This window comes from Pseudomonas sp. LBUM1661, assembly GCF_059695925.1.
This window is the reverse complement of the sequence record NZ_CP166794.1, coordinates 3,597,427-3,655,097: the sequence shown is the minus strand read 5'-3', so window position 1 is coordinate 3,655,097 and position 57,671 is coordinate 3,597,427. Positions and strand designations below refer to the sequence as shown.

Genomic DNA, 57,671 nt, shown 5'->3' with positions numbered 1-57,671 from the left:
GATCCGCAAGGACCCGCGCTGGCGCAAGCTGCCGATCATTGCGGTGACGGCCAAGGCTATGAAGGACGATCAGGAACGCTGCCTGCAAGCCGGTTCCAACGATTACCTGGCCAAGCCCATCGACCTGGATCGCCTGTTCTCGCTGATTCGCGTGTGGTTACCGAAGATGGAACGCATTTAGTGGAACGTATTTAGTGGAAAAGAACACCGAAATCGAATTGCGGTTGTTGATCGAGGCGATCTACCTCAAATACAGCTATGACTTTCGCGATTACTCCGGGGCTTCGATCAAGCGTCGGGTCCAGCATGCGTTGAGCCAGTTCGAGTGCGCGACCATTTCGGCGTTGCAGGAGAAAGTGCTGCACGATCCGACGGCGTTCATGCAGTTGCTGCAATTGCTGACGATCCCGGTCAGCGAGATGTTTCGCGACCCTTCGCACTTTCTGGCGATCCGCAAGGAAGTGGTGCCGCTGCTCAAGACCTATCCGTCGATCAAAATCTGGATTGCCGGTTGCAGCACCGGTGAAGAGGTCTATTCGATGGCGATCTTGCTGCGCGAGGAAGGCCTGCTCGATCGCACCATCATCTACGCCACTGACATCAATCCGCGCTCGCTGGAAAAAGCCAAGCAAGGGATTTTCTCAATGGAGAACGTCCGCGCCTACACTCATAACTACCAGCAGGCAGGTGGCCAGCGTTCGTTCGCCGACTACTACACAGCGGCGTACGGGTACGCGATTTTCGACAAGACGCTGTGTGAGAACGTGACCTTCGCCGATCACAGCCTGGCGACCGACAGCGTATTTTCAGAAACTCAGTTAATTTCGTGTCGTAACGTTTTGATTTATTTCAACAAAAAACTTCAGGATCGCGCGTTTGGCTTGTTTCACGAGTCCCTTTGCCACCGTGGATTTTTAGTGCTGGGCAGCAAGGAAACGCTGGATTTTTCGGCCTTCGGCAACCAGTTCGAGCCGTTGGTCAAACAAGAACGGATTTACCGTAAATCATGAACAATGCAGCGGGTCTGCCTACCATAGAAGCGATTGTTATTGGCGCCTCGGCCGGCGGCGTAGAGGCGTTGCTGAACATTCTCAGCCCTCTGCGCGAAGGTTTCGTGCTGCCGATCATTGTGGTGTTGCACCTGCCTGACGGGCGTCGCAGCCAACTGGCTGAGGTCTTCGCACGGCGCGTGTCCATGCCGGTTCTGGAAGCCCATGACAAGACACGGGTTGAAGCCGGAACGCTGTATTTCGCCGCGCCCGGTTATCACTTGTCGGTGGAGCAAGACCGCAGTTTTTCCTTGAGTCTGGAAGCCCGCGTGCACTATTCGAGACCCGCCATCGATTTTCTGTTCGAGTCGGCTGCCGATGCCTATGGCCCGGCCTTGGCCGCCATGTTGTTGACCGGTGCCAACCAGGATGGCGCCCGCGGCCTGGCCCAGGTCAAGCGTCGTGGCGGCCTGACCATCGTGCAGGACCCGGACGAAGCCCAAGTCGCGACCATGCCCCTGGCGGCCCTGGATATGCACCAGCCAGACCATATTCTCCCTATACGCGGCATTGGCCGTCTGATTGTCGAGCTGGAACGAAGAGCATGCTAAGTGACATCCAAGCCAAACTGCTGATCGTCGACGATCTGCCGGAGAACCTGTTGGCACTTGAGGCGCTGATCAAGCGCGAAGACCGTACGGTCTATAAGGCACTTTCGGCTGACGAAGCGTTGTCGCTGTTGTTGCAGCACGAATTCGCCATGGCCATTCTTGATGTGCAGATGCCGGGCATGAACGGCTTTGAACTGGCCGAGTTGATGCGCGGCACGGAAAAGACCAAAAACATTCCGATTGTCTTCGTCAGTGCCGCCGGACGTGAGCTGAACTACGCGTTCAAGGGCTACGAAAGCGGCGCGGTGGACTTCCTGCACAAGCCGCTGGATATCCATGCGGTGAAGAGCAAGGTCAATGTGTTCGTCGAACTCTATCGTCAGAGCAAGGCGATGAAGCAGCAGGTTGAAGCCCTGGAGCAGAGCCGCCGCGAGCAGGAGGCGCTGCTCAAACAATTGCAGAGCACGCAGTTCGAACTGGAGCAGGCGGTGCGCATGCGCGATGACTTCATGTCCATCGTCGCGCATGAAGTGCGCACGCCGCTCAATGGCCTGATCCTCGAAACCCAATTGCGCAAAATGCACCTGGCCCGGGACAACGCCTCGGCGTTCACCCTGGACAAGATGCACGCCATGGTCGACCGCGACGAACGCCAGATCAAAAGCCTGATCCGCTTGATCGAAGACATGCTCGATGTGTCGCGCATTCGCACCGGCAAACTGTCGATCCGGCCGAAACGCTTCGATCTGTCGGCACTTGTGAGCGGTTTGCTGCAGAACTTCGCGGCGCAGATCGATGCCGCCGAGTCCTCGGTAACCCTGGACGCCGAGCAGCCGGTGATCGGAAGCTGGGACGAATTTCGTATTGAACAGGTGATTTCCAACCTGCTGACCAACGCTTTGCGTTACGGCGCCAAGAGTCCGATCACCGTGAAGGTGTACAGTGACAACCAGCAGGCGCGAGTGGAAGTGCGCGATCACGGGATCGGCATCAGTGAAGAAAACCAGAAGCGCATTTTCCAGCAGTTCGAGCGCGTCACGGCCAAACACGCCGTCTCGGGGCTGGGTCTGGGCTTGTTTATTTCCGAACAGATTGTGGCCGCTCATGGCGGCTCCATTACCGTCGAAAGCCGGATTGGCGAGGGCGCCTTATTTCGCGTTTGTCTGCCGCTGTAGGAAAACAGCTGGATAAACGCAACCTCTGATCGACCTCACGGTCGTATCAGCAGCTATTGACCGAACAAAGGCTTCCCATGAGTGAAGATGCACAAGACGTCGTATTGATCGTCGAAGATGACCCCTCGATTTTGATGGTGCTGTCGGCCTATCTGTCGGGTGAGGGCTACCGGGTGCTGCAGGCCGAAAACGGCGAGCAGGCCTTTGAAATCCTCGCGAGCAAACCGCATCTGGACATGATGATCACCGATTTTCGCCTGCCGGGCGGAATCTCTGGCGTCCAGATCGCCGAACCCGCGGTGAAGCTGCGACCGGAGCTCAAAGTGATTTTCATCAGCGGTTATCCGCAGGAAATCCGCGAGACCGACAGCCCGATCACGCGCAAAGCGCCGATCCTGGGCAAACCGTTCGATCTGGATGTGCTGCAAGAGCTGATGCAAGAAATGCTCTCGTAAGACCAGTCGGGGAATTTTGGCACCACACCTTCGGGTGGGAGGTGCCGTGAACTGCGATCTTTTGAAAGGCTTGAAAAATCAGAAGATCGCAGTCGCGGCGGATGCGACTCACCAGTGGGAGAGTGCGCCCATCAAGCGATGCTCATCCTGGATTCAATCGTCGACGTCAATTCAAGCAGCTGCGCGCAGAGATCTGTGTACTCAGTGGAACAGCTTATGACTTCACCCAGAAAGCCTGAGTTGTCTTGAGGGGTGTCCGTGACGCGCTCTCCAGATTGTTTCGTGTATCGATAGTCTCGTACCTCGATTCCGAGCTCGGCCGCGATCTGCCCAATATCCGGAAGCGCAGTCAAAACCCCTGACGCCGGTGCTTTAATCAGCCGAATACCGGAGTAGCACAGCGGGTCTGGCGACCTCTCGTCGACAACGCCAGTGACAGCCCACCGCACCCAGATCTCCCAGGGATTCAGATTGTTGAACGACAACGCCGCCAAGTCCCAGATGTGCAGGCCGGCTGGCCGCAGATTTGTTTCTACCGCGGCAGTGAGTCCGGAGCGCGAGAATATTTCGTTGTGGTAGGCGCCGCCGTCTGGAAGCAGTCGGCGCATGTGATTCCCGGCTGCGTCAATCTGACGACGGACATCCTCTGACAACGGTGCAGGCACAATTTGTTGTATTTCTGCGCGGTACAGCCCTGTTGTCGTATGTTTCTCCGTTATCCACGAGCATCCCGCCACGTAATCCCAACTGTACTCTTGAGCATTCTCGATCAATTCTTCGACGATAATTCCACCGTCGTGATATTGCCTCAAGTCTGACCAGATGACGTTGCAGTGCTCGATGGAGGGTACGACATGGCAACCACGACTGTTTCCTTCGTTCACCGGCTTGACGAAAGCTCGGCCGCCGAGCTCAGCTACAGTGCTCTGGAACTGCGCTTTTGATCGTACATGAACGCAACGAACAGGTTTGTACCCTGGAACGTGAGCTTCGCTTTGCGCGTCCCGGTTGCGAAAGGCGTGCTTGTCGAGGCCTGCAAGTGCATCGTGCGGCGCTATTCCAGCAAGCCCGAAATGCGTGGCCAGTGTCGCGCCAAGCAGCACGCCACGGTCTGAAAATGGCAGGACGCCGATGGGTTTGAGTTCAAGCCGATCAAGCTCTGCGCACACCCATCGAGTCGACGTTTCGATGGCGTCATTCCCAAGGGCGCACGCGACGACTTCATCGGCGGCGTGGCGATCGGCTTCTTCGATCTTTTCTGTCACAAGTAGTAACTTCGCGTCGAAGAGTTGATGGCAAGCTCGTTGAATTTTGGGGATGTCGTAAATACGGACGTTGTTGTATCCAACGACGATCAAGCATTTTTCCATGTCGGTCTTATCCTTTGATTGGGGCGCAATGAACGTATTCGGCTCCGATAGCCGCACATCAGCTAATACTGAGCACCGGCTCCAAGCACTCGATCCGTTGTATTCCCAGACCTGGCTTGTCACTCAAGAGAAGCGTATTCATCGACATCGTTGCGCCACCGATAACGGGGTTGCGAGCGATCAACGCCATAGCGTCGAGATCAATGAACCTGAAATGCCTGCCTGAGCAAAAACTCGCCATTGCCGCTATCGCGATGGGAGACTCCATGAGGCACGTCGCCGCACACATCCTGGCGTGCAGGCGCGCGAGGTCGTAAGCCGATCTTGCGGCGCGGATACCCCCCAGCTTCATCAGCTTTATGGCGAGCCCGTCTACGATTCCGTGTTTTGCCAGATCGGCTGCGTCAAGTAGCGATGAGCAACTCTCATCCGCCAGCACAGGAATACGCGAGGCGTCGGTGACTCGACCAAGGCTGGATCTTTCGGTAAACAGCACAGGCTGTTCTATGAAAGACAGATTCATACCGGTAGCGTCGGCCTGTTCCGCAAATTTCAGCGCATCGTTTTCACTCCATGCCTGATTCGCGTCGACGCCGATTTCAATAGATTCCCCAACCGAGCGACGGATCTCGCGAACCCGTCGAAGGTCGTCCTCAATACCCTGCTCGGAGCCGAGTTTAAGCTTCAAGGCAGTGAAACCGTTGCCGACAGCGGCCGCAGCGTCGCTCACCATCTCATCAAGCGTGTTGTGGGAAATCGAGATGCCCGTGGTTATCTGCTGGCTGTCACCACCCAGGAAACGATAAAGCGGAACCCCGGCGGCTTGAGCCAAAAGGTCGTGTAGCGCTATGTCGATTGAAGCTTTTGCCGCCGTGTTCCCGGCAATGGAATGATCCATCGACGTCAGGAACGCTTCAAACTTCGAAACATCCTTGCCCATCAAGGTGGGTGCCAATACGTTTTTTACTACCGATATTATTGAATCGACGCTTTCGCCGTTCATTCGCAAAGAGGGTGTACCTGCTCTGTAGCCACGCAAGCCGCAATCCGTCTCTATCTCGATGACCACGTCCTCGATGTATTCGACACGGCGAAGGCATGACACAAACGGTTTTCGAAGGGGTATGCGCAGCAAACTGATGGACACTCTTTTAATTCGCATCGTATTTCCTGAGTTTCGGTCGATAAGCCGAGCTTGAATTCAGAATGATCATCACGGCGATCACCATGAAGGCCATCCCGGTCAGTGCCAGTATCGGGCCAGATATTTCCGGAGGGGCGTACCGCGACACCAGGGCGCTGAGTCCTCCGCCAGCCCCGACTGCAAGCTCTTTGATAAAAAGACAATTGTCTTTCGCTCCAAACACGTCCAGGTAACTGGCAAAACATTCAACTAGCGAGAGCATCAGTACCCACACAAGTGCGCCAGTCAATGTCGCTGCCTGGAAAGGCCCGGGGAGTGCTATTACGCAGAGGCCGCAGAACATCGCCAGCCATGTGGTGATCATCGAAACCCTGTCATCGGCGAACTTGCCCATAACGCGGATAACCGGTTTTTGAAGAATGACGATGAACACACTACTGGCCAGGACAACCAATCCATACCACGGGGCGAGCGATCCGGTTGTCGACACGATATATTGGGGCAGCAGGGTAAACGGGCTGTACAGTTTGATGCCCATTGTTAAACCCAGGAGCACCCATGCCAATTGAATGGATCGGGACGCAGTGCTTCCTGCGGGTAATTCGACACGGGTCCGAGACGAAACAATATTTCGAGCCACATACGCGGCCAGTAATAGAATTATGAAGCTTGTCAGCGCTATAACAGTGTTGCTTTGGTCTGGAATTGAAAGCGCGATGCCGGCAAGGATGACACCGGAGTTGATTGCAACCTTGTTTCGCGCTGCTGCACCGATGTTTTCGGAAGCGTACGCTCTGATCAGATAACCCGCCACGCTAACACCGGTCGCCAGACATATCGCTCCCGCAATGAGGAATATCTGTCCTGGGATCACGAGCAATACAGCGCCCAATGCGGCTAATAATGTGGCTACAAGTATTGCGTTAGCCTTGAAGTGTGCAAAAAAGAACGGCGAAAAAACCAGAAAAAAGCGACTGCCGAAAACAAGTATTGCATTCGAAACGGGATCAAACCAGACGGTAGCGCGACCCAGAATCGTGTAGAGCGAAGTCGCAATAATGAGTCGAACGATGAAGGCTCCTTTCATTGGATATCCTTGTATTGACGGTAGGCATACCGCGATGTGTTTCTGGATTTGAGGTGAGACCCGTGCTTCTGGCTGCTTTAGAGATAAGCGTCATACCCGGGTGCCAAAGACAAATGATGTCTCGGACCTTTGCTACGAAACAACAGGCGGGGTGTTTCGTTGAGCTTGGTCTTCCGTGCATGAGTGGTTGCGGTATGGATGTCCAGATTCAAAACGGGACGGGCATGCAGCACCTTATGGTTCGCTAAAATAAGAAAAGTACCCGTGGTAGCGGCTGAACAGGTCGGGGTCCACGACGGTATTTGCTGCCTTATCATTCCAATCAACTGCCTGTCGACAGGGTTGGTTGGGACCATGCGCGCGCCGACATCAGTATCAATACGGAAGTCGAGGTAAACCTGTATTCCGTAGGTTGGATCGTACTGAATCAGTTTTCGCTCATGGCTTTTCGAAGTTTCAACGTTTTTCCCCGATCGAAAGCGTGCGCTCATTTGCGCAAGTTGCCTCAGCTCTGTATCACTGAGACCTTCAATTATATTTTTTGCAAGAAAGTACTGTGTCGGCGTGCAGGTCTTGTCGCGACAGACTGTGAGTGCGAGAAGATCGGTTGATTCAACTTCGTACAGATCATCGGAGTGAGGCGTGATTTCACCATAACCATTGCCCCAGTTTCGATACTGTTCGGCGTTTGGTTTGAGAAATATTGCTTTATGATTTTCATAAGGGTACTTGATGTCCCGAAGATGGAACAAATCGCACAATGCTTCGTGAACGATAAAGGCGAGGCAGTAGTTATCCGTTTGGAATACGCCTGTCAAGCATACCGCTGAGATGCCATTTTTCCCGACACTATCAAAGTAGCGCTTGTCGTCTTCATGCAATGTATCGCTGAGCAGGGAAATGAGCTGTAACTTCAAAGTGTGGTTTGACAGATCGGGCCGGTGATTGGCCCACCAGACTTCAACCGGGTCACAGATATATCCTACGTCTCGTGTGAGAACTCGCTCATGACGAAGCTGGTCGTGGATGAACGTCGGAGTCAATTCCATTTAAAGTCCCTTTTAAAACGAGTTGAGAGGTATCCATACCTCGCGCAGCGCATACAGCTTTGTATCGCGCCGTGGTGTATAAAAAGTTTAAACAGAAAACCAAGTAGTTTAACTTGTGTGTTGATGTTGTTAGAACTCGCCGCCATTAACTTCGCGTCTAAGGTTGGACCCGAAGGCGAAAGCAAGGCAATACAAAATTAATGTATAAATATTACGATGCGAAACGGATTCGTGGCATTCAAAGGAGGCCACTGACCGATCCCGGAAGGGGCAGTTCCGCTGTCAGAGACTGTGCTACCGCTCTAACGCAGCATTCAGCGACCCCTATGGGCGCGAAAAGTGAACCTGACCTGTCGGCGCACTGATGGGGTCGTGAAGCTGCGTTTCAAGTCCGGGGAGTGGCGTCTCACACGCGGATCATCTCCCGCACCTTCGCCGTCAACAGGTCGAAGGTGAACGGCTTGGTGATCATCTGCATGCCAGGGTCAAGGAAACCGCCGCGCACCGCCGCGTGTTCGGCGTAGCCGGTGATGAACAGCACCTTGAGTTCAGGTCGATACTGCCGGCCGATTTCCGCCAGTTGTCGGCCATTCATGCCGGGCAACCCAACGTCGCTGATCAATAGATCGATGCGTTGTCCTGAATCGAGAATCGGCACCGCGCTGTCGGCATCGCCAGCTTCGACGAAGGCATAACCCAATTCGCTCAACACGGTACTGACCAAGACCCGCACCGCTGGATCGTCCTCGACGATCAACACCGTTTCGCCATTTTGCGCGAACGGCGCGTGCGGCACGTCGACGGGCTTGTCCTGCGGCACGTCGCCGCCGAAACGTGGCAGGTACAGGCTCACGGTCGTGCCTTTGCCCACTTCACTGGCAATGGCCACATGCCCGCGCGATTGCTTGGTGAAGCCATAGATCATCGACAGCCCAAGGCCGGTGCCCTGGCCGATCGGCTTGGTGGTGAAGAAAGGATCAAATGCTCGGCTGATCGTGCTTTGTGGCATGCCACACCCGGTGTCGGTGACGCTCAGCACCACGTAATCACCCGGATCAAGGTTGCTGTGGGCGGCGGTGAAGCCCGAATCCAGATATTGATTGCAGGTTTTTACCGCCAGTTTGCCACCGTCGGGCATGGCATCGCGCGCATTGATCACCAGATTGAGCAGGGCGCTTTCCAGTTGGTTGGGGTCGGCCTCGGCCACCCACAAGGGTTCGCTGAGCTGCATGTCCAGTTGAATGCTTTCGTTGATACTGCGTTGCAGCAGTTCGCCCATGGACACCACCAGGATATTCATTTCCACGGGTTTTGAGTCCAGCGATTGGCGCCGGGAGAACGCGAGCAAGCGGTGGGTCAGGCCCGCCGCACGGTTGGCCGACGTCACGCCGAGATCGATCAGGCTGTCGAGGTCTTCGATGCGTCCACGGGCCAGGCGCCGGCGCAGCAACTCCAGGCTGCCGATGATGCCGGTCAGCATGTTGTTGAAGTCGTGGGCAATACCCCCGGTGAGTTGGCCGACCGCTTCCATTTTCTGCGACTGACGCAACGCTTCTTCGTTGTGTCGCAACTGGGCGGTGCGTTCTTCGACCTGTTGTTCGAGGGTTTCGAGGGTGTTTTGCAGGCGCAGTTCGCTCTGGCTCAGGTCAATCAGCCGGTCCCTGGCTTCGTACTGTCGTCGACGGCCACGCAACGCAGTGGTCACCAGGCTGATCAACGTGACCGGGTGAAAAGGGCGCTCCAGAAAGGTGACGTTGCCCAGTTGCGGACCGAATCGCGAGGCCGGGTTCTGTTCCGGGCCACCGTGGTAAGTCATCAGGACAATCGGCAGGTCCGACCAGGCCGGCTGTTGCTCGATCATCCCGAGCAGTGGCTCAAGATCACCGCCCAACAGGGCCTCGGAAGAGATCAGCAGTAAACCGGCGCCTTGCTGCAGCTCGGAGCAAAGCCCGATCAGATCCCGGGCGATCACCCCGTCGAAACCCGCTTCGTTGAGCATCATCAGCGCAATCTGACTGTCGCGACCCAGCGGCGCGAGAATGATCGCGCGCTCGGACATCGCTTCCTGGGCAATCACGGGGTTTGATCCCCGAGCAATGGATTGCTCGCGCCCAGATAGGTGGGTACGCCACGCAGCACGCCCTGGAAGGCTTCCAGTGGTTCGCCGATGGTCATGCCCTGCGAGCCGATGCGGTATTCACGAATGGTTGACTCATGGCTGCCCGTGCGCTTCTTGATGATCGAGATGGCCCGGCGAACCTTGCCCAGCGCTTCGAAGTAACGCAGCAGGATGACCGTGTCGGCCAGATACGTGATGTCCACCGGGGCCTGCATGTCGCCGACCAAACCATGCTGGGCGACGGTCATGAACGTCGCAGCGCCTCGGCGATTGAGGTACAGCAGCAACTCGTGCATGTGCAGCACCAGGGCGTTCTCTTCAGGCATCGCGGCTTGATAGCCGTTGATGCTGTCGATCACCACGGTCTTGATGTCGCGCTCGTCGACGCAACGACGCACCCTGTGGGAAAACTCTCCGGGGGACAATTCCGCCGCATCCACTTGTTCGATCAGCAGGTTGCCAGTGTCTTGCAGGGCCTTCAAATCGATGCCCATGTTTCTCATGCGCTCGAACAGCAACCCCAGTTCTTCATCGAAAATGAACAGCGCGGCTTTTTCGCCCCGGGCCACGGCGGCGGCGGCGAAGATCATCGAGATCAGCGACTTGCCGGTACCGGCCGGGCCGAGGATCAAGGTGCTGGAACCGGTCTCGATTCCGCCGCCGAGCAGGGCGTCCATTTCCTTGATGCCGCTGGTCAGCTGCTGGCGGATGTACACGCCGCGGTGCTCGGCAGCGACCAGCCGGGGGAACACGTGTACGCCGTCGCCCATGATGGTGAAGTCGTGAAAGCCGCCACGGTATTTCTGGCCACGGTACTTCACCACACGGATTCGCCGCCGTTCGGCGCCGTAGTTGGGGGTCAATTCTTCCAGGCGAATCACCCCGTGCGCGACGCTGTGCACGGTCTTGTCGAGGGATTCGGTGGTCAGGTCGTCGAGCAACACCACGGTGGCGTCATAGCGCACGAAGTAGTGTTTGATCGCGAGGATCTGGCGCCGGTAGCGCAGGGAGCTTTGGGCCAGGAGGCGGATCTCGGAAAGGCTGTCGAGCACCACGCGGGTCGGTTTGACCCGTTCGACCACTTCGAAAATCTGCTTGGTCGCTTCACCCAACTCCAAGTCCGAGGAGTACAGCAGGCTTTGCTGATGTTGGGCATTGAGCAGACTTTCCGGCGGTGTCAGTTCGAAGATGTGGATGTTTTCATCCAGCTCCCAGCCGTGGGACAGCGCGCCTTGGCGCAGCTCACGTTCGGTTTCCGACAGGGTGATGTACAACGAGCGTTCGCCGGCTCGGGCGCCGGCCAACAGAAAATGCAAGGCGACGGTGGTTTTGCCGGTTCCGGGTTCACCCTCAAGCAAAAACACATGGCCGCGGGACAATCCACCGGCCAGGATGTCATCCAGACCTTCGATGCCGGTGGCGGCTTTTGCACTGAACAACTCGTTAGATGTAGACAAAAAAAGCCCTCTCATGACTAGGGGAAGCGAGGCAGCAGGCCTGAAGCGCCTGAATGGACTACCTGATCACTTGACCTTTGGCCGAGACGACGGTTCAACCTTTCTTCTACGTAATCTGTAGCGGGTGCCGAAGGCTGCGTTCGGGTGTGTAGCGCCCGCCATCGGTTGGTCGGCGAGCGCTGCGCATTCGAACGCAGCCTTCGGCCGCTGCTACACGGGGAGTTGTTTACAGGCCTTGTTGCAGCGCTGGATCGTCCGGGTTGAGTTGCTCGAGTTGCGCCAGCAGGATCTGCACGTTCTGCAGTTGTCCGCTTTCCTTCCAGTAATTGATCAACAGCACGCGGGCCTTGCGATCGGCCGGGTGGCGCTGAACGATTTCCTGCAACTGTTTCTGCGCCGCTTCCAGCTCTTCTTCACCGTGCAGCGTGGTGGCCAGGTCGTAGCGGTAATCCTTGTTGTCCGGTTCCAGCTCCACGGCTTTGGACAGACCGAGCAGGGCGAATTCGCTTTGGCCGTGGTGCAGCAACCAGAGGCCCAGGGCATGTTGCAGGTAGGCCGAATCCGGTTGAGCCTTCAACTGTTTGGCCAACAGTTGCCGGGCGGCATCGCTCTGACCCTGTTTATCCAGCACTTCGATCTGCATCACCAGGGCCGGCAGGTTGCCGGGGTCGAGGCGCAAGGTCTGTTCAAGGGCCTGTTGGGCTTCTTTCAACTCGGCGTTGTGCAGGTGCAGCCGAGCGCGCTGATAGTAGTTGTCGGCGCTTTCAGGGGCGCTCTTGAGCACCAGCTCCCAGGCGTCGATCGCCTGCTGCAATGGGCCGAAGTACAGGCCAAGATCATCTGGCGAAAGCCCCAGCAGTGCATTGATGGCGGCAAACCGGACCTTCTGTTCGCTGTCATCGAGCAACGGCCCGATCAACAGGCTGCGTTGCCCGTTGGGCACCAGCCCGCTGATGCTTTTGATGGCCGCGATGCGCACGTCTGGCGATTCATGCTGCAAGTCCGCATCCGCCAGTTTCAGGGCCACGGAGCTCGGGTAGTTGGGCAGTTCGGCGTGCAGCCAGATGCGTCGCTTCGGTGAGATATCCGGGCGGGCCAACTGCTGATAAAGGACCCGCGCCGCACCCGGTTGACCCGCGCGAGCCTGGTTCAGGGCTTCGGTGAAGCCGCGCTTGATCGCTTCCGGCACCACCGGGGCAGAGCTGCGCAGGAACAACCAGGCGAGGCCGATGGCAAACAGGACGCAGAGGCTGATGATCAGGTAGCGGCGGGACTGGGGCATGCAGGAATCCGGGAGCTGGCAAGCTTTTGCAAAGCCGTCAGCTTCGGTCAGGCACGGCTGTGAGTCAAACCCTGACTGGCTTCAGTCTGTGTGTCAGCCGATTCAAGGCAGTCTGGCCGATCAGTGATTTTGCCTACAGGCCCCGTCGACATTGAAACCTGTCGAGGTCTGGAAGCAGTGACTACGCTTGCTGGAGATGTCTCGATGAGCATGCCCATGCAACCGCTTCTTCAATACTTCAAGGCAATACTCAACCCAGGCCCAGGGGTGCTGTTGTTTGCCTTGAGAACCATCACGGCCGGGATTTTGACGCTGTATCTGGCCTTTCTGTTCGACCTCGACCAGCCCAAATGGTCGATCATGGCCGTGGTCATTATCAGCCAGCCATTGGGCGGCATGGTGCTGGCGCGCAGTTTCGGCCAGGTGATCGGCACCACCCTGGGCGCGGCGGTAGCGGTGGTGATCATGGCGATCTTTCCCCAGGCGCCGATGCCTTTCATCCTCACCCTGGCCTTGTGGTTGGCGTTGTGTACCGCCGGTGGCACGTTGCTGCGTTACACCAGTTCCCAGGCGTTTGTCCTGAGTGGCTACACAGCGGTGGTCGTGGCGCTGCTGGCGGTGCCGGATCAGGACGGCACGTTCCTGCTGGCCGTCACCCGCGTGACCGAGACGCTGCTGGCGGTGGCCTGCGTGTGCGTGGTCAGCCTTCTCACGGCGCGACCGGAGGCTGTGGCCCGGGATTACTTTGCCAAGGTCGATCAAGTGATCAAGCTGCTTGCCACCCACGCTGCCGCCGTCATCCGCACCGAAGAAAGCGAGGACGATTTCCACCGTCGGCAAATGCAGCTGCTCGGCGCGATCAGCGCCCTGGAGGGTGTCCGTCGGCATTTGTACTACGATGCCCCCCGTTTGCGCAGCGCCAATGGTCTGGTGCAGTTGCTCGGTAATCAGCTGGTGCTGCTGACGTCGCGGCTGACGGCGCTGCGCCATCAGCGAGAACTGCTGACTGAGCGCTGGAAAGGCGCGTTACCAGAAGAGATCCAGCGTTTACGCGCCGAAGAACTGGTTTTTCTCGACGAACTGGCCCAGAAGGGACGTTCATTGTCAGCCGAGGCGCGTCACCATTTCGGGGCGTTGCAACAGCGATTCGATGACCAGGCCTACAAGGCCGAGCAGCTTACCGAGACGATGCCGGCCACGCTGCGTTCACTGGCCTGGGCGCTGCGCTGGGAGCAGGCGCGGATGTTGGAGCAACTGGCGCAGATACTGGAACTGAGCGACGCGATTCAGGACGGGCGCCCAGCCAGTAGCATGTTTCGCGGCCAGGACAACCCCTTGCACCTGGATTTCACCCTGGCGTCGATGAACGCGATCCGGGCCTTTACCGCGTTGATGGTGGCCGGCCTGATCTGGATCGAGACCGGTTGGGACGGGGCTCGTGGCGGGATGATTGTGACGGGGATTCTGTGTTCGCTGATGGCGACTTTTCCGCGACCGTTGCTGGCCAGCCAAAGCTTTGCCAGAGGACTGGGCCTGGCGTTGGTGGTGTCGGCGGTGTATCTGTTCCTGCTGATACCGATGATCAGCAACTTCGAATTACTCGCTTTGTTGTTGGCCCCTTTGCTGTATGCCGTCGCGGTGGGGCTGTCCAGTCCGCCGACCACGGGCACCGGCATTGGTCTTGGACTGACGACGATGCTGTTGCTGGGCCCGCAAAACGTCGGCACCGGTCAGAACACCGCCATTCAATGGTTCGAGTTTGCTGGCGCGTATATCTGCGCAGCGTCCCTGGCGTTAAGTGTCTACGCCTTGATCTTCCCGTTCAGGCCGGTTTTGCGGATGCGCCGGCTGTTCAATGAGAACTGCGAGCAGGTCTACGCTCTATTGAAAACCCCGGCCACCGATGAGCAGCAATTTGCCTTTGAAAGTCGCATGGTCGATCGCTTGACCATGATGCTGGGACTGTTGCCGGCCACCCATGACAAGCAATCCAGCGAGCTATTCGAAGTCAGCCTGGGCTGCATGGCACTGGGCGTGGCGTTGAACCAGCTCAGGCAACAGGGACAAAGCAACACGTTGCTGAGCACGGAACAGCAAAACCGTTTGTTGGGAGCGGTCCGCGAGACAGGGCGGTTGATCGCCGGGCGGCCCGGGATTGATCTTGAACAGTTGCTCGAAACCTTGCATGTCCTGGGCGATGAAATGGACGACTTGCATCTGGACGTTCATGAACACCTGTGGTCAGTCTTCAGGATGCGCGTGGCATTGCTGATCGTGGTGTCATTTCTGCAGCGGCATCGCATCCACTTTCAATCCGTAGACGTGAAAGGAGTACCGGCCCTTGCCCATTGATCTGGAAGTGGGTGGCGTCTACTTGCCGCCAATCGCCCAGGCGTTGCTGCTGGCGTTGCCGATTTACCTGCTGCTGGACTGGATCCTGCGCCGCTTGGGCGTGTTGCGGTTTGTCTGGCATGAAGCGTTGTTCGAAGGTGCGTTGTACGCCTGCGTTTGCGCGACGCTGATTCTGGTGATGGGAGCTTGATGCGGTGAAGAAGATCCTTTCCCGACTCGCGACCGTGGCGGTGGTGTTGCTGGCCTTTGTGCTGGGCTGGTTCGCCTGGGAGCATTACACCCGCGCACCCTGGACGCGAGATGCACGGGTGCGTGCCGATGTGGTGACCTTGTCCGCCGATGTTGCGGGGCGCATCGTCAGCCTTCGCGTGCAGGACAATCAGCATGTCGACAAGGGCCAGCTGTTGCTGGAGATCGACCCTGCGCGTTACAGGCTGGCGGTGGAACATGCCCGGCGTTCGGTGGAAGTGGCGAAAGCCTCCCTCGGGCAGTCCGAAGCGACGATTGTCGCCAGCGGAGCACTGCTCAGGCAGCGTCAGAGCGAAGAACGCCGGCGTCGCACCCTCAAGGAACGCGCCGCAATTTCAGGCGAGGAGTGGGAGAAATCCAGCACCGACGTCGCTGTGGCGCAGGCAGAGTTGCTGCGTAACCAGGCCAACCTGGGTTTGGCTCAGGCCAATGTGCAATTGGCGATCGCCGCATTGACCCAGGCTGAACTCGACTTGCAGCGCACCCGGGTCGAAGCGCCTGTCAGTGGTTATGTCACCAATCTGCTGACCCGTCAGGGGGACTATGCCACTGCGGGTGGCGCGCTGCTGGCGCTGGTGGACAGCGATTCGTTTTATGTCAGCGGCTACTTCGAAGAAACCAAGCTGCCACGAATAGAGGAGGGCGACCACGTCAGGATCGAATTGATGAGCGGCGAGACCTTCGGCGGCACCGTCCAAAGCATTGCCTTTGCGATTGCCGACCGGGAGAACCTGCCGGGCGGTCGCCTGCTGGCCAACATCAACCCGAGCTACACCTGGGTCAAACTCGCACAGCGAGTGCCGGTGCGGATCCAGATCGATGCCGATTACGCCGGCAAAAACAACCTGCGTGCCGGGACCACGGCCACCGTCACCGTCGACGAAACACGTAGGGCGGAGGATCACCGTTAAACCCTGTGGGAGCGGGCTTGCCCGCGATAGCGGTGGGTCAGCCGCCATCAAAGTTGAATGTGCAACCGTCATCGCGGGCAAGCCCGCTCCCACAGGGATTTGTATTGCCTTTTGGGCAGGCAAAAAAAACCCCGCGACCGAATGAGGCGCGGGGCAAAGAAATTGGTTGGTTGCGGCCAACCAAAAGAGCTCGTTTGAAACGTTACTTGCTGGCCACGGTTTCTGGTTGCCAGCCACCGCCTAGGGCTTTGTAAATCGCGACAATGCCGCGATACAGATCGACTTCAGCCTGGGCCTGCGTGTCTTCCGCCGCCAGACGTTCGCGTTGAGCATCGAGCAGGACGAGGAAGTCCGCCGTGCCTTCGCGGTAGCGAATTTCAGCCAGGTCGGCGGCGGCGCGGCTCGATTCGCTTTGACGAATCAGCGAAATCAACCGTTGCTGCCGTTTGCCGTAATCACTGAAAGCGTTTTCCGATTCTTCCAGGGCCAGCAACACCTGCTGCTCGTAGGTTGCCAAAGCGCCTTCGGCATCCGCATCGGCGCCACGCAGACGCGCGCGCACGCTGCCCAGGTCGAAGGCGGCCCACGTAATGCTTGGGCCCAGCGCCCAGGCGTTGGCCGCCGAGGAACCGATCTGCGATCCGCGCCCGGCGGTGAAACCGAGGAAGCCGCTAAGGCTGACACGCGGGAACAAATCAGCCTTGGCCACGCCGATCCGCGCGGTGGCGGAGGCCAGTTGGCGTTCGGCGCTCAGTATGTCCGGACGACGTTGCAGCAACTCGCCCGGATCACCAATCGGCAAAGCCTTGGCAATGGCCGGCAAGTCCTTCGGACCCAAGTCCACGGTCAGCTTGTCCGGACGTTCACCCAACAGGGTGGCGATGCGGTTTTTCTGCCGAACCTGCTCAGCCTGTAATTGCGGCACACTGGCTTCAACGGACGCCAGGCGGGCATCGGCGCGTTCCACATCGAGCTGGTCGCCGACGCCGGCATCACGCAGGCTTTCGGTGATCTTGCGCGATTCCTGCTGGTTGTTCAGGTTGGCCAGCGCGATCTTTTCCCGCAGTTGCGCACCGCGCAGTTGACCGTAGGCGTCCACCAGTTCGGCAATCATGGTGACTTGCAGTTGGTACAGATCGGCTTCGATCGCCTGCTGTTCGGCGTCGGCAGATTCCAGGTTGCGCTGGATACGGCCGAACAGGTCGATCTCCCACGCCATGTCCAGACCCAGATCGTAGCGTTCGCTATTGACCCGTTTGGTGGTCTGGCCAGGAATCTGTCCTTTGCCCAGATCACTGCTGGCTCGGCTGGTGATGGTCGGCATCGCGTCATTGCTGACGTCGTCGCGAATCGCTCGCGCTGCTTTCCAGCGCGCAAAGGCTACGCGCAAATCGCGGTTGCCTTTCAACGACTCGGTCACCAGCTGGTTCAGCGTCGGGTCTTCAAACTGCTGCCACCAGATGCCTTCGAAACGCGAACGGTCGAAGTTCTTCTGACCCGCGGCACCATCGGTGGCCGTGGTGATGTTGGCCGGTTCAGTGGCTGGGGTCTTGTAGTCCGGGCCAACGGCACAGGCACTCAAGGCCAGTACCAGAAGGCTCGGCAGGAAGGCTTTCAAGCTCATTGTTGCGCCTCCAGTTGCTTTTGAAGATTGTGCGCCTTGGCCGCTTTGCGCTTTTCACCGCGCTCCACAAAATTACGAATCAACACGTAGAACACTGGCGTCAGCAACAGGCCGAAGAAGGTCACCCCGAGCATCCCAGAGAACACCGCCACACCCATGGCGTGACGCATTTCGGCACCGGCACCGCTGGAGAACACCAGAGGCACGACACCCATGATGAACGCGAAAGACGTCATCAGGATCGGGCGCAGACGCAGGCGGCAAGCTTCCAGTACCGCAGCCAGCGGGCTCATGCCTTCGTCCTGCTGTTTATCCTTGGCAAACTCGACGATCAGAATCGCGTTCTTACAGGCAAGTCCCACCAGTACGATCAAGCCGATCTGGGTGAAGATGTTGTTGTCGCCTCCCGAAGCAATCACACCGGTGATGGCCGACAGCAGGGTCATCGGTACGATCAGGATCACTGCCAGTGGCAGGCTCCAGCTTTCGTATTGAGCCGCGAGTACCAGGAACGCCAACAGTACGCAGAGCGGGAACACGAACAATGCGGTGTTGCCGGACAGAATCTGCTGGTAGGTCAGGTCGGTCCACTCGTAGGTCATGCCGTTCGGAAGTTCTTCCTTGAGCAGTTTCTCGATGGCTTTTTCGGCTTGGCCGGAGCTGTAGCCGGGGGCTGCCGCACCGTTGATTTCAGCGGTGATGAAGCCGTTGTAGTGCATCACGCGATCCGGCCCCGAGGTGTCGCTGACCTTGATGAAGGTCGCCAGCGGGATCATCTCGCCTTTGTTGTTACGCACTTTCAACTGACCGATCTGATCGGGTTCGAGGCGGAACTGTTGCTCGGCCTGAACGTTGACCTGATACGTACGGCCGAAACGGTTGAAGTCGTTGGCATACAGCGAACCCAGGTAGATCTGCAGGGTGTCGAAGATGTCGCTGACGGCCACGCCGTGGGTCTTGGCTTTTTCCCGGTCGATAGCGGCATCGACCTGCGGCACGTTCACGGTGTAGCTGGTGAACAGGGCGGCCAGTTCCGGCACGTTGTGGCTTTTGTTGATGATGTTCATGGTTTCTTTGTACAGCTCGTCGTAGCCCAGGTTGCCCTTGTCTTCGATCTGCAGTCGGAAACCACCGATGGTGCCCAAACCTTGTACTGGCGGCGGCGGGAAAATCGCCATGTAGGCTTCTTGAATCCCGGCGTACTGACCGTTCAAGGCACCGGCAATCGCACCGGCGGACATGCTCGGGTCTTTACGCTCATCGAACGGCTTCAGGGTCACGAACACGATGCCGGCGTTCGGACTGTTGGTGAAGCCGTTGATCGACAGGCCTGGAAACGCAACCGCACTTTCCACGCCTGGCTGTTTCAGGGCGAGGTCGGACATGCGCTTGATCACGTCTTCGGTACGGTCCAGGCTCGAGGCGTCCGGCAATTGTGCGAAAGCCACCAGGTATTGCTTGTCCTGGCCGGGTACGAAACCGGTCGGGGTGTGGGCGAAACCGAAGAAGGTCAGCACCATCAGGCCTGCGTACAACAGCAGGGCAATACCGCTGCTGCGGATAACCCGGGCTACGGTGCCGACATAGCCATGGCTGGCACGGTCGAAAAACCGGTTGAACGGACGGAACAGCCAGCCGCCCAACAGTTTATCAAGCACTTTGGTAAAGCGATCTTTCGGCGCATCGTGGCTCTTGAGCAGCACGGCGGCCAGGGCAGGGGACAGTGTCAGCGAGTTGAACGCCGAGATCACGGTCGAGATGGCAATGGTCAGGGCAAACTGTTTGTAGAACTGGCCAGTGAGTCCGGAAATGAACGCCGCCGGGATAAATACCGCACACAGCACCAGCGCCGTCGCGATGATCGGCCCGGTCACCTCACGCATGGCTTTCTTGGTGGCTTCGACGGGCGTTTCTCCCAGCTCGATGTGCCTTTCGACGTTCTCCACTACCACAATGGCGTCGTCCACCACGATACCGATCGCCAGTACCAATCCGAACAGTGACAAGGCGTTCAGCGAGAAGCCGAACAAATGCATCACCGCGAAGGTACCGATCAGCGACACCGGCACAGCGACCAATGGAATGATCGAGGCGCGCCAGGTTTGCAGGAACAGAATCACCACCAACACAACGAGGATCAGTGCTTCGAAGAGGGTATGAACCACCGCTTCGATGGAGCCGCGCACGAAGATCGTCGGGTCATAGACGATGCTGAAGTCCATGCCTTCCGGGAAGTTCTTCTTCAGCTCGGCCATCTTGTCGCGCACTTCATTGGAGATTTCGATAGCGTTCGAACCCGGACGCTGGAAGATCGGGATCGCCACCGCCGGTTGGTTGTTCAGCAAGGAACGCAGGGCGTATTGACTGGAACCCAGTTCAACGCGAGCGATGTCTTTGAGGCGAGTGATTTCACCGTTGTCGCCGGAGCGAATGATGATGTTCTCGAACTCTTCCTCAGAAACCAGACGACCTTGGGTGTTCACCGACAGCTGGAAGGCGGTGGCATTCGGCGCAGGTGGCGCGCCCAATGCACCGGCAGCCACCTGACGGTTCTGTTCACGGATCGCGGTCACGACATCGGTTGCGGTCAGGTTACGCGAAGCGGTCTTGTTCGGATCGAGCCACACCCGCAGCGAGTAGTCGCCCATGCCGAACAGCTGCACATCACCGACACCGCCCAGGCGCGCCAGCTCATCCTTGATGTTGAGCAAGGCGTAGTTGGACAGGTAGAGCATGTCGTAGCGTTTGTCCGGCGAGGTCAAGTGCACCACCATGGTCAGGTCGGGCGACGCCTTGTCCACGGTAATACCGATGCGCGTCACTTCCTCGGGAAGCTTTGGCTCGGTCCGGGTCACGCGGTTCTGCACCTGCACCTGAGCGTTGTCCAGGTCGGTGCCCAGCGCAAAGGTGATGGTCAGGGTAATCTTGCCGTCAGCGGTGGACTGCGAGGACATATACAACATGTTCTCGACGCCGGTGATGGCTTGCTCCAGCGGAGCGGCCACGGTTTCACCGATGACTTTCGGGTTGGCACCCGGGAAGTTGGCGCGGACCACAACGGTCGGTGGTACCACTTCCGGGTATTCGCTGATCGGTAACTGGAACAGCGAGATGGCGCCGGCGATCAGGATCAGCAGCGACAGTACCGCTGCGAAGATCGGCCGTGAAATGAAGAATTGGGAAAAATTCATCGTAAAGATCCCTTAACCGCGTGGGGTCGCAGCAGCCACTTTCACAACCGAACCCGGCGCGACCTTGGCAGGCGCGACTTGGGGCAGGTTGCTGGCTTCCAGCGCTTGTCGTTGTTGTGCCAGAGCGGCGAGGGTTTGCTCGCTGGCCATCGGGATCACTTCAGGGGTGACCGGTGAGCCAGGGCGAACCCGTTGCAGACCCTTGACGATGACGGTGTCGTCCTTGTTCAGGCCGTTGCGCACGATGCGCAGACCTTCGATCTTCGGACCCAATTCGACCGAGCGATACGCCGTCTTGTTGTCGGCATCCATCACCAGCACGAACTTTTTACCGAGGTCGGTACCGACCGCTTCGTCGTTGATCAGGACGGCGGAGTAGGTGCCGCTGCCGACCAGTTTCAGGCGGGCATACAAGCCGGGGGTGTATTGACCGTCAGTGTTGTCGAACACCGCACGACCGCGGATGGTGCCGGTTTTCGGGTTGACCTGGTTGTCGACGAAGTTCATCACGCCTTGGTGCGGGTTGCCGTCTTCGTTGGACAAACCTAGGTAAACCGGGGTGGTTGCGCCGCGTTTGCCCTGGCGAGCGAGTTGGGTGTACTTGAGGAACACACGCTCGTCGGCATCGAAGTAGGCGTAGACCTTGTCGGTGGACACCACACTGGTCAGCGGCGTGGTATCGGCGGTCACCAGGTTACCGGCGGTAATTTCCGCGCGGCTGACGCGGCCACTGATCGGGGCGGTCACGCGGGTGAAACTCAGGTTCAGTTTGGCCAGGTCCAGTTGAGCCTGGAGGGCGCCAACGGCGGCTCGGGCTTCCTGGGCCGCGCTGGTGCGCGAGTCAGCCAGTTCAGCGGAAATCGCGTTGCTGGTACGCAGGCGTTCACCGCGCTGAGCTTCGTTTTCGCTGCGGGTGGCGTTGGCGCGGGATTGAGCAACCAGGGCTTCGAGGCGGCGAACCTCAGCCTGGAACGGACGCGGGTCGATCTGGAACAGCAGGTCGCCTTTCTTGACCAATGCGCCTTCAGTGAAAGCGACTTCATCGATCTGGCCGGACACCCGTGGACGAATTTCTACGGTTTCTGGCGCTTCGAGGCGCCCGGTGAATTCGTCCCACTCATTGACCGGTTGTTCCAGCACCTTGGCCACGCTGACCTTGGCCGCGGGCATCGTGGCGGCAGTTTCCGGAGCCTTGCCGCAGGCGCTCATCACCAGCACGGCCAGCATGGCCAACGGGAAGCGCAAATGTTTGAGTGACTGTTCCATGGATGCATCCGCCAATGTATTAAGAATGGACGGATGATGCTCGGCGGGGCTGTATCGCACGAATCGAATGAGGCAAAGGTAACTATCATTCGGAATGATATAAGCTCAAAGCGAGCTCTCTAGCATGCACCTCACGCTAGCAGGCTATCAACTCGCCTGATGACAATTCTGTGTTGCCGTGGGTGCAAGAGTAAGGCATGAAACCGAGTCACGGTCTTCGCGGGCAAGCCTCGCTCCTACAGGAGAACGCGATCACTGTAGGAGCGAGGCTTGCCCGCGAAGAGTCCATCAGCCCCCATACAAAAACCAGACTCAGGCCAGACTGTCCGGATCCCCAAAGAACATCTGAATCCGCGACCGCAGCCAACGCTCCCCAGGATCGTTATCCTGCGACCCGCGCCAAGCCATGTGCAATTCGAAACTGCGCACCGGCAGCGGCGGATCTTCAGCGCGCACACCGCCGGCCGCCGTCAATGCATCGGCAGTGTAGTCAGGGACGGTGGCGACAATATCGGTGCCGCTGATGAGTGTACTCAGCCCGTTGAACTGCGGCACCGCGAGCACCACATGACGTTTGCGTCCGAGTTTTTCCAGCTCTTCATCTATAAAGCCGCTGAGGTCACCGGCGAACGACACCAGCGCATGTGGTCGTGCACAGAAATCATCCAGGCTCAATGGCCCCGGCACGCTGTCCGCACGCAACAGCTTCGGTGAGCTGCGACGCAGTACCTTGCGCTTGGCATTGGCCGGCAGGTCGGCGGTGTAGCTGACACCGATGGAAATCTCGCCCGAGGCCAGCAGGCTCGGCATCAGGATGTAGTTGGCCCGACGCACCACCAGCACAATCCCCGGCGACTCTGCGCGCAGGCGCTTGAGCAGCATCGGCAGCAAGGCGAATTCGACGTCGTCCGACAGGCCGATGCGGAACACCGCGGTACTGGTGGCCGGGTCGAATTCCGCCGCACGGCTGACCGCGGTGGAAATCGAGTCCAGTGCCGGAGAGAGCAGGGCGAAGATTTCCACCGCCCGGGCGGACGGCTCCATGCTGCGGCCTGTGCGCACGAACAGCGGATCATCGAACAGCCCGCGCAGGCGCGAAAGCGCCGCACTGATGGCCGGCTGGCCGAGGAACAGCTTCTCCGCAGCGCGGGTCACACTGCGTTCGTGCATCAATGTTTCGAATACGATCAACAGGTTCAGGTCGACACGACGCAGGTCATTACGATTCATCTGGAGTCCTGGCAGAGTCAGCAAACTTGACGTGAGCGGCCACATAAGAACAATGGCCGGCATGAATCTTACGGGGAAAGACTGGTACTCTGCACCGAGTAATTCAGATTTCCTACAAAGGCTGCTACGGTTTCCTATGTCATTTGACGATGTTGCCGGCGCTGCGGAATCAATGACAGGCATGTCGACTATTAATAGCCACTGATAGTCTTGGGTAGAAAGCCCAGATAGAGTTCAGGGCATTAGAGGTTTCTTTGACGAGGTTTGCGATGTCCCGCACGATTCGTTTTCACAAGTTTGGTCCAGCCGAGGTGCTCAAATGCGAAGAGCATACGGCCGCTCTGCCTGCACCGGGCGAAGTGCAGGTGCGCGTCGAGGCGATTGGCATCAGCTGGTACGACATTCTCTGGCGCCAGAACCTGGCGTCGTCCCATGCACGTCTGCCTTCAGGCCTTGGTCATGAAATGTCTGGTGTCGTTACCGCCGTCGGTGACGGGGTCGATGACCTGGCAGTGGGTGACAAGGTCGCCAGTTTCCCGGCAGAAAGCCCGAACGACTATCCGGTCTACGGCGAGCAGATCGTATTGCCGCGCTCGGCACTGACCCGGTACCCGGACGTCCTGAGCCCGATCGAGGCTAGCGTGCATTACACGCCGCTGTTGATCGCTTATTTCGCCTACGTTGACCTGGCACGGGTCAAACCCGGGCAATTTGCCCTGGTGACCGACGCCAGTCACTGTGCCGGTCCGTCCTTCGTACAACTGGGTAAAGCCCTGGGCGTGCGAGTGATTGCGGCCACCAAAACAGCGGATGAGCGTGAATACCTGCTGTCGCTGGGTGCCGAGAAAGTGATCGTCACCGAAGAAGAAGATCTGCTCATTCGGATCAACAAAATCACCGATAACCGTGGCGTGGACGTGGTGTTCGACGGTCTCGGCGGTCCGCAGATGTCATTGCTCGGCGATGTGCTCGCACCGCGTGGCAGCCTGGTGCTGTATGGCCTGCAAGGTGGCAACCAGACGCCATTCCCGGCCTGCGCAGCGTTCCAGAAGAACATCCAGTTCTTTGTGCACTGCATCGGCAACTTCACCGGCAAGCCGGAACTGGGCATCATCCAGGACCAGGTCGCACTGCAACGTGCCTTGCGCGATATCAACCAGCTGACCGCCGACCGCGTTCTGCTGCCGCTCAAGACTCGGGTCTTCCCGTTCGCCGAGTTTGTCGAAGCTCACCGCTACATGGACGAATGCCCATGCCGCGAACGGGTCGCCCTCCAGGTCGAACCGGTTTAACCCTCCAGCAAGAGTCCGTGCTCGCACGGACTCTTTTGCGTGCAGCCTCCTTCCAAAACGAGACGATCCATTGGCGTGCCAATGGGGCAGTTCAGCAACTGAACTGGTTTTTGCTCTCAATCTGTATCTTCTAATCAGTTTATAAGCCCTGATAATTGGATGATTACTTTCATCTCAAGGAATGAGTCATGGCTGGGTATCAGACCGATACTGTTCAATGCTCCCCGTTGATATATATTCAACCCATCGTTCTATGTCGTGCAGTGACGAAAAAACTGTGCGCAACTTCTTTCTCTATTTTCTGTACTACATGTCTGTGGGACGCTGTCGGACATTTCCTAGGACGTTGCGCGCGGCCTTGGCCCGCAGACGCCACGGGGCTTTGCGGTCGTTTCTCAGTGAGAGGATCGAAGCTCAAGCTCAATCATTTCAAATAATTGCCAAGAGTTTTAGTGCTAGCCTTTTAAAATAAAGTCCAGCACTTCAAGTCGTGGTCGGCAATCCTCTTGTAGTGCATGCGTTGTTGTTTGCGATAACGAACTTACGAGTATCAGGTAAATAAAGATGACCCACATCCATGATCAAGCGATGAACTATGTCTATCTGCAAGTGCTGCAGCGTTTGCTGAGTTTTTTCTCGCGAGCCGAACGCACGGCGTTGCAGCTCATGATTCAGCGCCTGGTGGTCGCCGCTGGGGGCATGGAGCGTATTGGCGAATACAAGGTGCTGGCGATCCAGTCCGGGTCCCGAGACAGCTGCTACACCCTGGCGCTGCTGCGCGCCGCACAATTGAGTATCGCCGGCCGGGCGCCCGCGACGTTCCAGCTACGCGTTGCGACGTTGCGTTTGAACGATGCCAGCCCGTTGGCCCTGGACAATATCCATCGCAGCTACAGCGCTTTGTTCCTGTATGACGATCCTCGGGTCGAAGTCTTGATGGTCGATGGCCGCGAAGTCTTGCCATTCAGCCACCTGGCGCCGATCTCCGAAGCCGGCCGCGAGTCGAATCGGCTCAACCTGCTGATGGTCGGCCACCGTCGCAACTGGAGCGGGGCCCTGGATCTGTGGGACGACGGGTATCTGGCCAGCGCCGAGTTCTATGGACAGATCGCGCGCTGGGATCGCGGTGTCGATGCATTGGTCAGCGGCGACACACCTCGTCAGCAGAAGCAGTTTCTCGACGGGTTGAAACGTGCGACCACCAAGGCCGGGCTGCGCACTTCGGATCACCATGAAATGGGCTACGAGCAGCTGTTCGCCTTGATTGATGAGCTGGGCGGCGATGGCTACCGCGCGTTTTATCCTGAGCTTATCCAGACGCAATGGCGTCCTGCCGAGCGATTTGAAGCCTGTCGCCGCACCACCTTCATCGATCTTCACGACATGCTGGTCAGTAGCCTGGAAGAGCGCTGGCCGTTATTGACCGAGTTTCTCGGCTTTCAGCCTGACGAGCTGGCAGCCCAGCTCAGTGATAACGAGTACGTCACGCCCGCTATCTCTGCGCACCTTCGGGGTCTGCAAGCGTGTTACGTACAGGGGCGCAGCTACGAGGCCGGTGTCGCGCAATACCTGCAACGAGCCTTGGTGATGATGCGCCGCAAACAACTTCCCGAACGCTTGTGCGAACAGGCGATGGAGGCATTTGGCAACCCGGCGGCGCTAACCGAGCTGCGCGCGCAGGCCTCAACCGAGGCACAACGGAACTTGGGCTTGAGCGAGGCACAGCTTTTGTGCCTGCTCTTTTCACCGTTTGTCGAGCATGGCGCCGGGCTTGAGCGTTTTCTGCGCCAGTGCCACCCCGGCATGATCGTGGCGATACCTGACTTGCACCGGGCCATGCAGGGCAATCCTGCGCCGGAACAGGTCCTGCAATGGATGGTTGATGTCAGCGGGTTGTCGGTCAGCCTGATCGGCAAGCTTTACCGCATGAGCCCGCTGGCCGCAGGGGGGAACGGGATGCGTGAGACGGGTGTGCAAACCGAAGCGGCCGATGATGCCGAAGACACGGCCGTGGCCAGTGAATGGTCAGCAGGGCATTGAGCGTGCCGGGTTTGACCGTTACCGTATCCGGCCCTTTTCGATGAAAGGGCCACGAGAAACTGATTTCGCTTATCAGGCGGTGTACCGGTACCTGACTCAACTGATCAATGAGCCGGCCAACGACAGACGAGTCCGCCTGCCTTCACTGCGCCAGTTGGCGGATCGTCTTAACGTGTCGATCTCGACCATTCAGTACGCGTATTCGTTGCTGGAGAAGGAAGGGCGTGTCTATTCGGTTGCCAAGTCTGGCTATTACGCGTTTCCAGTGTCCTCCATCAATACGTCCGGCGGCGGCAATGACCTGCTCGAAACCGTCTATGCCAATGCCAGGCGCCCAGGAATGCTGGTGATGAGCAGCGATGAGCCGGCGTTGTTGCAGCCGCTCGACAGGCCTTTGCTGCTGCTGGAAAGAGAGTTGTTGCGCCAGTATCCGCGCCAGCCGCATTCGTCCTCGCAACCCTGTGGCGAACTGGAGCTGCGAACCGCCCTGGCGGCACGCTACACCACGTCGCCGGTGCGCTGCTGGCATGCTGATGACGTGTACATCGGCGCTGATCTGCGTGGTGTGCTGGAAATAGTCATCGCAGTGTTGTGTCTCAAAGGCGCCACGGTGCTGGTCGAATCCCCGTGCGACTGGACGATTTTGCGTTTGCTGCAACAGGCGGACGTGCAGGTGATCGAACTGGCCGTGCAAGCCTGCGGGGGCCTCGACCTCGAACGACTCCAGGAATTGCTGGAAACCGAACCGGTGCGACTGGTGATGGTTTCATCCGGGCTGAACATGCCGCGAGGCAGCCTGGTGCCTGACGACAACCGGCGAGCCATCGCGCAGTTGCTGGAGCTGCATGGCACTTGGGTGCTGGAAAATGACTGTTATGGCGAGCTCGGGTTCGAACCGGATGGTCGGCGATTTCGCGATCTGCTGGACCCCGACAGGCTCATCGTGTTTTCCGGTTTCGAGAAAATCATCGGCCCGGAGGCGCCTTACTGCTATCTGCTCTCGCGGCCTCTGCGCGGCGAACTGCAACGGCAGTTTTTGCTGCGCTCATTCCGTTTGTCACCGATTCGCCAGAAAGCCATCGCGCGCCTGTACAGCAACGGCCGGATTGATCAGCATCTTCAGGTGTTGCGCCGGTTGCTCAAGGACCGCAAGGTGCAGATGACCCAGTTGTTGCAGGAGCGTCTGGGCGACGCCTTGCACTTCGTTGAGCCCCACGGGGGCGCGACGATCTGGGTTCGCTCGTTGCGCCAGGTGGATGTGCGTCGAGTATTCCAGCGCCTGCTCAAGCACCAGATGGTGATCGCACCGGGCGAACTGTTCAGCCTCCACGGCTTGCATGCCCAGCACTTGCGCCTGAGTCATACCTTCCCCGGAGACCACGACCTGGCCACCGCCCTGGGTTTGCTGGGGGATGCGCTGCGACTGGAATCGATCGACTGAGGTGGGGCGCACGACGTCCACGGCGTGTCTCGGGATTTCTAACATTGCGCGTTGATCAGCCGGGATCGTTAACGTCGCGCCGCGGTCAAACTGCCAGTAAACTGCTTCCCCATTCCTGAACCATTCTATTTCAGAGGTTTTGCATGACACTCAGTGCTTTTGCGGGCAAACCGGCACCGGCAGAACTGTTGGTCGACATCCCGCGACTGGTCACGGCCTATTACACTGGCCAGCCCGATGCCGCCATCTCCACCCAGCGCGTCGCCTTCGGCACGTCCGGGCACCGAGGCAGCTCGTTCGACCTGAGTTTCAACGAATGGCACGTGCTGGCGATCAGTCAGGCGATCTGCCTGTACCGCGAAGCCCAAGGCATCGACGGCCCGCTGTTTGTCGGCATCGACACTCACGCGCTGTCCACTCCGGCCGGCGCGAGCGCCCTGGAAGTGCTGGCCGCCAATGGCGTGACGGTGATGATCGCCGAAGGCGATGAGTACACCCCGACACCGGCGATTTCCCACGCCATTCTCTGCTACAACCGTGGGCGCACGTCGGGCCTGGCGGATGGTGTCGTCATCACGCCGTCGCACAACCCGCCGCAAAGCGGTGGCTACAAATACAACCCAACCAACGGCGGCCCGGCCGACACCCACATTACCAAGTGGATCGAAGCCAAGGCCAACGAGCTGTTGAGCAACAAGCTCGCCGGCGTCAAGCGCATCAGCTACGAGCAGGCCTTGAAGGCCAGCACGACGCATCGCCACGATTACCTCAACACCTATGTCGCCGACCTGATCAACGTGATCGACTTCGACGCCATTCGTGATGCCAAGTTGCGACTGGGCGTCGATCCGCTGGGCGGAGCAGGGGTGCGCTACTGGTCGGCGATTGCCGAGCATTACCGTCTGGACCTGGAAGTGGTCAACAAGCAGGTCGACCCGACTTTCCGCTTCATGACCGTCGACTGGGATGGCCAGATCCGTATGGACCCCTCGTCCACTCACGCCATGCAAGGCCTGATCGGCCTGAAGGATCGTTTTGACGTGGCATTCGGTTGCGACCCGGATCACGACCGCCACGGCATCGTGACCCCGTCCGGTGGTTTGCTGGCGCCGAACAACTACCTTGCAGTGTCGATCGACTATCTGTTCCAGAACCGTCCGCAATGGCGCGCCGATGCGGCCGTGGGCAAAACCGTGGTCAGCAGCGGCTTGATCGATCGCGTTGCCAAGCGTCTGGGTCGTCGCCTGTACGAAGTGCCGGTGGGCTTCAAGTGGTTTGCCGACGGATTGTTCGATGGCTCCCTGGGCTTTGGCGGCGAAGAAAGCGCCGGCGCGTCCTTCCTGCGCAAGGACGGTGGCGTCTGGTGCACCGACAAGGATGGTTTGATTCCGGCCCTGCTGGCGGCAGAAATGACCGCCCGCACCGGTCGTGATCCAAGCCAGGCTTATCGCGCCTTGACCGACGAGCTCGGCGAGCCGTTCTCGGTCCGGGTGGATGCCAAGGCCAACCCTGAGCAGAAAGCGCTGCTGAGTAAATTGTCGCCGGATCAGGTGACTTCGACCCAACTGGCAGGTGAGGCAATCCAGAACATCCTCAGTCACGCGCCGGGCAACGACCAGGCCATTGGCGGCCTGAAAGTCATGACCGAAAACGGCTGGTTCGCGGCGCGTCCGTCGGGTACTGAAGACATCTACAAGATTTACGCAGAAAGCTTCATCAGCGATGACCACCTCAAGCAATTGGTCGCGGAAGCGCAAACCCTCGTGGATGGCGCTATTTCTGCGAAGTGATTGAGGGCCCCTTCGCGGGCAAGCCCGCTCCCACAGGGTTTTGCGCAATCCTTGTGGGAGCGGGCTTGCCCGCGATGGCGTCAGTGGCATCACCGGATAAAAAAGGGGCGACCATTAACGGTCGCCCCATTTTTTTGCCCCGCTTTTACCCAATCAAGCCAAATCCACCAACACGATTTCACTGTCCTCAATAGCCGTCACACGCAACACCTGCTCATCGACAACCGCGACACCGTCTCGAGCTTGTGCACGCAAGCCATTGACTTCAATAGCCCCAGTGGCCGGCACCAGGTAGGCACGACGGCCGTTGTCCAGGCGATACTCGGCGGACTCACCGGCCTTCAGGTTTGCCGCCACCAGCCGCGCATCGGCACGAATACGCAGGCTCTGATCGTCGCCGGCCTTGCCGCTGGCCAGGGTCACGAAGCCTTCACGCTGGCCTTTCGGGAAAGGCTTGGCGCCCCAGGAGGGTGCCAAGCCGGATTCGTTCGGGATGATCCAGATCTGGAAGATCTTGGTCGCGGTGGCTTCCAGGTTGTACTCGCTGTGGGCGATCCCGGTGCCAGCGCTCATGACCTGAACGTCGCCCGCTTCGGTACGACCCTTGTTGCCAAGGTTGTCTTCGTGGGTAATCGCGCCTTCACGGACATAGGTAATGATTTCCATGTCCCGGTGCGGGTGTTTCGGGAAACCGGTGCCAGAGGCGATCACGTCGTCGTTCCACACGCGCAGGTTGCCCCAGTTCATGCGTTTTGGGTCATGGTACTCGGCGAACGAAAAGTGGTGATGAGCATCCAACCAGCCGTGGTTGGCGCCGCCCAGGGAGTTGAAAGGTCTGAGTTCGAGCATGATCGTCTCCTGAATAGGGGGGTTAATGGCGAGCATCATCTATCAGGCACTGATCGATAAAAAGCGTAAAAAATGCAGCATTACAATCGAATAACTTGATGGCTCTGAGCCTCGAAACATTCTCATAAAGCCTTCACTTCATCGCATAAGCCAATGACCTGTAAGCATTTCACTAGAACTGAACGACAAATGCAGACACCATAGCCCTCAACAGCCTCACACCCTGGAGTCCGTCCGCGTGCCGCAACACACCCCCGATCTTCCTCCTGAACTTCGTCCCCTGGCCGAGATGCCATTGCTCAAGCGCCTGGCCGCCCGATTCTTCGGTCATGGCCTGACGCGTCTGCGTGCGCAACATCGCGCATCGTGGCTGCATGGCCAGGCCGATGGCTTTCGCAGTGGTCACAGCGCCGGGGTGGATTACGGCTATAAGGAAGGAAAGCTCGAAGGGCTGGAAGAAGGCCGGCAGGTCTTGTTGATTCGCGACTCGCGCTCAACCGAACACCGGCCGCCGAATGTCGATGACTGTTTGTTCGATGATTGGCGCCTGCCTTTGAACGCAGAGTTGAAGAAGCGCATGAAGGCGGATGTCGCGCGGTTGCTGCCGGCGCATGCCCAGCCCAGCGCCGCACAGTGGAAGATGATCTTCAGCGACACACCCTCGACCTCGGTGATTGCCGGTGCCGGCGCGGGCAAGTCGACCACGCTGGTGCTGCGTATTTTGCTCCTGACCCACTATCTGGGGTTTGAGCTGAGTTCGATGACCGTGGTGACCTTCACCCGCGAGTCGCGCAAGGATTTCATCAATAAGCTGGTCGAGTTGTTTGCGCTCTGGGGGCGGGCGCTGAGTTTCAAGGAGGCGCGTGATCTGGTGCGCACTTTCCACTCGCGCATTCTGCCGATGGTTCGCAGTCTGCCGGGCTTCGAGCGGCTGCAAGCGTTCGAAAACCTCAGTCATCGTGCGCAAAACGGCGATGAGGAAGTCGACAGCAACCCTTTCGATCTGCGCATCAACGACGCCCAGCGCCAGCAGCTCAACGCCTGCTATCACAGCCTGCACACCCGCGATGAGCGTTTTCGCGAGTTGATCAAGCCGTTGTCGCGCCACGCCTTGCAGCTCAAGGAGCTGGAGCGCGATCACCCGGACGTGCAGAAGCGCATGGTCGTGACCGAACTGGCCGCCAAGCGTGATGAAGAGCTTTGCGATGCTATTGAGGATTTGTGGTTTCGCGCCGGTGCCTGGCCGATCAAAGGCATTGAGCCGAATCGTCAGTCGTTCGATATCAACGGGTCGACGTTCCATTGTCACGGCTATATTCCGACCCTCGACGCTTGGGTGGTGCTGGGTTTCGATCCCCGTGAAAACCCGCAGGTAAGCCGTCCCAACGCCAAGCTGACGGTGCGCGCAGAGTGGGCGGTAAAGCGCACCCTGTTTCAAGCTTTCTGTCGTAAGCCTTTGATATGGCTAGATAGTTATGAGTCATCAAAGCGTGTGCTTGCCTCGCTGGTGGGTGATGCGAGCGCCGGGCCGGGTTTCGACTACAAGGTCAAGGGCGAACTCGCCTCCGCGCCGTTGCTGGACTGTTTTGTCGCCGCTGCCGGGTTCATCGAAAACCTCGGCCTGGATGTGCCGAATGCCGTGGGCCAGATGAGTTTTGCCAAGGACGACCCGGACCGGTTCTTCTTTGAAGCCTTGAGCCTGTTCTGGCGCGCCCTGGAAGATCATCTGCTCGATCAGAAACCTCCGGTGATGACTTATAACCGAATGTTCGCCTTGTTCAGTGAGCATTCCCCGGAAAATCTCAAGCTGTTGAGTGATGAGCTGCTCAGGCCTTTGTCACACCTGATGATCGACGAATTTCAGGATGTATCGCCGCAAATCGTTTCCTGGATCCGCGCCAGCCTGGCGGAGATCCGCAGTCGTGGTCCGGCCATGCATGTCGGGCGTGGGGCGCAGCGCTCGTCATTGCTCTGTGTGGGTGACGACTGGCAATCGATCTATGGCTGGCGGGGCAGTTCGCCGACGTATTTCATGGAGTTCAACAAGGAATTCCCCTCGCCGAGCACCACCAAAGTCATGCTCAGCGACAACTACCGCAGCCATCAACACATCATCGATGCCGCCGAACATATCGTCCGCGCAGCGCCAGCGATCACCGGCAAGAAGGCCAAGGCCAGCGGCGAGCCGAAGGCGCTGCTGCCGGTCAATGTGCTCGATCGAGATGATCAAGGCATGGCCCAGCGCTTGATGGAGCACTACCGAAAGGGTGATTCGATCTTGATGTTGTATCGAAAAAGTAGCGATAAATTATTGATAGAACAGCATATTCAGTCTGTAGTTAATGTTGATTCTAGCTTGCCGTATGAAGCACGAAGATTGAAACAGCTGACCTATCACAGCGCAAAAGGCCTTCAGGCTGACGCGGTTTTTCTGCTGGGAGATTGCCAGCACCTGACCAGTTCACCTTACAAGAACCAGGTCTATCGCATGGCGGGTCTGGGCAAGGCTGGCGACAGCGAGGCGTATGACAATGCACAGAAGGACGAAATCCTGCGATTGGCGTATGTCGGCATCACGCGGGCGGTGAGCCATTGCTACTGGTATGTCGACGGCCAAGACACCCAGGCGGCTAACATGCCCAAAGCGTCCGATCGGATCGGCAAGGGCAAGGCGTTCTTTATCGATCACCGGCAGAGCAAGACAGTGGCGTAATCGCTAAACATCACAACCACAAAAAAGCCCACATGACGTGGGCTTTTTGTCGGGGGTTCAGCCTTCAGGCGTAACTTCTGAGGGCAACTGGCGGAATGAATGCTTCAAGCTCATCCTCCACCGCTTCAATAATTCGTTCTACATCCGCGGCATTCATGACGGTTGCGCAGGGAATGCCGGCAATGGCGATCATGGTCACGCCACTGGCGCGGTCAAATAAACGGGCAATCATGCTGCCCGGCGCATCCATGCTCGCCTCGAAACCCATTGGATGAAAATGCCAGCGCATCAGCTGGCAGGCGTTTGGAAAGGTGACTTTGCTAAACCCTTTATTCATGTGTTGCCCGCCTTCTTCATCGAGCGCTTCCGTTAGCTCATGTTAGGAGGGAAGAGCCTTCATTGGCTCAACCGGTGACTGCCTTTAAAAGTAGCATCCAGATGTGAAAATCTTGTTTTTTTTTCAGGCCGTTTGGCGATTGGTTCAGTTTTTTTTGATGCAAGTCACGGTGAATCGTTTTTTCGAAAAAGGGCGAGCAGGGATTGACCATTGAAGCCGGGCCGGAACTTCGGCAAGCTCGGCGTTTTCTCGCCGAGTCCTTTATGCACGCCGATGACGATGGTCCGCAGCAAACCCAGGCCACGGGCGAGACGGTCATGCGTTACCACTTGCGCTGGAAACACCGGGACCTGGACGGTGTCATGGCGCTGTATCACCCGGAGGTCCAGTACAACGACTTTTTCCAGAACCGTGTGATGGGGCTGGACGAACTGCGCGAGTACGTGCGCAGCAGCATGCCGCGTGATCCCGATGAGGCCCTGGAGCATTCGGACCGTATTCGCCTGGACGGCAACACTGCATTCATTCAGTACCGCATCACCCTTCGCGGCGGTGCAGGGTTGGTGTCGTTCCGGGCCAGCGAGGCGATTACCGTGCGTGACGGGTTGATTTGGCGGGTCAACGAATACGCGTCGCTGGTGCATGAGCAGCCCGCCAACAAAGCCGCCAACAACCAACGCCCGGCCGTCAGTCGGCTCGGCTTGTCGCCGCGCCAGTTGAGTTTCATGGCGGACGACCTGCAACAGTATTTCCAGCGCCAGCAACCTTATCTCGACCCCGAACTCGACCTGCAGCGGGTGGCGAAGGAGTGCGGGTACAGCCGCAATCAGATTTCCTATTTACTCAATCAGGTGCTTGGCCAGAGCTTCTACCGCTACGTCAACCAGGCGCGCTTGCAGCATTTGCTCGCGGCGCTGGACGCCGCCACACCGCCGTTGCGCATTGACGAGCTGGCGTTTGCCGCCGGCTTCAATTCGCTGTCGGCGTTCTACAGCTGTTTTCGCCAGCACACGGGCCTGTCGCCAAAGGCCTACGCAAAACAAATTTCTTTGCGTGCACGCGCGCAAGACAGCCTCTGAGCCCACGCACTAGGATCGACGCCATCGAAGTGTTGAGTGGCGGAGTCGTGTATGCCGGCGTGGCGCAATATCAGTTTGTGGATGGATCAACTCGACGAGCCGTTGCTGGCGCGTCCGACGCTGGAACAGGACTTGGATGTCGACGTTGCCATCATTGGCGCGGGGTACACCGGGCTCTGGACCGCGTATTACCTTAAACGCCTGGCGCCGGACCTGAGCATTGCCATCGTCGAAGCACAAACCGCCGGTTTTGGTGCGTCGGGGCGCAATGGCGGCTGGCTGATGGGCAACCTGCTGGGCGAAGACCGCTTGCTCGCCGACCTGTCGCCAGAGCAGCGCCGTGCTTCATTCGATCTGCTGCACGGTATCCCTGATGAAGTGCAGATTGTCCTCGAACGTGAAGGCATCGACTGCGATTACCGCAAAGGCGGGGTGCTGTACTGCGCGGCACGCTACCCAGAACAGGAAGCGAGCCTGCGCCACTACCTGGACAAGCTCTACCGCCAGGGCCTGACCGAAAGCGATTACCGCTGGCTCAGCCCCGAGCAGCTGGCGCAACAGATCAGAGTCGCCAAGCCTTATGGCGGTATCTATGCACCGCACGTTGCGACGATTCACCCGGCCAAGTTGGTGCGAGGCCTGGCCCGGACGGTGGAGTGCATGGGCGTCAGGATTTACGAGAACAGCCCGGTCACCCACTGGCAGTCGGGCAGCCTGCGCACGGCGAAAGCCTTGGTCCGCAGCCGCTGGATTGTGCCGGCGGTAGAAGGTTACGCGGTCACTTTGCCGCCACTGGGTCGTTATCAGTTGCCGGTGCAAAGTTTGATTGTCGCCACTGAGCCGCTGTCCGCCGCGACTTGGGACGAGATCGGCCTGAGTCGCGGCCAGGCCTTCAGCGAAAGCAGCCGCCAAGTCACTTACGGCCAGCGCACGGCGGACAACCGCCTGGTGTTCGGCGCGCGCGGTGGTTATCAGTTCGCCGGCAAGTTGCGCCATGACTTCGACCTGACCACCAGCGAAGTCGAGTTGCGCCGCTATCTGTTCGGCGAGCTCTTCCCACAACTGAAGAACGTGCGGATCACCCATGCCTGGGGCGGCAATCTGGGCATGTCCCGGCGTTTCAGGCCTCACATGCTCTGCGATCACGCCAGCGGCATTGCCTTGTCTGGCGGTTATGGCGGGGAGGGTGTCGGCGCCAGCAATCTGGGCGGACGAACCCTTGCCGACCTGATTTTGCAGCGCGACAGCGAGCTGGTGCGCCAGCCGTGGGTAATTCCCCAAGGTGGTCTCGACGCGCTCAAGGCCTGGGAGCCGGAACCCTGCCGCTGGCTCGGCTACAACGCGATCATCCGCAGCTTCGTCCACGAAGACCAGACCCTGGCCAACCCGACGACCGCGCCGTGGCGTCGCAAACTGGCCTGCGGCGTGGCGGGGTTCATGGAAGGTTTCATGCAGTAACGGCGTCTTCTCAATCAACAGGTACTCCCATGAGCATCACGCAATTCAAGCACACCGCCACCCTTAAGCTGGACGAGTCGAACCCGGTCGCCGTGCCCTTGGGCACCCCCGTGGCCGTGGCTTCGACCACCAGCGTCGAACGCGACGACGGCGTCGAAACCGGCGTCTGGGAATGCACGCCCGGCCGCTGGCGGCGGCAGATCGTTGCCCAGGAATTTTGTCACTTCATCCAGGGGCGCTGCACTTTCACCCCGGACGACGGTGAAACCCTGCACATAGAAGCGGGCGACGCACTGATGTTGCCAGCCAACAGCCTCGGCATCTGGGATATCCAGGAAACCGTGCGCAAGACCTACGTTTTGATTTTTTGATCCTCTGATTGCCTGCCAACAAAAACAACCCAAACAGGAATCGACTCATGATCCGAAAGACACTGACCCTGGCCCCATTAGCGTTCGTCGCGACCCTCAGTCAGGCGGCCGAGACCGTCAAGATCTACAACTGGTCGAGCTATATCGCTCCAGACACCACGAAAAACTTCCAGAAGGAAACCGGCATCGGTTTCAGTTATGACGTGTACGACAGCAACGAAACCCTTGATGGCAAGTTGATGACCGGTAACTCCGGGTATGACGTAGTGTTTCCGTCGAACCACTTCATGGCCCGGCAGATTCAAGGCGGGGCGTTAAAGAAACTGGACAAGGAGCAGCTGCCGAACTGGAAGAATCTCAATCCGGTGTTGCTCAAGGCCCTGCAAACCAACGACCCTGGCAACGAACACGGATTTCCGTACCTGTGGGGCAGTACCGGCATCGGCTACAACATTGCCAAGGTCAAAGCGGTGCTGGGCGACAACGCGCCCGTGGACTCCTGGGACCTGATCTTCAAGCCCGAATACATGGAAAAGCTGCAAAAATGCGGCGTGGCGATCCTCGATAACGGGCCGGAACTGCTGCCAGCGGCGCTGAATTACCTGGGCCTGCCGCATCACAGTAAAAATCCTGATGACTACAAGAAGGCCGAAGCGCTGCTGTTGAAAGTCCGGCCTTACGTCAGCTATTTCCACTCGTCCAAATACACCGGTGATCTGGCCAACGGCGATATCTGCGTGGCAGTAGGCTTTTCCGGTGACGTTCTGCAAGCGGAAAGTCGCGCCAGAGAAGCCAACAACGGCATTGAAATCGGTTATGCGATTCCCAAGGAAGGCTCCGCGATCTGGTTCGACATGGTCTCAATGCCCGCCGACGCCCCGGACGAAAAAGCCGGCTACACCTTCATGAACTACCTGCTGCGCCCGGACGTCATGGCCAGCATCAGCAACTACGTGCGCTACGCCAACGGCAACGAACAGGCCGACAGCCTGATCGACCCGGCCATCAAGAACGACACCAAGGTCTACCCGAGCCCGGACATGATGGGCAAGTTGTTCGCCCTGGAGGCCATGCCGCTGAACATTGATCGGGTACGAACGCGGGTGTGGAACAAGATTCGGACGGGGAGTTAAGTTCAATTGCTCATGTTATGGCAAGGGAGCCTTCTCCCTTGCCATAACATGAGCAACTCACTAAACGTTTCATTCGATTGATGGCATTGCGCTGGCACTTGCCTATGCGTAAAAGTGAGATGCCTTAAACAAAAACAACTTACTCTTATTTAATATTTAAATTGCCAATTGTCAGACAATTAAGCGAATCCCTTCGAGCCAGAAATAATATTTCGACAGCACACGCATTGTTTTCGGGTACTTGCTGGAGCAACTTCAATTTGACGTCAAAAAAGTAGTAGACGTTTGATTTCAAATTGTGTCAGTTTTCTTTCGCCTTCATTGGGCGAGTGATAGGACGATCTCGCCAGAGATTGTCGCTGTCTGACAAAAAACTGTTCCATAGCTAAACAAGGAAGTGTGTTTATGTCGACTGTAAAAGACCACGCTATTGATACCGCCGAACAGGCTTTTCAGCCGCAATCATTGGCTGCATCCAGTTCTGCGTTCAACCAGATCAATAGCTTCAGCCATCAATATGATCGGGGCGGTAACCTCACGGTCAATGGCAAACCCTCCTACTCCGTAGACCAGGCAGCTGACCAGTTGCTGCGTGACGGTGCTGCCTACCAGGACAAGGACGGCAGCGGCAAAATCGAACTCACCTACACGTTCCTGACCTCGGCCTCGTCGAGCACCCTGAACAAGCACGGCATCAGTGGGTTCAGCCAGTTCAGCACGCAACAGAAAACCCAGGCCGTGCTCGCCATGCAATCCTGGGCCGATGTGGCCAATGTCACCTTCACCGAGAAAGCCACTGGCGGTGACGGCCACATGACCTTCGGCAACTACAGCAGCGGCCAGGACGGTGCGGCAGCGTTTGCTTATCTGCCGGGCACGGGGGCTGGATACGACGGGACTTCCTGGTACCTGACCAACAGCAGCTACACGCCCAACAAGACGCCGGACCTGAATAACTACGGCCGCCAGACCCTGACCCACGAAATCGGCCACACCCTGGGCCTGGCTCATCCGGGTGATTACAACGCTGGCGAAGGCGCGCCGACCTACAACGACGCGACCTACGGACAAGATACCCGCGGCTACAGCGTCATGAGCTACTGGAGTGAAAGCAACACCAGTCAGAACTTCAGCAAGGGCGGCGTCGAAGCGTATGCGTCCGGCCCGCTGATGGACGACATTGCGGCCATCCAGCAACTCTACGGCGCGAACACCACCACGCGTACCGGTGACACCACTTACGGTTTCAACTCCAACGCCGGTCGCGACTTTCTCAGCGCGTCTTCGTCGTCGGACAAAGTGGTGTTTTCGGTCTGGGATGCGGGTGGCAAAGACACGCTGGATTTCTCGGGATTCACTCAGAACCAGAAAATCAACCTCAATGAAGCCTCGTTCTCCGACGTTGGTGGCCTGGTCGGCAACGTGTCCATCGCCAAGGGTGTCACCGTCGAGAACGCCATTGGCGGTTCGGGCAATGACCTGCTGATCGGCAACAACGTGTCCAATGAGCTAAAGGGCGGTGCCGGCAACGACATCCTTTTCGGCGCGGGCGGTGCGGACAAGTTGTGGGGCGGTGCAGGTTCGGACACGTTCGTGTTCGCCGCCAGCAGCGACTCCAAGCCAGGGGCGATCGACCAGATCCTCGATTTTGTCAGCGGCCTGGACAAGATCGACCTGACCGGCATCACCAACGGCGCGGGCCTGCACTTCGTCAGTGCGTTCACCGGTGCAGCGGGCGATGCGGTGTTGAGCACGTCCGGCGGCAACAGCCTGTTGTCGGTTGATTTCTCCGGGCACGGCGTGGCTGATTTCCTCGTCAGCACTGTCGGTCAGGCGGCGTACACAGACATCGCGGCGTGATGTGAAGTGAAAAAAGGAGGGCGGCGCTCGATGCGCCGGTCTCTTTCCTTGCATCGCTATCTGCGGTGAGTAAGCTACGCGCCGGAGTACAACGTCCTATGAAGCACAAGGTTTTTACCTACAGAACTACCGCGTGGCTTTGGGTGACGCTGATGATGTTTCTTGGAGATTTAACCATGGCAAGCAGCCTTAAATTGGCAGACCCCTCAGAATTGGCTGGCCAGTGGCAAGCCACTTTGAATGCCGCCGAAGACTCTTCAAAGTCCTGCATCATCGACTTTCAACCGCAGCAAACGCTGGGTGAGGGCGCCGAGTGCCTCAGTAGCTGGTTGGGCGAGCAGGCCATCGGCTGGTTTCCGGAACCCGACGGTATCGCGATCACTGGCAAAGAAGGCTCAAGAATCGTGTTCTTCAGCCGACAGCATGAGGGGCTTTACACAAGCACGTTGAAATCAGGGCTGATCATTACGCTTCAGCGCGCTACGTATTAAGCGCAAAAGTGGCAAGCCGTTTACAGGTACCGACTATAAGGCCCTTGATTGCCCGTTATGAGGCGCGAATCGATAACCGGACTTCTTATTGAACAAAATAAGTTGTTATTAGTTTGTAAGCGACAGCGGGCAAAAGAATGTCTCGACCGTGTGCGGACAGTTAATGGAACCTCGCCGGAGTACGGTGGGAAATATCAGTTCAGGAAAAACCAATGAAGATGGCGAAGGCCCCAGTCACTGCACCGTTAATCAAGGCACTGGGCGACTATAAAAGTATCCTGATCAGCGTCGGTTGTTTTACCGCATTGATCAACATACTGATGCTGGTCCCGTCGATTTATATGCTCCAGGTCTATGACCGGGTGTTGTCCTCGCAAAACGAAACCACCTTGGCCATGTTGTCGCTGATGGTCGTCGGGTTCTTTGTCTTTATCGGTTTACTGGAAATTGTTCGCAGCTTTATCGTCATCCGCATCGGCAGCCAGCTGGAGCGTCGCTTCAACCTGCGGGTCTATCAGGCAGCGTTCGAGCGCAATTTATTCAAGGGTGAGGGCAATGCCGGCCAATCGCTCGGCGACCTGACCCATATTCGCCAATTCGTCACCGGCCCCGCGCTGTTCGCCTTCTTCGATGCGCCGTGGTTTCCGGTCTACCTGTTCGTGATTTATCTGTTCAACGTCTGGCTCGGGGTGTTCGCCACCGCAGGCGCGCTGCTGCTGATCGCGCTGGCTTGCCTGAATGAGGCCATGACTAAAAAGCCGCTGGGCGAAGCCGCCGCGTTTTCCCAGAAATCCAGCCAACTGGCCACCAGTCACCTGCACAACGCCGAAACCATCCAGGCCATGGGCATGCTCGGTGCCTTGCGCAATCGCTGGTTCCAGGTCCATTCGCGTTTCCTCGGCTTGCAGAACCAGGCCAGCGACACCGGTGCCGTCATCAGTTCCCTGAGCAAAACCCTGCGACTGTGCCTGCAATCACTGGTGTTGGGTCTGGGCGCGTTGCTGGTGATCAAGGGCGACATGACCGCCGGGATGATGATCGCCGGTTCCATCCTGATGGGCCGCGTACTGAGCCCCATCGATCAGCTGATTGCCGTGTGGAAGCAATGGAGCGGCGCCAAACTCGCCTACGGACGTCTCGACGCGTTGCTGCAAGCCTTTCCACCAAGTGACGAGGCCATGGCGTTGCCGGCGCCGAAGGGGCAGATCACCTTCGAACAAGTCAGCGCCGGCCCTCCGGGGCAACGTACCGCGACCCTGCACATGGTCAACTTCAGCCTCGGCGCCGGGGAGGTGCTGGGCGTGCTCGGTGCGTCGGGTTCCGGCAAGTCGACATTGGCTCGCGTGCTGGTCGGCGTTTGGCCGACCCTCGGCGGCACTGTGCGACTCGACGGCGCGGACATCCATCGCTGGAATCGCGATGACCTCGGCCCTTACATCGGTTACCTGCCGCAGGACATCGAACTGTTCAGCGGCAGCATCGCGCAAAACATCGCCCGATTCCGCGAAGCCGATCCGCAACAAGTGGTGCAGGCCGCGCAACAGGCTGGCGTGCATGAACTGATCCTGCGCATGCCTCAGGGCTACGACACGGTGCTCGGGGAAGACGGCAGCGGATTGTCCGGTGGGCAAAAACAACGTGTGGCCCTGGCCCGTGCGCTGTACGGCAAGCCGAGCCTGGTGGTGCTGGATGAACCGAACTCCAACCTCGACACCGTCGGCGAAGCGGCGCTGGCCAGTGCTATCGCACAGATGAAGGCCCAGGGCACCAGTGTGATTCTGGTCACCCATCGTTCCTCGGCGTTGGCCCAGGCTGACAAGTTGCTGGTCCTCAATGAGGGACGTTTGCAGGCGTTCGGTCCGAGCCAGGAGGTGCTCAAGGCGCTGTCTGGAGCGGCCGCTCAAGCACCGGCGGGCGTCAGCATGAGCCGACAGTCTCAGCCGTCGACAAGGAATTCGGGTGTATGAGCAGCATGCAGATGAACAGTCAAAACGAAGCCGCGATGGAACACGACTACATCGCCGAACGCCCTGAGCGCGACGCGCGCTATTTCGCCCGCCTGGGCTGGATTCTGGCGATCGTCGGCGCTGGCAGTTTCTTCACGTGGGCCAGTCTGGCGCCACTTGACCAGGGCATTCCGGTACAAGGCACCGTGGTGGTGTCGGGCAAGCGCAAAGCCGTGCAGTCGATGAGCAACGGTGTGGTCAGCCGGATTCTGGTGCGCGAAGGTCAGGTGGTGAAGCAGGGCCAGCCGCTGTTTCAGCTCGACCAGACGCAGGTCGCCGCTGACGTGCAATCCCTGCAAGCGCAGTACCGCATGGCCTGGGCCAGTCTGGCGCGGTGGCAGAGCGAGCGTGACAATCTCAAGCAGGTCGATTTCCCCGCCGAACTGAGCAACGATCCCGACCCGCGCCTGAAATTAGTGCTGGAAGGCCAGCGCCAGTTGTTCAGCAGTCGTCGCGAAGCCTTTTCTCGCGAACAAGGCGCCTTGCGCGCCAGTATCGAAGGTGCCGGTGCGCAACTGGCCGGCATGCGTCGCGCCCGTACGGACCTGACCGCACAGGCCAGCTCGCTGCAACAACAATTGAGCAACCTGCAGCCCCTGGCGGATAACGGCTACATCCCGCGCAACCGGTTGATGGAGTACCAGCGTCAGCTGTCGCAAGTGCAGCAACAATTGGCAGAAAACACCGGCGAAAGCGGCCGGGTGGAGCAGGGCATCCTCGAATCGCGGCTGAAGCTGCAACAACACATCGAGGAATACCAGAAAGAAGTCCGCACGCAACTGGCCGATGCGCAGCTCAAAAGCGTAACCCTCGAAGAGCAACTGACCTCCGCCGGGTTCGACCTGCAACACAGCGAGATCATCGCCACGGCCGACGGCATCGCGGTCAACCTCGGGGTTCACACCGAGGGCGCGGTGGTGCGTCAGGGCGAAACCTTGCTGGAGATCGTGCCCCAAGGCACACGCCTGGAAGTGGAAGGGCATTTGCCGATCAACCTGGTCGACAAGGTCGGCACGCACTTGCCGGTGGACATTCTGTTTACCGCGTTCAACCAGAGCCGCACCCCGCGAGTGCCGGGTGAAGTCAGCCTGATCTCCGCCGACCAGATGGTCGACGAAAAAACCGGTGCGCCGTATTACGTGCTGCGCAGCAGCGTCAGCGAGCAAGCCATGGAAAAACTCAATGGCCTGGTGATCAAGCCCGGCATGCCGGCGGAAATGTTTGTGCGCACCGGTGAACGTTCGCTCCTCAACTACCTGTTCAAACCGCTGCTCGACCGGGCAGGCTCCGCGTTGACTGAGGAATAAGGATGTTCCGTTGTATGAATAAGCTTTCCATGCTCGCCGCGACCCTGGCGCTGCTGACCTGCAACAGTGCGATGGCCATGGGGCCGTTCGATGTCTACGAACAAGCGTTACGCAATGATCCGGTGTTCCTCGGCGCCATCAAGGAGCGCGACGCCGGTCTTGAGAACCGTGCCATTGGCCGCGCCGGGCTGTTGCCGAAACTGGGTTACAACTACAACAAGGGCCGTAACACCTCGAAGGTCACTTACCTCAACGAGCGCGGGCAAAACCAGTCGGATGACCGCAACTACAGCAGCTACGGCTCGACCCTGACCCTGCAACAACCGTTGCTCGACTACGAGGCTTACGCGGCCTATCGCAAAGGCGTGGCGCAGTCGCTGTTCGCCGACGAAAACTTTCGCGGCAAAAGCCAGGAGTTGCTGGTGCGGGTGCTGGAGAACTACACCAAGGCCTTGTTCGCCCAGGACCAGATCGACATCGCCCTGGCGAAGAAAAAAGCCTACGAGCAACAGTTTCAGCAGAACGAGCAGATGTTCCGTCAGGGCGAGGGCACGCGCACCGATATTCTTGAAGCCGAGTCGCGCTACGAACTGGCGACCGCCGAGGAAATCGAGGCGCGTAACGAACAGGATGCCGCCCTGCGGGAACTGGGCGCGCTGATCGGCGTGCCGGCCATCGACATCGCCGACCTGGCGCCGCTGGACCAGAATTTCCAGACCTTCACCTTGCAACCGGCCAGTTACGACACCTGGCATGAGATCGCCGTCGCCAACAACCCGAACCTGGCTTCCCAGCGCCAGGCCCTGGAAGTGGCGCGCTACGAAGTCGAACGCAACCGTGCCGGGCACCTGCCCAAAGTCAGCGCCTACGCCTCGGTGCGCCAGAACGAGTCGGAAAGTGGCAACACCTATAACCAGCGCTACGACACCAACACCATCGGCATCGAAGTCAATGTGCCGCTGTACGCCGGCGGTGGGGTTTCGGCCTCGACTCGTCAGGCCAGTCGCGCCATGGAACAGGCCGAGTACGAACTGGACGGCAAGACCCGGGAAACCCTGATCGAGCTGCGTCGGCAGTTCAGCGCCTGCCTGTCGGGCGTGAGCAAACTGCGCGCCTATCAGAAAGCCCTGAGCTCGGCCGAAGCCCTGGTGGTGTCGACCCGGCAAAGCATTCTGGGTGGCGAACGGGTCAACCTCGATGCGCTGAATGCCGAACAACAACTCTTTACCACACGTCGGGACCTGGCCCAGACCCGGTACGACTATTTAATGGCGTGGACCAAGTTGCATTACTACGCCGGGACTTTGAGCGAGCAGGATCTGGCCAAGGTTGACGAGGCGTTCGGACAAGGACCGAGGACGCCGTAACGCCTGAACATTGCAGCCCTGTAGCGCGTTCTATCTCTGACAATTCCAACAAAGAGAGAGGCAATACCCATGGGTGTGTACGACTACAAAAACCTCGGCACAGCAGACTCCAAAGCGTTGTTTACCGATGCGATGGCGATCACGCTGTATGCCTATCACAACCTCGATAACGGTTTTGCCACCGGCTACCAGCACAACGGATTCGGCCTGGGCTTGCCGGCGACACTGGTGACGGCGCTGATTGGCGGCGCAGACTCCCAGGGCGTGATTCCCGGCATCCCGTGGAATCCGGATTCGGAAAAAGCCGCGCTGGAGACGGTGCAGAAAGCTGGCTGGACACCCATCACGGCCGCGCAGTTGGGCTACGACGGCAAGGTCGACGGGCGCGGAACCTTCTTTGGCGAGAAGGACGGCTACACCAGCGCTCAGGTGGAAATCCTCGGCAAGTACGACGCCCAGGGCCATCTCACTGAAATCGGCATCGCCTTTCGTGGCACCAGCGGCCCACGGGAAACCCTGGTCAGCGATTCAATCGCCGACGTGATCAACGATCTGCTGGCGGCGCTGGGGCCCCAGGATTATGCGAAGAACTACGTCGGTGAAGCGTTCGGCAACTTGCTCGGCGACGTCGCCGCGTTTGCCCAGGCCAATGGCCTGTCGGGCAAGGATGTGCTGGTCAGCGGTCATAGCCTCGGCGGCTTGGCGGTCAATAGCCTGGCGGATTTAAGCCGTGACAAGTGGGCCGGGTTCTACCAGGACTCCAACTACATTGCCTACGCGTCACCGACCCAAAGCAGCACCGACAAAGTATTGAACGTCGGTTATGAAAACGATCCGGTGTTCCGGGCGCTCGACGGTTCCTCGTTCAATCTGTCGTCGGTGGGCGTGCACGATGCTCATCAGGAGTCGGCGACCAACAACATCGTCAGCTTCAACGACCACTATGCGTCAACGGCCTGGAACCTGCTGCCGTTCTCCATCCTCAACATTCCGACCTGGATCTCGCACCTGCCCACCGGGTACGGCGACGGCATGACGCGGGTGCTGGAGTCGAGGTTCTACGACCTCACCGACAAAGACTCGACGATTATCGTTGCCAACCTGTCGGACCCGGCACGCAGCAACACCTGGGTCCAGGACCTCAATCGCAATGCCGACACCCACAAGGGCAGTACCTTCATCATCGGCAGCGACGGTAACGACCTGATCCAGGGTGGCAAGGGCAACGACTACCTGGACGGCCGCGATGGCAACGACACCTTTCGCGACGGTGGCGGCTACAACATCCTGTTGGGCGGCAAGGGCAGCAACGTGCTCGATGTGCAGCAGTCGGTGAAGAACATTGACTTCGCCAATGACGGCGCCGGCAACCTGTACATACGCGACGCCCAGGGCGGTATCAGCATCACCCGTGACATCGGCAGCATCGTCAGCAAAGAGCCGGGGTTTTTATGGGGGCTGTTCAAGGATGACGTGACTCACAGCGTCACAGCCAATGGGCTGGTGGCCGGCAATAACCTGACCCCGTACGCGTCAACGGTGAAGGGCGGCGCGGGTACCGATACGCTCAAGGCTCACACGGCGGGCGACTGGCTGTTTGGCCTGGACGGCAACGATCATTTGATCGGCGGCACGGGCAACGACGTGTTGGTTGGCGGGGCGGGTAACGACCTGATGGAATCGGGGGGCGGGATCGATACGTTCCTGTTCAGCGGCGCCTTTGGCCAGGACCGGGTGATCGGCTATCAGGCGAACGATACGCTGGTGTTTCTCGGGGTTCAGGGCGTGGTGCCTGGCGATGATTATCGGGCGCATGCCACGGCGGTGGGGCAGGACACGGTGCTGACGTTTGGCGGGGATTCGGTGACGTTGGTCGGGGTTGGATTGGATAGTTTGTCGGGTGCGGGAATTTTGATTGCCTGAGGGTGACGCGGCGCCGGTAAGGGCCTCTTCGCGAGCAAGCCCGCTCCCACATTTGATTTTTGTCGTCCACAAAATTTGCGGTCGACTCGGTCTAATGTGGGAGCGGGCTTGCTCGCGAAGAACGATAACGCGGTCCTCAGTCTTCCTGACGAATCGTGCTCACTTCATCCGCCTTGACCTTCACTTTCGCCCCGGAGATGTCTTCAAATTCAAAGAAGCCATCCTTGGTCTTGGTTTTCGGCATGTCCTTGGTCAAATACTGGGTGCCGTTCTGCAGTGTCACCACCGTTGGCGTCGAGCAACCGGCCAGGGCCAGAAAGGCTGCTACCGCCAAGGGCAAGCCCAGAGTCTTGATATTCATACTCACCTCTCAAACTTCAAATAAAAAACAGCGCGATTACCGTATCTCTAAGGCGGTTGGTGCCATGGAACAGCAGAAAGTTCGGCGGGCAGCGGAAAAATAAGCAAATAGCGTCGCCATTTATCCTTTTCCATTTGCACCGGGTGGGGCGTAGCTGGTATCTGTACGCATAACCAGTACTCGCTCGCCATGGCCCATTTTCCCTGTGACTGCAAATCCCCTCGACGATCCGTTCTATTACTTGAACAACTTCAGGCAAGTGCTTGATTGGCTTGAGCATCGCTACGCCGATGTATTGAGTATAGAAGAGCAACGCTTCATCCGTGATTTCCATCAATTGCCCCGCGAATCCCAGGCACTGTTGGTCAGAATGGTGATGCGCAAAGGCATTCACTTCAGGGCGAGCAAACTGCATTACGTCGAGATCGGCGACATTGGGCTGGCCGCCGAGCCATTGCTGGCGCTGGGCTGGATTGACGAACAGTCACCGCTGTCGATCGAGACGCTGTTCGAAGTGCTGCTCAAGGCAGAAATCCTCCAGTGCTTTGGCGCGGCCATCGATCAACACAAAGGCAAAAAGGCCGATTGGCTGCCGACACTGAGCGAACGGTTTCCCGAGGCTCAGGGTTTCGCGAACTGGTGCCCGACCCTGGACGAGCGATTGTTCAGCCTGACCATCATGGGCCTGTGCGACCGGCTGCGCCTGATGTTTTTCGGCAATCTTTACCAGGATTGGTCGGAGTTTGTGCTGGCCGATCTGGGCATCTTCACTTACGAAAAAGTCGAGTTCTGCGCCGAATCGCGAGGTTTGCGCAGCCGCGACGACGTCGACGCCTGCCTCTTTCTTCACCACTGTCAGCAGCGTTTCGAGGCGGGTGAAGCGGTGGCGGGTATTGTCGAGCAGATCAACGGGCTGGCACTGAGCAACCCGTGGCTGCAAAGGCGTCGCGGCAAGTTGCTGTTCCAGATCGGGCAGTACTGCGAGCGCATCGCGGATTTCCCTAACGCCCTGACCATCTACCGCGAGTGCGCCTATCCCGGTGCGCGCCTGCGCCTGATTCGCGTGCTGGAACGTTGCGGGGAGTATTCGCTCGCCATGGACCTGGCCGCCCATGCCGAGCAAGCGCCGGAAAGCGCCGCTGAACAGCAGCAATTGCTACGTGTGTTGCCCAGACTGCGGCGCAAGCTCGGCGGCCCGGCGATGAAGCGCTCGTCACCACGGGAGATGCTGCGCCTGGACCTGCAATTGCCCCGGACCGACCTGGCGCTGTCGGTGGAGTATTACGTTCAGGCGCACCTGGCGGAAGAATCGGCGCCGGTGCATTACGTCGAAAACAGCCTGATCAACTCGTTGTTCGGGCTGCTGTGCTGGCCGGCAATCTTCGCGCCGCTGCCGGGCGCGTTTTTTCACCCGTTCCAGCGCGGGCCGGTGGATCTGCTCAATGAAGACTTTCATGCTCGCCGCTCGGCGTTGTTCCAGGATTGTTTGGCTGAACTCGACGACGGGCGTTACCGCCAGACCATTCGGGAACGCTATGCCGCCAAGTGGGGCGTGCAGTCGCCGTTCGTGTTCTGGGGGGCGTTGAGCGAGGACTTGCTGGATCAGGCGCTCGACTGCCTGCCCGCCGAACACCTCAAGCACTGGTTCACTCGCCTGCTGCTGGACATCAAGGCCAATCGTGCCGGGATGCCGGACCTGATCCAGTTCTGGCCGCAGCAAAAAACCTACCGCATGATCGAAGTCAAAGGCCCCGGCGATCGCTTGCAAGACAATCAGTTACGCTGGCTGGAGTTCTGCCATGAACACCACATGCCGATTGCCGTTTGCTACGTGCAATGGGCGGAGCAGAGCGCTTGAGCTACAGCATTGCGGTGCGGGCCCTGTGTGAATTCACCGCCAAGGTCGGCGACCTCGACCTGCGCTTCACCCCGTCGCCAACCGCACTGGAAGGCATCGTCGGGCACCGCACGGTCGCGTCCCGGCGCAGCGACGTTTATCAGAGTGAAGTCGCGCTTGAGGGGCAGTATCAAACGCTGCTGGTCAAGGGCAGGGCGGACGGCTACGACCCCGTGCAAAACTGCCTGGAAGAGGTCAAAACCTATCGCGGCGACTTGAGCAAGCAACCGGCCAATCACCGGCAATTGCACTGGGCGCAGGCGAAAATCTACGGTTGGTTGATGTGTCGCAAACTCGATCTGGCGCAGATCAATCTGGCCCTGGTGTACTTCGACATCGTCAGCGAAAAGGAAACCTGCCTGGTCGAAGCCTTCAGTGCCGAAGAACTGGGGCAGTTCTTCGAACTCCATTGCGCGCGGTTCCTGCACTGGGCCGAGCAGGAAATGGCCCATCGCGACGCACGTAACAAGGCGGCCCAACAGTTGGCGTTTCCCCATGCCGATTTCCGGCCGGGGCAGCGTCATCTGGCGGAGTCGGTGTTCAAGGCTGTCAGCACCGGTCGTTGCCTGATGGCTCAGGCGCCCACCGGGATCGGCAAAACCGTGGGGACGCTGTTCCCGATGCTCAAGGCCCTGGCGCCGCAGCGGCTGGACAAGGTGTTCTTCCTCACGGCGAAAACCCCGGGGCGCAAACTGGCGCTGGACGCCGCGCAGGTGATCCTCGACAGCGCCGATGCACCGCCGCTGCGGGTCCTCGAAATGATTGCCCGCGACAAGGCCTGCGAACATCCGGACAAGGCCTGTCACGGCGAATCCTGTCCGTTGGCTCAAGGCTTCTATGATCGTTTGCCGGCTGCTCGCCAGGCGGCCAGCGAACTGAGCCTGTTGAACCAGAGCGCGTTGCGCGAGGTGGCCCTGAAGCACGACGTCTGCCCCTATTACCTGAGTCAGGAAATGGCCCGTTGGGCGGACGTGGTGGTCGCTGATTACAACTATTACTTCGACTTCAGTGCGCTGTTGTTCGGGCTGGCCCAGGCCAATAACTGGACAGTCGCGGTGCTGGTGGACGAGGCGCACAATCTGGTGGAACGCGGCCGGCAGATGTACAGCGCCAGCCTCGACCAGTCGACGCTCAACGCGGTGCGCAAAACCGCGCCCGAGCCATTGAAAAAGTCCATGCAACGGGTCAACCGTGAGTGGAATGCCCTGCATAACCTGCAACTCGGCGCCTATCAGGCGTACGACAAAGCCCCGGAAAAACTGCTCCAGGCGCTGTCGTCGTGCAGTGCAAGCATCGGCGATTACCTGAACGATCATCCGCAAGGCCTGGACAGTGCCTTGCAGACGTTCTACTTCGACATGCTGCAATTCTGCCGGGTGGCTGAACTCTTCGATGAGCAGTTCCTGTTCGACATCAGCAAGCGCGACCTCGACCGCAAGCGCAACCTGTCGCAGTTGTGCCTGCGCAACGTGGTGCCCGCCGGTTTCATCCGCCCGCGTCTGACGGCCGCGCGCAGCACCGTGCTGTTTTCCGCGACCCTGAGCCCTCGCCATTACTACGCCGATCTGCTGGGGACACCGGCGAACACGGTGTGGATTGATGTGGAGTCGCCGTTTCATTCCGATCAGCTGCAAGTGCATATCGTCAGCCAGATCTCCACGCGGTTCGTCCATCGTCAGTCGTCCCTTGCGCCGATCGTCGAGCTGATTGCCCGGCAGTTCAGCCAACGACCCGGTAACTACCTGGCGTTTTTCAGCAGCTTCGATTACTTGCAGCAAGTGGCGCAGTTGCTGGCCGAGAAACATCCGCACATCAATCTGTGGGCGCAGTCCCGAGGCATGGCGGAAGGGCAGCGCCAGGACTTTCTCGATCAGTTCACCGCCGACAGTCAGGGCGTCGGGTTTGCGGTACTCGGCGGGGCGTTTGGCGAAGGCATCGACTTGCCCGGCGCGCGACTGATCGGTGCGTTCATTGCCACCCTGGGGCTGGCGCAGCTCAACCCGGTCAACGAACAGCTGAAACACCGCATGGCGGCGATTTTTGGTGCTGGCTACGACTACACCTACCTGTTTCCAGGGGTGCAAAAAGTGGTGCAGGCCGCCGGACGAGTGATCCGTACCCAGCAGGATCAAGGGGTGGTGATGTTGATCGATGACCGATTTGGCGAGAGCAAGGTCAAGGAGTTGCTGCCGCGCTGGTGGTCAGTTTGAAGGGTGGCTTTTTTCCCGCAGTCGAGTAGGATCTTTTACCTTAAAAAACAGTGACATATCTTGAAAGACACACCCATTTGAATAAACCGCGTGAGGGGGCTTTATTCAAAGGGCGGGGTATCACTTTCACCCGCGTCTTTGATAAGGAAATCAAGGTATGTCACAAGCACCGATTTACGCTTACACCCCGGAAGACGTCACCGCAGCGTTCAATGAGATCACCGCCACGCTGTTCAGTGGCAAAACGGCCGAGACGCCCCCCAAGTTGCTGGTGCCCGCGGGGCTGCAGGGCTCAGGTAAAACCTATCTGCTGGAAAAGAGCCTGTTGCCGTCGGGCCGCTACAGCAATTATGTACGTCTGTACCTGCCCGAATACCGGGAAAAACACCCTCAGTACGCCGAGATGATCAAGCTCGGTGTTCTGCACGCGTACCAGCATACGGAAGCGTTTATCCGTGAGGTCAGCGCCCAAGTGTTCGAGGCAGCGTTTACGCGCAAATACAACATCATCATGGAGTGCGCGTTCGACAGCATCGATTTTGCCGGGCTTGCGTCCTATGCCATACCCGCCGGCTACCAGCTTGAAGCTCACATCGTGGGCTGTAACCAGGCGTTTGCGCACCTGTCGAGCATCAAACGGGGCCTGAGGAGTCTGGAGAAACAAGAGCTTGAGCGATTTGTCAGTTATTCGGCACTGGAATCGAGCATGAGTAACGCTCAGGCGATTATTCTGGCGTTCGAGGCAGTCGCCAAAGCGGTCAGCGGTTCCCAGATATTTTTGTACGAGCGCGGTTTGGGCGCATTGAATGAACGGACTTTGCGAGCACATAGCTCATACTCCAAAGACGCTAACGGGGAGTTGACCATCAGCTCTACCGCCGCGCCTTATAGTTACAGTAACTACAACACCATCATCAATAATCACGTCTACGCCATGCAGGAGCGAGACGAGATGGTCAAAGAGTGCCACCTTGCGTTACTCAAGACCGGGACTTTTGCCAACCAGGTGCCTGATTTTGTCTACAACGACCTGTACGCCTACATCGTTAAATACGTGTACCGCTAACACCCAGCATCAAGATTAAATAAACCGTAAGACAAACCGCTGATGATTCGGCTTTCCAAATTGGCGGTTTGTCGCATACTCCTGAAAAACAATGCTGACGTGAGCTTTCAATGATCGAAGATCGGACCAAAACCACAGCCATTGACGACAGTCGGTTTCGCCTGTTGATCGATGCTGTGATTGACTACGCGATCTACATGATTGATCCCGATGGCATCATTACCAGCTGGAACGCGGGTGCGCGGCGTTTCAAGGGGTATGAGGAGGCGGAAATTCTCGGCCAGCACTTCTCGCAGTTCTATACCGAAGAGGATCGCTTGGCCGGTTTGCCCCGGCGCGCGTTGGATACGGCCATTCGGGAGGGGCGTTTCGAGGGCGAAGGCTGGCGCGTTCGCAAGGACGGCACGCATTTTTGGTGTCATGTGGTGATCGATCCGATTATCGACCCGTCGGGCAAGTTGCTGGGGTTTGCCAAGATCACTCGTGATTTGACCGACCGCAAGATGGCCGAAGAAATTCTCAAGCAAAGCGAGCAGCAGTTTCGCCTGCTGGTGCAGAGCGTCACTGACTACGCCATCTACATGCTCGCCCCGGATGGACGCCTGACAAACTGGAACCCGGGAGCGCAACGCATCAAGGGCTACTTGCCCGAAGAGGTCATCGGCCAGCACTTTTCGATGTTCTATACCCCGGAAGACCGCGAGGCTGGCGAGCCAAATCGGACGTTGGACATTGCCGTACGTGAAGGGCGATTCGAAAACAAAGGCTGGCGGGTGCGCAAGGACGGCACACGATTCATGGCGCATGTCGTGGTCGACCCGATCTGGGGCGATACCGGCACGCTGCTCGGTTTCGCCAAGATCACCCGTGATATCACCGAAGCGACATTGGCACAGCAGACCCTTGAGCAAACCCGCGAAGCGCTGTTCCAGGCGCAGAAGATGCAGGCCATCGGCCAACTCAGCGGCGGGATTGCCCACGACTTCAATAATTTGCTGACGGTCATTCTGGGTAATCTGGAAATCGTCCGCAAACGCGTGGGCGAAGAACCAAAAATTACCCGATTACTCGACAACGCGACACAGGGGGCCTTGCGTGGCGTATCCCTGACCCAGCGCATGTTGGCGTTTGCCAGGCGTCAGGAACTGAAAGCCGAATCGGTCGATATACCAGAACTGGTGCAAGGGATCAGCGGATTGTTGCGCAGCTCCCTTGGGCCTGCAGTGACACTCGAAACTGATTTCTCGCCTGAGCTTGAACCCGTCCTGGCCGACGTCAATCAGCTCGAGTTGGCGGTGCTGAATCTGGCCACCAACGCCCGGGACGCCATGCCTCATGGCGGGAAAATCGTCATCAGCACCCGCACCGAAGAAGTCGACGACCCGACCAGGTGGTCCCTGGTTGCCGGTCGTTATGTCTGCCTGAGTGTTACCGATACAGGGGAGGGCATGGATGCCTCCACGCTGGCTTCGGCGATGGACCCGTTTTTCACCACCAAAGGGGTGGGTAAAGGTACGGGCCTGGGGCTGTCGATGGTTCACGGTTTTGTCGAACAGTTGGGTGGGCGATTCATTCTCAAGAGTCAGAAGGACCACGGTACAACCGCCGAACTTTGGTTACCTGTCGCTACTGTCGGCCCGCGCGCCAAAATGCTCGCCGAAGAGAAATCTGCCGTGAAGGTGCCTCATCTGTGCGTGTTGGTGGTGGACGACGACAGCCTGGTGCTGACGAGTACCAGCCTGTTGCTTGAGGACCTGGGCCATCGGGTGATCAGTGCGTCATCCGGTGCGCTGGCGCTGGAATTGTTCGAGAAGGAGCACGACATTGACCTGGTCATCACGGACATGGCCATGCCGCAGATGAGTGGTGCGCAATTGGCGCAGACCATTCGGATCATGAAACCGGACGTACCGATCATTCTCGCCACCGGTTACGCCGAGCGACTGGAAGGCTTCGCGACCAGCCTCCCGAGGCTGTCCAAGCCCTATAACCAACTCCATCTGGTGGAAATTATTGCCTCGGCGATGAAATGACTGACGCGCTTACTGTTCAGTGCTGGCTCCCGCGTTCTTCTTGAAACCACGTAAATTCATGGCACACAGGCAAAACTGCAACACGATCAGGGCGTAGGCATGGGTGTGGTAACCCCAGATCACCCACAAGATATTGCTGACAATAAAGCAGATGAAGCCTGACACCCGGCTTGAAGGTTGTCGCGAACCGATCAACCACGCCGCCATCACCGTGACCAGCATCGCTGGCCATTGCACCCAATCGAGGTAGTCCATCGCAGTTCCTAAACATCAGACCGTTATCTGAGGGACCACGGTGGCGACGGTCCGTTCGGGGCAATCACTGGCTCGCTCCTACAGGGGATGGCATGAGCGCGTTGAATTCACCTGAACTTGTCGGTTGACGCTACTTCTAAATGTTTTCCCTCCCATGCGTGACGCCTGTGCCAAGAATACTGACTGAAACCCCGGCCGAAGAAGCCCTGACCGAACACAACGCCAAGATGTTCGGGTCGCCCAAGGAACGCCTGGATTTCTACCGCCGGGAAATCCAGTACGAAACCAGTATTCTGGCCAATCGCACTGACGCCTATCTGGCGGCGCAATCGTTTCTGGTGATTGCTTTCGCGTCCTGCATGTCGAACCTCAACCCTGAGTGGGGGAAGCTTTTCACGCTGGTGGTACCGCCCTTCCTGGCGCTGTTGGGCCTGCTCAGTTCGCTCAACGCCTGGCCGGGTATCCGCGCGGCGTATGACATCATTGATCACTGGCATTTCAAGCAGAGTGAGTTGTTGCGGAGCGAACCTTTGATGGGGCTTGCTTATGATGAATCGCCGCTGTTTAGCGAGATGGAGTCTTCACATAAGGGGTATCGGAAATCGCTGTTGTTTTCGGTGCGCACGCCGTGGATCTTTGCAACTTTTTGGGTGTTGTTGGGTGGTTACGCGGTTTTTATTCAGGTGACTAATCCCGGTGGGTGAACCGGATTGGGATTGGGCATACCTTTGCTGCGGTGCAAGATCAAAAGCGAACGCTACATCTGAAAAACCACCGTCCCCTGTAGGCGCGAGCTCGCTCGCGATGAACCCATAGACACCGCGTATATCCTGTTGAAACGCGTCATCGTTAACGTCCATCGCGAGCAGGCTCGCTCCCACAATTGGACCGGGTTCATCAAACGGATATACACCCCGATCCAAGTCAAAAAGGATCAAGCCGCCAAATTAGCCGCACTCATTTCCTTCTTGTACTGCGCCTTCAAGCTCTCCATCTGCGCCCCCAACTCTTCCAGCGTCGCTTTCCCCAGTAGCTTCTTAGCCTGAGGGAACATTTCTGTTTCTTCCTCTTCAATGTGATGTTCCAGTAATTCCTTGACCACTTTCACCCGACCGGCAAATTCCGGAGTAGAGGGGTCAGTCACTTTCAGGTCGGGCAACACCAGCGAATCAACCGTGCGGTGCTCTTCCTTGGCCTCGTAATACATGACGTCCTGCTCCTTGCCTCCCGCCTTTTTATACGCCGGGTACAACACTTCTTCTTCCAGACGGGTATGAATCGCAATCTCCATTTCCAGCTTGGCGAGCAACTCCGTACGTTTCTTCACGCCACGCTCGGTGGACTCGCTCAACTGGGTCAGGATGCCCTTTACGCGTTCATGATCGGCTTTCAATAGGTCTATGGCGTTCATGGTCGAATCTCTCAAATAGTCACGGGGATGAGCGCGAACGGTCTCAAGGCCGAAAGTCGCTGATAGTCCTTGAGCATTTGTCGTGCCGGGTTTCTTTCTTCTAATACATCCTTGAATATCAATAGGTTAAAGACGCTGATGGCGAACTGCGGTCATGCAGGCTGCATGAGCCCGGAATTTGACTCATGCAGTTCGCAGGATCGCGTTTTACCCCTTCATAAACGTCAATTGACCCGTTCGACCATTGATCAGATTCGACACTCATGCAACTGAACTCGCGGTTCTGCCTCGCTCCCTTAATACAGACAAACGCTGTCTTTATTGACCCACGAGGATGCCGCCATGCGTGCGATGACTTACCACGGAGCCCATGATGTAAAAATCGAAACCGTACCCGATCCCACTATCGAAGCGCCTGACGACATCATTTTGCGCGTGACCGCCACTGCCATCTGTGGATCGGATCTGCACCTGTACCGAGGCAAGATTCCGACCGTGGAACACGGCGATATCTTTGGTCATGAGTTCATGGGCATCGTCGAGGAAACCGGCTCGGCCGTCACCGCCGTGCAACGCGGTGATCGCGTCGTCATCCCGTTCGTGATTGCCTGCGGCGACTGCTTCTTTTGTCAGAATGAGCTGTACGCCAGCTGTGAAACCACCAACACCGGCCGTGGCGCGATCGTCAATAAAAAGGCCATTCCACCGCCTGCTGCATTGTTCGGTTTCAGCCGTTTGTATGGCGGCATACCGGGCGGGCAGGCAGAACTGGTCAGGGTGCCCAAGGCCAACACCGGGCCGTTCAAGGTTCCAGGGCTGCTGGCGGACGAGAAGGTGCTGTTCCTGTCGGACATCTTGCCGACGGCGTGGCAGGCCGTACTGAACAGCGGGATCGGGCAGGGCTCAAGCATTGCGATCTACGGTGCCGGCCCCGTGGGGTTATTGAGTGCGGCGTGCGCGAAGATGGTGGGTGCCGAGCAGATTTTCATGGTTGACCATCACAACTATCGACTGGCGTATGCCCAGCGCACCTACGGCGTAATCCCGATCAATTTTGATGACGATGATGACCCGGCCGACACCATCATCCGCCAGACCGCGGGCAGTCGCGGCGTGGACGCGGTAATCGATGCCGTGGGGTTCGAAGCCAAGGGCAGCACCACGGAAACGCTGCTCGCCACCCTCAAGCTCGAAGGCAGCAGCGGCAAAGCATTACGCCAGTGTATTGCGGCCGTTCGCCGTGGCGGCGTGGTCAGTGTGCCGGGCGTTTATTCCGGGTTTATTCACGGCTTTCTGTTCGGTGATGCGTTCGACAAAGGCCTGACGTTCAAAATGGGCCAGACCCATGTACAGCGCTACCTGCCGGAACTGCTCGGGCACATAGAAACCGGGCGTCTGCAACCGGAGGCGATCATCACGC

Annotated in this window: 45 protein-coding genes (2 of these 45 only partly in view); 29 read left to right on the top strand and 16 right to left on the bottom strand. The window is 58.4% G+C overall.

The features are described from left to right. From ACA057_RS16645 to ACA057_RS16625, 5 genes are all read left to right on the top strand, one after another. Positions 1-181: the 3' portion of a response regulator gene (locus tag ACA057_RS16645; RefSeq protein WP_497340506.1), read on the top strand. The gene continues 3,311 nt to the left of window position 1, outside the view; the window shows 181 of its 3,492 coding nt (coding positions 3,312-3,492); its start codon lies off the left edge, out of view; the stop codon is at positions 179-181. A 13-nt stretch (positions 182-194) separates the two neighbouring features. After that, positions 195-1,010, top strand: a complete 816-nt coding sequence (locus ACA057_RS16640; RefSeq protein WP_059405182.1) for a CheR family methyltransferase — start codon at positions 195-197, stop codon at positions 1,008-1,010. Continuing rightward, on the top strand, positions 1,007-1,600 hold the full coding sequence (locus ACA057_RS16635) for a chemotaxis protein CheB (RefSeq protein WP_497340504.1): 594 nt from the start codon (positions 1,007-1,009) through the stop codon (positions 1,598-1,600). Before ACA057_RS16640 ends, ACA057_RS16635 begins: the two co-directional genes overlap by 4 nt. Next, complete coding sequence (locus ACA057_RS16630) at positions 1,594-2,775, top strand: hybrid sensor histidine kinase/response regulator (protein ID WP_497340502.1); 1,182 nt, start codon at positions 1,594-1,596, stop codon at positions 2,773-2,775. The genes ACA057_RS16635 and ACA057_RS16630 overlap by 7 nt, the downstream gene beginning before the upstream one ends. Before the next feature lie 77 nt (positions 2,776-2,852). After that, complete coding sequence (locus ACA057_RS16625) at positions 2,853-3,230, top strand: response regulator (RefSeq protein WP_059405185.1); 378 nt, start codon at positions 2,853-2,855, stop codon at positions 3,228-3,230. A gap of 131 nt (positions 3,231-3,361) precedes the next feature. Here the strand turns inward: ACA057_RS16625 and ACA057_RS16620 are convergent, their stop codons facing one another. The 7 genes from ACA057_RS16620 to ACA057_RS16590 all read right to left on the bottom strand — a co-directional run bounded on the left by ACA057_RS16620 (position 3,362) and on the right by ACA057_RS16590 (position 12,738). Beyond that, a complete protein-coding gene (locus ACA057_RS16620) occupies positions 3,362-4,600 on the bottom strand; it encodes an ATP-grasp domain-containing protein (RefSeq protein WP_497340500.1) in 1,239 nt (412 codons plus the stop codon). 58 nt (positions 4,601-4,658) lie between these two features. Next, positions 4,659-5,762 carry a mandelate racemase/muconate lactonizing enzyme family protein gene (locus ACA057_RS16615; RefSeq protein WP_497340498.1) on the bottom strand — a complete coding sequence of 368 codons (1,104 nt, stop codon included), beginning with the start codon at positions 5,760-5,762 and terminating at the stop codon, positions 4,659-4,661. Further along, positions 5,752-6,831, bottom strand: coding sequence for a hypothetical protein (locus ACA057_RS16610; RefSeq protein WP_497340496.1), 1,080 nt, complete (start codon positions 6,829-6,831; stop codon positions 5,752-5,754). The genes ACA057_RS16615 and ACA057_RS16610 overlap by 11 nt, the downstream gene beginning before the upstream one ends. Before the next feature lie 77 nt (positions 6,832-6,908). Next, positions 6,909-7,880, bottom strand: a complete 972-nt coding sequence (locus ACA057_RS16605) for a hypothetical protein (protein WP_497340494.1) — start codon at positions 7,878-7,880, stop codon at positions 6,909-6,911. Positions 7,881-8,286: 406 nt separating this feature from the next. Continuing rightward, entirely contained in the window at positions 8,287-9,939 is a 1,653-nt protein-coding gene (locus tag ACA057_RS16600) for an ATP-binding protein (protein ID WP_497349934.1), read from the bottom strand. 14 nt (positions 9,940-9,953) lie between these two features. Then, on the bottom strand, positions 9,954-11,456 hold the full coding sequence (locus tag ACA057_RS16595) for an ATPase domain-containing protein (protein ID WP_497340492.1): 1,503 nt from the start codon (positions 11,454-11,456) through the stop codon (positions 9,954-9,956). A gap of 226 nt (positions 11,457-11,682) precedes the next feature. Beyond that, positions 11,683-12,738, bottom strand: a complete 1,056-nt coding sequence (locus tag ACA057_RS16590) for a tetratricopeptide repeat protein (RefSeq protein WP_497340490.1) — start codon at positions 12,736-12,738, stop codon at positions 11,683-11,685. Positions 12,739-12,942: 204 nt separating this feature from the next. Between ACA057_RS16590 and ACA057_RS16585 the strand changes: the two genes are divergently transcribed. Genes ACA057_RS16585 through ACA057_RS16575 form a run of 3 tightly spaced genes read left to right on the top strand, consistent with a single transcriptional unit; the run spans position 12,943 to position 16,250 of the window. Then, positions 12,943-15,090, top strand: coding sequence for an FUSC family protein (locus ACA057_RS16585; protein WP_497340488.1), 2,148 nt, complete (start codon positions 12,943-12,945; stop codon positions 15,088-15,090). After that, the gene (locus ACA057_RS16580) at positions 15,080-15,280 is read left to right on the top strand and encodes a DUF1656 domain-containing protein (protein WP_059405193.1); all 201 of its coding nucleotides are present in this window, start codon (positions 15,080-15,082) and stop codon (positions 15,278-15,280) included. The genes ACA057_RS16585 and ACA057_RS16580 overlap by 11 nt, the downstream gene beginning before the upstream one ends. Before the next feature lie 4 nt (positions 15,281-15,284). Then, positions 15,285-16,250, top strand: a complete 966-nt coding sequence (locus tag ACA057_RS16575) for an HlyD family secretion protein (protein ID WP_497340486.1) — start codon at positions 15,285-15,287, stop codon at positions 16,248-16,250. Between the two features lie 202 nt (positions 16,251-16,452). On the opposite strand, the gene ACA057_RS16570 is transcribed toward ACA057_RS16575, so the two are convergent. From ACA057_RS16570 to ACA057_RS16555, 4 genes are all read right to left on the bottom strand, one after another. Further along, positions 16,453-17,874, bottom strand: a complete 1,422-nt coding sequence (locus ACA057_RS16570) for an efflux transporter outer membrane subunit (protein WP_497340484.1) — start codon at positions 17,872-17,874, stop codon at positions 16,453-16,455. Beyond that, positions 17,871-21,065 carry an efflux RND transporter permease subunit gene (locus ACA057_RS16565; RefSeq protein WP_497340482.1) on the bottom strand — a complete coding sequence of 1,065 codons (3,195 nt, stop codon included), beginning with the start codon at positions 21,063-21,065 and terminating at the stop codon, positions 17,871-17,873. The genes ACA057_RS16570 and ACA057_RS16565 overlap by 4 nt, the downstream gene beginning before the upstream one ends. Before the next feature lie 12 nt (positions 21,066-21,077). Continuing rightward, on the bottom strand, positions 21,078-22,331 hold the full coding sequence (gene mexE / locus ACA057_RS16560) for a multidrug efflux RND transporter periplasmic adaptor subunit MexE (RefSeq protein WP_497340480.1): 1,254 nt from the start codon (positions 22,329-22,331) through the stop codon (positions 21,078-21,080). A gap of 312 nt (positions 22,332-22,643) precedes the next feature. Continuing rightward, positions 22,644-23,561, bottom strand: a complete 918-nt coding sequence (locus ACA057_RS16555) for a LysR family transcriptional regulator (protein ID WP_401352954.1) — start codon at positions 23,559-23,561, stop codon at positions 22,644-22,646. Between the two features lie 269 nt (positions 23,562-23,830). Here ACA057_RS16555 and ACA057_RS16550 point away from each other — a divergent pair, with 269 nt between their 5' ends. The 4 genes from ACA057_RS16550 to pgm all read left to right on the top strand — a co-directional run bounded on the left by ACA057_RS16550 (position 23,831) and on the right by pgm (position 30,124). Continuing rightward, complete coding sequence (locus ACA057_RS16550; RefSeq protein ID WP_497340478.1) at positions 23,831-24,853, top strand: zinc-dependent alcohol dehydrogenase family protein; 1,023 nt, start codon at positions 23,831-23,833, stop codon at positions 24,851-24,853. A gap of 564 nt (positions 24,854-25,417) precedes the next feature. Continuing rightward, on the top strand, positions 25,418-26,893 hold the full coding sequence (locus ACA057_RS16545; protein WP_497340476.1) for a hypothetical protein: 1,476 nt from the start codon (positions 25,418-25,420) through the stop codon (positions 26,891-26,893). Positions 26,894-26,933: 40 nt separating this feature from the next. Beyond that, the gene (locus ACA057_RS16540; protein WP_497340474.1) at positions 26,934-28,334 is read left to right on the top strand and encodes an aminotransferase-like domain-containing protein; all 1,401 of its coding nucleotides are present in this window, start codon (positions 26,934-26,936) and stop codon (positions 28,332-28,334) included. Positions 28,335-28,477: 143 nt separating this feature from the next. Beyond that, a complete protein-coding gene (gene pgm, locus ACA057_RS16535) occupies positions 28,478-30,124 on the top strand; it encodes a phosphoglucomutase (alpha-D-glucose-1,6-bisphosphate-dependent) (protein ID WP_497340472.1) in 1,647 nt (548 codons plus the stop codon). A gap of 153 nt (positions 30,125-30,277) precedes the next feature. Here the strand turns inward: pgm and ACA057_RS16530 are convergent, their stop codons facing one another. Continuing rightward, entirely contained in the window at positions 30,278-30,973 is a 696-nt protein-coding gene (locus ACA057_RS16530) for a pirin family protein (RefSeq protein ID WP_497340470.1), read from the bottom strand. 238 nt (positions 30,974-31,211) lie between these two features. On the opposite strand from ACA057_RS16530, the gene ACA057_RS16525 reads away from it, so the two are divergent. After that, positions 31,212-33,686 (top strand): UvrD-helicase domain-containing protein, encoded by a 2,475-nt coding sequence (locus ACA057_RS16525; RefSeq protein WP_497340468.1) that lies wholly within the window; start codon positions 31,212-31,214, stop codon positions 33,684-33,686. A 64-nt stretch (positions 33,687-33,750) separates the two neighbouring features. Here the strand turns inward: ACA057_RS16525 and ACA057_RS16520 are convergent, their stop codons facing one another. Continuing rightward, complete coding sequence (locus ACA057_RS16520; RefSeq protein WP_497340466.1) at positions 33,751-34,023, bottom strand: DUF1652 domain-containing protein; 273 nt, start codon at positions 34,021-34,023, stop codon at positions 33,751-33,753. 263 nt (positions 34,024-34,286) lie between these two features. Between ACA057_RS16520 and ACA057_RS16515 the strand changes: the two genes are divergently transcribed. From ACA057_RS16515 to ACA057_RS16470, 10 genes are all read left to right on the top strand, one after another. Further along, the gene (locus ACA057_RS16515; RefSeq protein WP_497349932.1) at positions 34,287-35,102 is read left to right on the top strand and encodes a helix-turn-helix transcriptional regulator; all 816 of its coding nucleotides are present in this window, start codon (positions 34,287-34,289) and stop codon (positions 35,100-35,102) included. Between the two features lie 51 nt (positions 35,103-35,153). Then, entirely contained in the window at positions 35,154-36,560 is a 1,407-nt protein-coding gene (locus ACA057_RS16510; RefSeq protein WP_497340464.1) for an NAD(P)/FAD-dependent oxidoreductase, read from the top strand. Positions 36,561-36,589: 29 nt separating this feature from the next. Further along, positions 36,590-36,931: a cupin domain-containing protein gene (locus tag ACA057_RS16505; protein ID WP_059407103.1), complete on the top strand. Its 342-nt coding sequence runs from the start codon at positions 36,590-36,592 to the stop codon at positions 36,929-36,931. 47 nt (positions 36,932-36,978) lie between these two features. Beyond that, positions 36,979-38,064: a polyamine ABC transporter substrate-binding protein gene (locus tag ACA057_RS16500; protein ID WP_497340462.1), complete on the top strand. Its 1,086-nt coding sequence runs from the start codon at positions 36,979-36,981 to the stop codon at positions 38,062-38,064. A gap of 405 nt (positions 38,065-38,469) precedes the next feature. Next, positions 38,470-39,924 carry a serralysin family metalloprotease gene (locus tag ACA057_RS16495; protein WP_497340460.1) on the top strand — a complete coding sequence of 485 codons (1,455 nt, stop codon included), beginning with the start codon at positions 38,470-38,472 and terminating at the stop codon, positions 39,922-39,924. Positions 39,925-40,022: 98 nt separating this feature from the next. Beyond that, positions 40,023-40,415, top strand: a complete 393-nt coding sequence (locus ACA057_RS16490) for an AprI/Inh family metalloprotease inhibitor (RefSeq protein ID WP_497340458.1) — start codon at positions 40,023-40,025, stop codon at positions 40,413-40,415. A 212-nt stretch (positions 40,416-40,627) separates the two neighbouring features. After that, complete coding sequence (locus ACA057_RS16485) at positions 40,628-42,382, top strand: type I secretion system permease/ATPase (RefSeq protein ID WP_497340456.1); 1,755 nt, start codon at positions 40,628-40,630, stop codon at positions 42,380-42,382. Continuing rightward, the gene (locus tag ACA057_RS16480; protein ID WP_497340454.1) at positions 42,379-43,728 is read left to right on the top strand and encodes an HlyD family type I secretion periplasmic adaptor subunit; all 1,350 of its coding nucleotides are present in this window, start codon (positions 42,379-42,381) and stop codon (positions 43,726-43,728) included. The genes ACA057_RS16485 and ACA057_RS16480 overlap by 4 nt, the downstream gene beginning before the upstream one ends. 2 nt (positions 43,729-43,730) lie before the next feature. Continuing rightward, positions 43,731-45,095 carry a TolC family outer membrane protein gene (locus ACA057_RS16475; RefSeq protein ID WP_497340452.1) on the top strand — a complete coding sequence of 455 codons (1,365 nt, stop codon included), beginning with the start codon at positions 43,731-43,733 and terminating at the stop codon, positions 45,093-45,095. A gap of 69 nt (positions 45,096-45,164) precedes the next feature. Further along, the gene (locus tag ACA057_RS16470) at positions 45,165-47,018 is read left to right on the top strand and encodes a polyurethane esterase (RefSeq protein WP_497340450.1); all 1,854 of its coding nucleotides are present in this window, start codon (positions 45,165-45,167) and stop codon (positions 47,016-47,018) included. Positions 47,019-47,154: 136 nt separating this feature from the next. On the opposite strand, the gene ACA057_RS16465 is transcribed toward ACA057_RS16470, so the two are convergent. Next, positions 47,155-47,379, bottom strand: a complete 225-nt coding sequence (locus tag ACA057_RS16465; RefSeq protein ID WP_059407112.1) for a YgdI/YgdR family lipoprotein — start codon at positions 47,377-47,379, stop codon at positions 47,155-47,157. Positions 47,380-47,584: 205 nt separating this feature from the next. Between ACA057_RS16465 and ACA057_RS16460 the strand changes: the two genes are divergently transcribed. From ACA057_RS16460 to ACA057_RS16445, 4 genes are all read left to right on the top strand, one after another. Further along, complete coding sequence (locus ACA057_RS16460) at positions 47,585-49,237, top strand: VRR-NUC domain-containing protein (RefSeq protein WP_497340447.1); 1,653 nt, start codon at positions 47,585-47,587, stop codon at positions 49,235-49,237. Next, the gene (locus tag ACA057_RS16455) at positions 49,234-51,486 is read left to right on the top strand and encodes an ATP-dependent DNA helicase (protein WP_497340445.1); all 2,253 of its coding nucleotides are present in this window, start codon (positions 49,234-49,236) and stop codon (positions 51,484-51,486) included. The genes ACA057_RS16460 and ACA057_RS16455 overlap by 4 nt, the downstream gene beginning before the upstream one ends. Before the next feature lie 157 nt (positions 51,487-51,643). Continuing rightward, complete coding sequence (locus tag ACA057_RS16450) at positions 51,644-52,552, top strand: zeta toxin family protein (protein ID WP_497340443.1); 909 nt, start codon at positions 51,644-51,646, stop codon at positions 52,550-52,552. A 110-nt stretch (positions 52,553-52,662) separates the two neighbouring features. Beyond that, on the top strand, positions 52,663-54,585 hold the full coding sequence (locus tag ACA057_RS16445) for a hybrid sensor histidine kinase/response regulator (protein WP_497340441.1): 1,923 nt from the start codon (positions 52,663-52,665) through the stop codon (positions 54,583-54,585). A 9-nt stretch (positions 54,586-54,594) separates the two neighbouring features. Here ACA057_RS16445 and ACA057_RS16440 read toward each other — a convergent pair whose 3' ends face one another. Continuing rightward, positions 54,595-54,840: a hypothetical protein gene (locus tag ACA057_RS16440; protein ID WP_497340439.1), complete on the bottom strand. Its 246-nt coding sequence runs from the start codon at positions 54,838-54,840 to the stop codon at positions 54,595-54,597. 167 nt (positions 54,841-55,007) lie between these two features. Here ACA057_RS16440 and ACA057_RS16435 point away from each other — a divergent pair, with 167 nt between their 5' ends. Next, positions 55,008-55,544, top strand: coding sequence for a hypothetical protein (locus ACA057_RS16435; RefSeq protein WP_401353362.1), 537 nt, complete (start codon positions 55,008-55,010; stop codon positions 55,542-55,544). Positions 55,545-55,774: 230 nt separating this feature from the next. Here the strand turns inward: ACA057_RS16435 and ACA057_RS16430 are convergent, their stop codons facing one another. Further along, the gene (locus tag ACA057_RS16430) at positions 55,775-56,251 is read right to left on the bottom strand and encodes a PA2171 family ribosome-binding persister protein (protein WP_497340436.1); all 477 of its coding nucleotides are present in this window, start codon (positions 56,249-56,251) and stop codon (positions 55,775-55,777) included. Positions 56,252-56,593: 342 nt separating this feature from the next. On the opposite strand from ACA057_RS16430, the gene ACA057_RS16425 reads away from it, so the two are divergent. After that, positions 56,594-57,671, top strand: the 5' portion of a protein-coding gene (locus tag ACA057_RS16425; protein WP_497340434.1) for a zinc-dependent alcohol dehydrogenase. Its footprint extends 146 nt past the window's final position; only the first 1,078 of its 1,224 coding nucleotides appear in the window; it begins with the start codon at positions 56,594-56,596; the stop codon falls past the right edge of the window.

Excerpts from the sequence above, each read along its gene's own strand:
- ACA057_RS16635 (WP_497340504.1), top strand. The coding sequence starts at position 1,007 with ATGAACAATGCAGCGGGTCTGCCTACCATAGAAGCGATTGTTATTGGC.
- ACA057_RS16565 (WP_497340482.1), bottom strand. The coding sequence starts at position 21,065 with ATGAATTTTTCCCAATTCTTCATTTCACGGCCGATCTTCGCAGCGGTA.
- ACA057_RS16480 (WP_497340454.1), top strand. The coding sequence starts at position 42,379 with ATGAGCAGCATGCAGATGAACAGTCAAAACGAAGCCGCGATGGAACAC.
- ACA057_RS16470 (WP_497340450.1), top strand. The coding sequence starts at position 45,165 with ATGGGTGTGTACGACTACAAAAACCTCGGCACAGCAGACTCCAAAGCG.
- ACA057_RS16495 (WP_497340460.1), top strand. The coding sequence starts at position 38,470 with ATGTCGACTGTAAAAGACCACGCTATTGATACCGCCGAACAGGCTTTT.
- ACA057_RS16505 (WP_059407103.1), top strand. The coding sequence starts at position 36,590 with ATGAGCATCACGCAATTCAAGCACACCGCCACCCTTAAGCTGGACGAG.
- ACA057_RS16530 (WP_497340470.1), bottom strand. The coding sequence starts at position 30,973 with ATGCTCGAACTCAGACCTTTCAACTCCCTGGGCGGCGCCAACCACGGC.
- ACA057_RS16475 (WP_497340452.1), top strand. The coding sequence starts at position 43,731 with ATGTTCCGTTGTATGAATAAGCTTTCCATGCTCGCCGCGACCCTGGCG.
- ACA057_RS16430 (WP_497340436.1), bottom strand. The coding sequence starts at position 56,251 with ATGAACGCCATAGACCTATTGAAAGCCGATCATGAACGCGTAAAGGGC.
- ACA057_RS16545 (WP_497340476.1), top strand. The coding sequence starts at position 25,418 with ATGACCCACATCCATGATCAAGCGATGAACTATGTCTATCTGCAAGTG.
- ACA057_RS16600 (WP_497349934.1), bottom strand. The coding sequence starts at position 9,939 with ATGTCCGAGCGCGCGATCATTCTCGCGCCGCTGGGTCGCGACAGTCAG.
- ACA057_RS16450 (WP_497340443.1), top strand. The coding sequence starts at position 51,644 with ATGTCACAAGCACCGATTTACGCTTACACCCCGGAAGACGTCACCGCA.
- mexE (WP_497340480.1), bottom strand. The coding sequence starts at position 22,331 with ATGGAACAGTCACTCAAACATTTGCGCTTCCCGTTGGCCATGCTGGCC.
- ACA057_RS16465 (WP_059407112.1), bottom strand. The coding sequence starts at position 47,379 with ATGAATATCAAGACTCTGGGCTTGCCCTTGGCGGTAGCAGCCTTTCTG.
- ACA057_RS16620 (WP_497340500.1), bottom strand. The coding sequence starts at position 4,600 with ATGGAAAAATGCTTGATCGTCGTTGGATACAACAACGTCCGTATTTAC.
- pgm (WP_497340472.1), top strand. The coding sequence starts at position 28,478 with ATGACACTCAGTGCTTTTGCGGGCAAACCGGCACCGGCAGAACTGTTG.
- ACA057_RS16585 (WP_497340488.1), top strand. The coding sequence starts at position 12,943 with ATGAGCATGCCCATGCAACCGCTTCTTCAATACTTCAAGGCAATACTC.
- ACA057_RS16500 (WP_497340462.1), top strand. The coding sequence starts at position 36,979 with ATGATCCGAAAGACACTGACCCTGGCCCCATTAGCGTTCGTCGCGACC.
- ACA057_RS16630 (WP_497340502.1), top strand. The coding sequence starts at position 1,594 with ATGCTAAGTGACATCCAAGCCAAACTGCTGATCGTCGACGATCTGCCG.
- ACA057_RS16445 (WP_497340441.1), top strand. The coding sequence starts at position 52,663 with ATGATCGAAGATCGGACCAAAACCACAGCCATTGACGACAGTCGGTTT.
- ACA057_RS16490 (WP_497340458.1), top strand. The coding sequence starts at position 40,023 with ATGAAGCACAAGGTTTTTACCTACAGAACTACCGCGTGGCTTTGGGTG.
- ACA057_RS16615 (WP_497340498.1), bottom strand. The coding sequence starts at position 5,762 with ATGCGAATTAAAAGAGTGTCCATCAGTTTGCTGCGCATACCCCTTCGA.
- ACA057_RS16570 (WP_497340484.1), bottom strand. The coding sequence starts at position 17,874 with ATGAGCTTGAAAGCCTTCCTGCCGAGCCTTCTGGTACTGGCCTTGAGT.
- ACA057_RS16520 (WP_497340466.1), bottom strand. The coding sequence starts at position 34,023 with ATGAATAAAGGGTTTAGCAAAGTCACCTTTCCAAACGCCTGCCAGCTG.
- ACA057_RS16485 (WP_497340456.1), top strand. The coding sequence starts at position 40,628 with ATGAAGATGGCGAAGGCCCCAGTCACTGCACCGTTAATCAAGGCACTG.
- ACA057_RS16515 (WP_497349932.1), top strand. The coding sequence starts at position 34,287 with ATGCACGCCGATGACGATGGTCCGCAGCAAACCCAGGCCACGGGCGAG.
- ACA057_RS16550 (WP_497340478.1), top strand. The coding sequence starts at position 23,831 with ATGTCCCGCACGATTCGTTTTCACAAGTTTGGTCCAGCCGAGGTGCTC.
- ACA057_RS16590 (WP_497340490.1), bottom strand. The coding sequence starts at position 12,738 with ATGCCCCAGTCCCGCCGCTACCTGATCATCAGCCTCTGCGTCCTGTTT.
- ACA057_RS16610 (WP_497340496.1), bottom strand. The coding sequence starts at position 6,831 with ATGAAAGGAGCCTTCATCGTTCGACTCATTATTGCGACTTCGCTCTAC.
- ACA057_RS16625 (WP_059405185.1), top strand. The coding sequence starts at position 2,853 with ATGAGTGAAGATGCACAAGACGTCGTATTGATCGTCGAAGATGACCCC.
- ACA057_RS16440 (WP_497340439.1), bottom strand. The coding sequence starts at position 54,840 with ATGGACTACCTCGATTGGGTGCAATGGCCAGCGATGCTGGTCACGGTG.
- ACA057_RS16605 (WP_497340494.1), bottom strand. The coding sequence starts at position 7,880 with ATGGAATTGACTCCGACGTTCATCCACGACCAGCTTCGTCATGAGCGA.
- ACA057_RS16540 (WP_497340474.1), top strand. The coding sequence starts at position 26,934 with ATGAAAGGGCCACGAGAAACTGATTTCGCTTATCAGGCGGTGTACCGG.
- ACA057_RS16555 (WP_401352954.1), bottom strand. The coding sequence starts at position 23,561 with ATGAATCGTAATGACCTGCGTCGTGTCGACCTGAACCTGTTGATCGTA.
- ACA057_RS16510 (WP_497340464.1), top strand. The coding sequence starts at position 35,154 with ATGCCGGCGTGGCGCAATATCAGTTTGTGGATGGATCAACTCGACGAG.